Genomic DNA, 57,399 nt, shown 5'->3' on the forward strand with positions numbered 1-57,399 from the left:
ATCACCGCCCACGGTCGGCTGCCGACCGTCGAAGTCCAACCGGTCCACCGGCGGGAACCACTCCTACGCGCCGTGGCGGGATCGAGCTTGCGGGGGGTGCGGTCCGAGCCAGGGCGTGGGTCCGCGACCTCGGTCGTGGCGTCGTCGGACCCGTCGGCGTCGTCCGTATCGGCCGGCTCGTCGGCACCCGTGGGCTCGTCAGCCGGGCGTCGGCGCTCGGCCTTGCGGGCTGCTTTCGCCGCCTTCGCCTCGGCCTCGGCGCGGTACTTGTCGCGGTTGCTGCGATTGGCCTGCAGGAACTCGTTGCCGTCGAGCGGGGTGACCTGCTCGCCCGTCGGCGATATCGCCTGGTGAGACTCCGCGTCGACGGACTGTTCGGGCTGGTCGGACGTGGAACGCGACTTCGGCATGCGTTCAATGTAGCGAGACGTTCCCGACGGGTTCGTCTCGCTGCCGGATCACGGCCCGTCGGTCACAGCGCACCGAGGTCCAGGGACACCCACTGTTTCGGTTCGAGGAACAGCTTGGTCTGGGGACCGTGATCCTTCTCGGCCATCTCCACGTAGGGGTCGACGGCCTGGGGCGGGAGGTAGCGCGCCGCCATCTCCTGCAGGTCGCCGCGGGTGCCCGGAACCATGTCGACCGCATCCCCCGACACGGCCACGTACATCAGCCGCGGCGACACCTCGTCGACCATGAGCGTGAACCGCCCGGCGGTTCGGATGAGCTGCAACTTGCGCGATTCAGTTCCGGTGAGCAGCCAGGGGCGACCGCCCGGCTCGTACTGGTACCACACCGGGACCGTGAGCGGCGCCCGGCCGGGCTCGGCTTCGACCGACAGCGCCGCGACATGGGGTTCGGACAGGAACGCTTCTCGTTCGGATTTCGTGAGTGCCATGATCCGACGGTAGTTCGGACCACCGACATTCCCCTCCGGGTTCGACGACCCGGAGGAGAGCGGTGTGACTACTTCCAGGGTTCGAGAACCTCGGCGGCGCGTTCGGCGAGCACCATCTGGAAGATCGGGCCGAAACTGACCCGGGCGACACCGAGTTCGGCCAGTGCCGCTTTGGTGTTCTTGGTCGGATGGCCGATCGCGTTGACCGGCAACGGCAGTTCGCTGGTGAGCCGCTTCTGCGCGGCGTCGTCGTGGAAACCGACCGGGTACAGCACGTCTGCGCCGGCATCGGCAGCCAGCTTCATTCGCTCGATCGCCCGGTCGAGGCGGTCGGATTCGTCGCCGACCTGCTTGACGAACAGGTCGGTGCGCGCGTTGATCACCACGTGGACATCGGTGGCGTCGGACGCCGCCCGCAGCGCACCTACGAAATCGGCGTGCTCCTGTGGCTCGCGAAGGCGTCCGCCCTCGCTGTGCACGGTGTCCTCGATGTTCAGACCGACGGCACCCGCGGCGATCAGGCCGTCGATGAGCGTCTTCGGGTCCTCCCCGTAGCCGGACTCGATGTCGACGGAGATCGGGACGTCGACCGCCGTGGTGATCTGCCGGATGCGGGTAGTCAGTTCCTCGAACGTGATTCCTTCGTTGTCGGGCTTGCCGATCGAGTCCGACACCGGGTGACTGCCGACGGTGAGCGCGGTGAACCCGGCGGAGATCGCGAGGTTCGCCGACCAGGCGTCCCACACCGTGGGCAGGATGACCGGGTTTCCCGGTTGGTGGAGTTCGAGCAGAGTCGTGGCCTTGCCGGCGAGTTCCGTCATGGTCCCTACAACTACGCGAGTTCCCGGTCTCATTCCACCGCCATTGCGCTACTTGCGCCAGAACAAATGGTGCGTCACGCCACTGGTGCTCGGGACGGATTCGTGGTGATACCGGCCCTCGAGCTCCTCGGGTGACTCCCAGAGTTTGAGTCCGGCGCCGATCGTGACGGGTGCGACGGCGATGTGGAGGGTGTCGATGAGGTCGGCGTCGAGGAACTCCCGGACGGTGCTCACGCCGCCGCCGATACGTACGTCCTTGCCGTCCGCCGCGGCCTTCGCCTGCTCGGCGGCCTCGGCCGGGGTCGCGTCCAAGAAGTGAAACGTGGTGTCACTCAGCGTGAACGACGGCCGCACATGGTGCGTCAGTACGAAGACGGGAGTGTGGAACGGCGGCTCATCACCCCACCAGCCCGGCCACTCATGGTCGATCCACGGTCCGCGCTGATAACCGAACTTGTTGCGGCCCATGATCTCCGCACCGATGTTATGAGCGAAGTCGCGGGTGAAATAGTCGTCGAGGCCGCGGGTGCCACCCGGGTCGGTCCGGTTGGGCCAGCTCGCGGTGGCGCCCGCCCACGACATCAGTTCCCACGGTTCGACGCGATCACCGAAGGGACGCTCGAACGTCCGGTTCTCCCCCGCCCCGACCCCATCTTGTGAGATCGAGAAGTTCTGGACTCTGAGTAGCTGTGGCATGGTTCGGCTTCCTTGTCGGTCGGCACGAGCAATCTATGCGGACAGACTCGGTGTCGCAGCCGAACTCATCGATGCGACTCGGCGCGGAGCACGCCGGACGCCGATCGTACGACGCCGGGTCAGGCGAGCGCCTGCGCGATGACCTCCGCGACGGGGGTCGACGACCGGCCGATGAGCGACTGGAGGTCGCCGGAGTCGGTGTCCAGCTCACCGCGGCTGATCCCGGCATCTGCGCCGGCCAGCATCGCGGCGACCGGTTCCGGCAGACCCGCGCTGACGAGAGCGGCCTGGTAGTCGGCTTCGGAGAGGTCGCGGTACTGGACGGTCGCACCCGATGCCACACCGATCGCTCGGGCGAATTCGCCGTAGGTCAGCCGCTCGTCACCACCCAACTCGTAGACCTTGCCGGCCTGGTCCGAGTCGGCGGTGAGGACCGCTGCGGCCGCAGCCGCGTAGTCGGCACGAGCGGCGGCAGCGAGTTTTCCCTCACCCGCGGCACCCAGGAGCGTTCCGGTCGCCGCCGCCTGCGGGATGGCGGCCAGGTAGTTCTCCCAGTACCAGCCGTTGCGCAGGATCACGGCGGGCACCGACGACTCGTTCAGTCGAGCTTCGGTGGCGACGTGCTCGGGAGCCAGACTCAGACCGCTCGTGTCGGCGTGCAGCAGGCTGGTGTAGGCGATCAGTTCGACGGAGTTGGCCTCCGCCGCCTCGATCACGTTGGTGTGCTGGGCAACACGTTGCCCCACCGCCGAACCCGAGACCAGCAGCAACTTGTCGACGCCGACGAGGGCGTCGACAAGTGATGCCGGATCGTCATAGTCGGCGACACGGACCGAAACGCCGTGCGACACGAGCTTCGAAGCCTTCGACTCGTCGCGGACTATCGCCACCACGTCGGCGGCGGCGATGCCCCGGGCGAGTAGTTCGTCGATTACGAGTCCGCCGAGCTGTCCCGTCGCGCCGGTCACTGCTGTGGTCATCTGATTCCTCATCTCTGTCGGTTGGACGACTCCCAGTATGCACTTACTTTTCGTAAGTGCAATACGAACTGTTAGCAAGGTCTCGTCGATTCGGCTACCGTTGAGCACGTGACCGAGATCAGCGACGAGTCCCTCGAGGCGGACGTTTTCGCCCGGGACTGCTCGTCCCGGACCACACTGCAGACCGTTACCGGACGCTGGGGCAGCCTCGTGCTGATCGCGTTGGGGGAGAGCAACTATCGATTCAGCGCGCTGCGGCGACGCGTCGACGGCGTGAGCGAACGGATGCTCTCGCAGACCCTGCAGAGCCTCGAACGCGACGGCATGATCGTGCGCACCGTCCTCGAAGCCATCCCGCCGAAGGTCGAGTACCACCTCACTCCGCTCGGCAGGCAGGTCGCCGACCAGTTGAGCGGCCTGATCGAACTCGTGCAGGACAACATGCCGACCGTCCGCGACGCCCAGGCCGACTACGACGAGCGACGCGGGGGCGACTGAAACCACTCTCGTCGGGTACACGTGGAGACGTAGGAGTCCGACGACGAGAGGAGCGTCCCGATGACGTCACCGGAAGCCGACCTGCCGGTCGAGGCCAACGAGGCCGATGCACTCGAGCAGGCCCAGACGGCAGCGCCCGATCCCGCTGAAGGTGTCAACCCCAGCGTGCCGTTCGAGGCCGACGACGCCGACGCCGCCGAACAGGCCACCGAGGTCGAGATCGACCCCGAGGACTACCCCCGGGAGTAGCGCAGCGGGCGGCCTGGGCGCCGCATGCGGCTGACCGCCCGTTTTGTCGTCCGACATGACCATGCGCTAAAGTCTGTCCTCGGTCCTGATGACGCGCTCCACGAGCGCCGAGCAGGTCCGAGGCAGTCCCCCATAGCTCAATTGGCAGAGCATTCGACTGTTAATCGAACGGTTACTGGTTCGAGTCCAGTTGGGGGAGCAAGAGGCCCGTCACCCGCGTCGGCAGGTGACGGGTTTTCTCGTCTTCGGCAGTCGTGCCGGACCGCATTCATATGACCGTCGACCGTGCGGTAATGTCCAGCAGCGGGCTCTCGGGCCCACGGGGCGGTAGCTCAGTCGGTTAGAGCCGCGGACTCATAATCCGTAGGTCGCGGGTTCGAGCCCCGCCCGCCCCACGCACGAAAAGCGTTGTAGCACAGAGCGAGAGCAAACAATCCCCCGGCCGGGCCCGCAGCGCTCACTCACCCACTGTGGGTGGCACATCGGTCGATTCGGCCATCACCGCAGAGCCACTGAGTGTCTCGTTGGCGCGGCGCTCGACCAGCAGCGGCACGAAGTCGCGCACGTCGGTGCCGTCGAAGTGTCGGTACGCGGCTTCGACCGCCATCGGCCACTTCCTCGGGTTTTCTGTCGCCGTACATCCCGATCAGGCGGTGCTGAACCTCGGTCACCTGCCGGCGCTCGTCATTCGCGTCCACGCTCCCACGCTAGGCAGCGACCGGGTCGTCTCCCAGTGTGGGAGGCAAACCGTCGTCGACTGTTCAGCTGGAGTTCGTCGCCGGCCGCCGCCACCGGGCTCATCGTTCGACGCGACACCAGTACTCGGTCTCACCGGGAATGGGCGTGAGTCTGACCTCGCCGCCCTCGTGACGGTCGAACAGCCGGATGCCCGCCCCCAGGAACACCGGGACGAAGAACACGAGCACCTCGTCGAGCAGCCCGTGATCGATCATCTGTCGCGCGACGTCGGCGCCGATGACGGTGACGTAACCATCGCCGGCCGTCCGGGCGGCGAGGTCGACCGCCTCGTGCAGATTCGAGACGAACGTGAAGCCGTCGACGGGGTCCGCCGGCGGGTTGTGTGTGAGAACGACGGCGGGACCGTCGTATTCGCCGCCGAACGCACCCTCGCGGTCGGTGCCCTTGTTGCGGTCATCGCCGCGGAACGACCGGTTGCCGACCAACACCGCGCCGGTACCACGCATCAACCGGTCGGCCGCGTCGTCGGCTGCCCGGTTCTGTCCCTCGGCGGGGACGTCGAAGAACCGGGTCAGCCACGACATGTCCCCGCCGGGGCCCGCGATGTACCCGTCGAGCGATGCGGTCGCCGAATAGATGGTGGTCGCCATGATCAGTGCCCGTCGTAGCGGTGTCGACAGATAGACCGGCGCCACCACGCGAACTCATCGGCCCGGCGGGGGCTTCGACTCGGCTCAACCCGCAGAGCCGGCGCGACTCGCAGGACTCAGCCCGCGTCGACGATGGGGTCGACCGCCTGTTCCAGCAGGCTCCGACGGTAGGCCTCGAGGGCGACGAGATCGCCGAAGACCGCGTTGTACCCGTCCGGGTCGTCGCTGGGTGCCATCCGGCGTAGACGCGACTTGATGTCGGCGATCTGGGAACCGACCCACACCTCTTGTAGCCTGGCGAGCACGCTCGTGATGTAGCGCGCGATGTTGTCCTCGTCGACGGGCATCGACTCGACCGCCAGCTCGGTCACCAGCGGGTCGATGACGGGGTCGTCGACGGCATTGCGCACGACGTCGACCCAGGCCGCGCCACCCAGCCCGGCCGACGTGCCCCCGAGGCCGGTCATCGCCTGCCGGATGATGGCGTAGGCCGGCTCGTTGAAGCACTCGACGGGCAGCGAGTCGAAGACCGTGCCGGCGATCGCCGGATACTGCAGCGCCGCCTTCAGTGCTTCCCGCTGCGGCCACAGGCGCGGGTCGTTGGGCTGGGGGCGGGCGGACGTCGGCGCGGCCTCCGCCTCCGGCCGATTACGAGCACCGCGACCGCTCCCCCGACTGCCGGAGTTACTGACGCCCTGCGCCTTTCGGATTCTCGCGCCTTCTTCGCGGACTCTGCCGAGAACCTGGGAGACCTCCTCCCAACCGACCCAACCCGCCAGCTGGCGGGCGTACTCGTCACGCAGCGCGATGTCCTTGATCCGGGCGACCACCGGGACGGTGTCGCGCAACGCGTGGACGCGGCCCTCGGCGGTGTCGAGGTCGTGGCCGGCGAGGAGGGCCTTGATCGCGAACTCGAACATCGGCACCCGACGCGCGACCAGGTCGCGGACGGCGGCGTCGCCCTTCTCCTGCCGGAGTTCGCAGGGGTCCATGCCGTCGGGCGCGATCGCCACGAACGTCTGCCCCGAGATGGACTGTTCGCCCTCGAAGGCCTTGAGCGCGGCTGCTTTTCCGGCATCGTCCCCGTCGAAGGTGTAGATCACCTCGCCGCGGAAGTACGAGTCGTCCATCATCAGCCGCCGGATGAGGGCGAGGTGGTCCTCACCGAAGGCGGTCCCACACGAGGCGACCGCGGTGGTGACGCCGGCCAGATGCATCGCCATGACGTCGGTGTAGCCCTCGACGACCACCACCTGATGCCCCTTGGCGATGCTCTTCTTCGCGTGATCGAGACCGAACAGCACCTGAGACTTCTTGTACAGCATGGTTTCCGGCGTGTTCATGTACTTGCCGAGGTTGTCGTCGTCGAACAGTTTGCGGGCGCCGAAGCCGATGATGTCCCCGCCGAGGTTGCGGATCGGCCACAGGAGACGGCGATGGAAGCGGTCGATCGGCCCCTTGCGTCCTTGCTTGGACAGGCCGGCGGCCTCGAGTTCGCTGAACTCGAAGCCCTGCGACAGCAGCGCCTTGGTCATCGTGTCCCAGCCGGCAGGTGCGTAACCGCAACCGAATTGGACGGCCGCCACCGCGTCGAAGTCGCGTTCCTTGAGGTAGTCGCGCGCCGGCTGCGCCTCGGGTGACTGCAGCGCGGCCGCGTAGAACTTGGCCGCGGCGGCGTTGGCGGCCACCAATCGCGCGCGGGTGCCGCGGTCCCGCTTGATGGCGGTACCGCCGCCCTCGTAGTTGATCTGGTAGCCGATCCGATCGGCGAGCTGCTCGACCGCCTCGACGAAGCTGATGTGCTCCTGCTTCTGCAAGAAGCTGTAGACGTCGCCGCCCTCGCCGCAGCCGAAGCAGTGGAAGTGGCCGTGATTGGGACGGACGTGGAACGACGGCGACTTCTCGTCGTGGAAGGGGCACAGACCCTTGAGGCTGTCGGCACCGGCGCGCCGGAGGGCGACGTAGTCGCCGACGATGTCCTCGATCCTCGTCTGCTCACGGATCGCCGTGATGTCGCGATCGGGAATTCGGCCTGCCACGCGACCAGTGTAATGACGCCGGTGAGGCCGCCCGGCCGGGTGCTTCGTCGACCACGCCCGGCCTACCCCAGATGCGCCTGGGCCCCCGAATTGTGCTTGTCGGTGCGCTCGAGCCGGCCTTCGGTCATGGACGCGATCTGGTCGACGATGACGCGCATGCGGGCGGCATCGTCGGACGCGGCGTTCCACCACGGCACGAAGATCGGGTCCAGGCCCCCTGGCGCCGCCTCGGCGAACCAGTTCGCGACCCGGTGGATGCGTTCCCGCTGACGACGCTGCGTCGCCTTGTGCCGCTCGTTGGAGAAGATGAAGCGCAGGGCCAGGGTCTTGAGCATCGACACCTCGGCGGCGATGAGTTCCGGCACCTCGAGGTCGGCGTCGTAGCGCGAGACCGGCCGGTCGCCGACCACCTCGCGGGTGCCGGTGATCGCGGCCGACGCGAAGCGGCCGATGAACTCACTGGTCAACCTCTTGAGTGCGACGTAGGAGTCGAGCGTGCCGTCGAAGACACCCACCGACCGCACGATGTCCATGCGGTGCAGGCGGGCGGCGGCGTCGACGAGGGCCTCGGGGTCGAGACCCGGGAATTCCTTGGCGCCGATGTCGGCGAGCGCGCGTTGGTCCTGCGGCTCGCCGAGGGTCCGCAGGTCGATTCGGCCACCGATGACGCCGTCCTCGAGGTCGTGCACGGAGTACGCCACGTCGTCGGACCAGTCCATGATCTGGGCCTCGACGCACTGTCGGGTCCCGGGCGCGTCCCGACGAATCCACGCCAGCATGGCGGCATCGTCGTCGTAGGCGCCGAACTTGCCTCCGGGTGTGCGTCGGGTCCACGGATACTTCAGGGTCGCGTCCAGCGACGCGCGGGTGAGGTTGAGGCCGGCGCTGCGCCCGTCGGCATCGAGCAGCTTGGGTTCGAGCCGCGTCAGGATGCGCAGGTTCTGGGCGTTGCCCTCGAAACCACCGTGGTCCGCCGCCACCTCGTCGAGCGCGCGTTCGCCGTTGTGTCCGTAGGGCGGATGCCCGATGTCGTGGGCGAGTCCGGCGAGTTCGACGAGGTCGGGTTCGGCGCCGAGACCGATGGCGATCCCCCGGCCGATCTGCCCGACCTCGAGCGAATGTGTGAGCCGGGTACGGGGCGTGTCGCCCTCGCGCGGACCGACGACCTGCGTCTTGTCGGCCAGCCTGCGCAGGGCGGCCGAGTGCAGGACCCGCGCACGGTCCCGCGCGAAGTCGCTTCGATGGTCGGTCCGGGTGCCGGGCAGGCTCGCGACCTTGGCGCCCTCGGGCACGAACCGCTCGACGGCCTCGTCGCCGTAGGTTGCCACCGTCGGGAGCACATGCCCGACCGTCTCGGGACCCTGTCGGGTGCTAGTCAAGCACCCAGCCCCGGGCGACGGCGAAGTCGGTGACCCGCTGCCTGATCGCCACGATCTGACGAGCCGTGAGGGCGCCGTCGGCGTCGAGGAGCAGCTCGGTGAGCTCTTCGGTGAACGCGGCGGCATCCAGCGAGCCGCCCCCGCCGCGCGGACGACGACTGCCGCGGTCGTCGTGACGTCCGCGGTCGCCCCGGTCCCCACGATCACGGTCGCGGCCGTGGTGCTCGTCGCGGCGGTGCGCCCGTGCGCCGGCGGTGTCGTCGGCCGGCGCGGCCTCGGTCACCGCGACGTTGACGGCCTTGGAACCGCGGTCGGTCTCCTCGATGTCGAAGGACACCTTGGCACCCGGTTTCAACGAGTTCTCGTCGATGTCGATGTCGTTGATGTGGAGGAACACATCGGCGCCGCCCGATTCCGGCGCCAAGAACCCGAATCCCCGATTCGCGTCGTAATGAACGACTTTCCCGCTGACAGACACGACTCCACTCACTCTCTCGTCGCGCGCACGACGGACCCCATGCCCTACTCCACGCGACAACTCGTCATCGATTGTGACAGACATCCGCAGGTCAGGCGGAATCGTGAACACCCGGCCCGCGCGGCCGGGAGCAGGATCAGGCGCCGAGCAGCTTGCCGCCGAGATACTCGGCGACCTTGTCGAGCGCGACCCGCTCCTGGCTCATGGTGTCCCGTTCGCGCACCGTGACGGCCTGGTCGTCGAGGGTGTCGAAGTCGACCGTCACGCAGAACGGCGTGCCGATCTCGTCCTGCCGGCGGTACCGCTTGCCGATGCCCTGTGCGTCGTCGAACTCGACGTTCCAGTGCTTGCGGAGTTCGGCGGCGAGGTCGCGGGCCTTCGGCGAGAGCTTCTCGTTGCGCGAGAGCGGCAGCACGGCGACCTTGATCGGGGCCAGCCGGCGGTCGAGCCGCAGCACCGTACGGGTGTCGGTGCCGCCCTTGGCGTTCGGCACCTCCTCCTCGGTGTAGGCGTCGCACAGGAAGGCCATCAGCGAGCGGGTCAGGCCGGCCGCCGGCTCGATCACGAACGGGGTGTAGCGCTCACCCGACGCCTGGTCGAAGAACGACAGGTCCTCCCCCGAGTGCTTGCTGTGGGTGGACAGGTCGTAGTCGGTCCGGTTGGCGACACCCTCGAGCTCACCCCACGGGTTGCCGGTGAAGCCGAACTTGTACTCCACGTCCACAGTCCGCTTGGAGTAGTGCGACAGCTTCTCCTTCGGGTGGTCGTAGAGCCGCAGGTTCTCCGGGTCGATGCCCAGGTTGACGTACCAGTCGAAGCGCTGGTCGATCCAGTACTGGTGCCATTCCTCGTCCTCGCCCGGCTTGACGAAGAACTCCATTTCCATCTGCTCGAACTCGCGGGTGCGGAAGATGAAGTTGCCCGGTGTGATCTCGTTGCGGAAGCTCTTGCCGATCTGCGCGATGCCGAACGGCGGCTTCTTGCGCGCGGTGGTCATCACGTTCTTGAAGTTCACGAAGATGCCCTGTGCGGTCTCGGGACGCAGGTAGTGCAGACCCTCTTCGTCGTCGACGGGCCCGAGGAACGTCTTCATCAGACCGCTGAACGCCTTGGGTTCGGTCCAGTTGCCGGGCTGCCCGGTCTCCGGGTCGTTGATGTCGGCCAGACCGTTGGCCGGCGGGTGCCCGTGCTTCGCCTCGTAGGCCTCGATGAGATGGTCGGCGCGGTAGCGCTTGTGGGTGTGCAGCGACTCGACCAGCGGGTCGGTGAACACCTCGACGTGGCCGGAGGCCTCCCACACCTGACGCGGCAGGATGACCGACGAGTCGAGGCCGACGACGTCCTCGCGGCTGATGACCATCGTGCGCCACCACTGCCGCTTGATGTTCTCCTTGAGTTCGACGCCGAGCGGGCCGTAGTCCCACGCCGATTTGGTACCGCCGTAGATCTCACCGCACTGGTACACCAGGCCCCGGCGCTTGGCGAGGTTGACGACGGATTCCACATTGGACTGGGCGGCCACGGTTAACTGCTCTCCACGGGTTGAGGTGTTCGGCTGGGACGGTCGTGCTGACGCTCGGTGCTCGACGTGCATCCACCAGATGCGGGCGGCAACCCGTACAGACTACCGAGCACGTGTGCCGTTTCCCGAAACCACCGGCAACGGTGCACCCGTCGGACCCACATGCACGGACGGGAACTGCCAGAGTGGCAGGGTGATCGTTCGCATACGACGACGCGTCGGCGTCCCCCCATCGGCCCGCGGGCGTCGGCCGGTCCTCGCCTCGGCCGGCCTCGCACTGACACTGGCACTGGCCGTGGGGTGTTCGTCCGAGCAGCCCGCCGAGCCCGAGCGACCCTCGTCGGCGCCGGTGTCGACGCCCTCTCCCGAACCACCGATCGGCGAGGTCACCCCGGCCGCACTGGCCGAGGCCGTCACCCTCGACAACGTGATGGCCCACGTTCGCGCGCTGGCCCAGATCGCCGACAACCACGGCGGCAACCGTGCGGCCGGCACGCCCGGATACGACGCCTCGCTGGACTACGTCGCCGGGCTCCTCCGCACGGCGGGCTTCGACGTGACGACGCCGCCCGTCGAGTACGAGCGCTTCGACGCCGGGCCGGTCAGCCTCACCGCCGACGGCCTTAAGGTCGCCACCCGCGTCGTCGAGTATTCGGCCGGAACCGGCGACACCCCGGTCGCCGGGGCCCCGGTCGCCGTCAACGGTCTCGGCTGCGCGAGCACCGACTTTCCGGCCGCGACGCGTGGTGCGATCGCCGTCATCACCCGAGGTACCTGCACCTTCGCCGACAAGGCACGGAATGCGGAGTCGGCCGGCGCGGTCGGGGTCGTCATGGTCAACAACGAACCCGGCCCGCTCACCGGCGCCACCCTGGGGCCGGACGACCGTCCGGGGATCCCGGTCCTCGGCGTCGCGGGCGACGACGCCGAACGGGTGCGGTCGGCGCGATCGGTCGCGCTTGCGGTCGAGGCGAAGACCACCGGCATCACCACGCGCAACCTGATCGCCGAGACCCGGACGGGCACCGGCGACGACGTCGTCATGGCCGGCGCACACCTCGACAGCGTCGCCGAGGGACCCGGCATGAACGACAACGCCAGCGGCTCCGCGGCCGTGCTCGAGACGGCCCTGCGACTCGGGTCGTCGCCGCGGGTCCCGCACCGCGTGCGATTCGCGTTCTGGGGCGCGGAAGAGGACGGGCTCGTGGGCTCCACCGAGTACGTCCGGGGACTCGACCCGGCCGCACGTACGGCGGTGGCCCTCTACCTGAACTTCGACATGCTCGCCTCACCCAACGGCGGGTACTTCACCTACGACGGCGACGACTCCGAGCGTCAGGGAGCCGGCCCCGGCCCGGACGGCTCCGGGGGCATCGAGCGGACCTTCGAGAAGTTCTACGCCGATCGCAGCATCCCCCTCGCCCCCGACGACTTCGACGGCCGTTCCGATTACGGCCCGTTCATCGCAGTGGGCATCCCCTCCGGCGGGGTGTTCACCGGCGCGGAAACAAAGAAGGACGACGCGCAGGCGGACATGTGGGGCGGCCGGGCCGGAGAACCCTTCGACCCCGACTATCACACCGCGCGCGACACCCTCGACAACCTGAACACCGACCTGCTGGCCGTCAACTCGGCTGCGGTCGCGTCCGCGGTCGCGACCTACGCGTTGTCGACCGCAGGTGCGGACGGGGTCCCGCCGCCGGCCGAGCGCCGACGTGCAGACGAGGGCTGACCAGCGGCGACACCGGTGGCACGGATTGAAAACCATTTCCGATAGAATGGCCGGATCAGTGGCGCGAGCCAGGCGAGGAGGAGCGTGATGTCGACGCAACCGTTGGACGGGCCCGGACCGATCGAAGCGGCCGATGCCGCGGCGCGGGAAGCCGCCGCCGACCTCCTGCGCGCCCTCGCCTCCCCCACTCGCGTCGCCATCGTGCTGTCCCTGCGGGAGCGGGTGCAGTGCGTCCACGAACTCGTCGGGCACCTGGGCTTGAGTCAGCCACTGGTCAGCCAGCACCTGCGCGTGCTCAAGGACGCCGGTGTGGTGCGAGGCCAGCGCAACGGCCGCGAGATCACCTACGAACTCCTCGACGACCACGTCGCGCACATCGTCGGCGATGCGCTGATCCACGCGAACGAGACCACCGACGGCCGCGCCGTGCCGTCCGATGCGTCCCGGGCGGTGAACGAATGAGTGGCGTCGCCTCGGGCCCGCAGCCGGTCACCGGCATCCGGTCGACGCGCCAACGCGCCGCGATCGCCGACGCCCTGGCCGGCACCGAGGACTTCTGCTCCGCGCAGGAACTGCACGAGATCCTCAAGGCCCGGGGCGAATCCATCGGCCTGACGACGGTGTACCGCAATCTGCAGGCGCTGAGTCAGGCCGGCCAGATCGATGTCCTGTGGGACGGTTCCGGTGAGACCCGATACCGCCATTGTTCGTCGGGACACCACCACCATCTCGTGTGCCGGGAGTGCGGCACCACCGTCGAGGTCCAGGCCGAACCGGTCGAACGCTGGGCCGCAAAGATCGCCGCCCAGCACGGCTTCACCGACATCAACCACACCGTCGAGGTCTTCGGGCGCTGCGCGGACTGCCGGACCACCGAGAAGGACTGAGCGGGCGGAACGAGCCCGCCTCCGCTCCCCGATCCGAAAAACCGCAAACTACTGCTCCCTGAGGTGCGAGGAGCGAAAGCGACGAGCCACGAAGGGTCCTGGCGAGACACGTTGCGGCCCTTCGTGGCTCGCTTCGCTCGCACCTCAGGGAGCATTGGTCACGCTCAACGCCTCAGGGAGCATTGGTCGTGCTCAACGCTCTTCAGTCCTCAGGGAGCATAGGTCGCGCTCAACGCCTCAGGGAGCATTGGTCGTGCTCAACGCTTCTCAGTCCTCAGGGAGCGGGATCCGATGTCGCCAGACTCAGGCAGAAGCCGGGCCCACCAGCCGTTCGGCGGCGTCGACACCGGCGGCGAGGACGATGTGCAGGACCGTCAGCAGCGGCACGTCGTCGAGCTGGCTCGCCGGAAACGTGTAGTACTGCAACACATCTGTGGTGACCCCCGCACGGTCGGAGCGTCGGAGGCTGCCGAAGCTGAGCTGGGCGGCGCACGCCTCGACGTCGTCCCGGAGCGTCGGGGTGTTGGGCAGGTCCATCGCGACCATCTGCGTCAGAGCCAGCACGTCGAGCCCGTCGGCCAGCGTGAGCACGCGGATGGAGGCACGCGTCGGACCGACCTGCACGACGACGGAGTCGGCGTCGGGTCGGTCGACGGGACCGAGTTCGGCGACGATCTGCGCGGTCCGGTCGAGGAGCGCGGCGGCGTCGGTCACGACGGCTTCACCCCGCCGAATCGCCGGTCGCGCGAGGCGTATTCGAGACAGGCCGCCCACAGGTCACGCCGGTCGAAGTCCGGGAAGAGCTTCTCCTGGTAGACCATCTCGGCGTACGCCGACTGCCACAGCAGGAAGTTCGAGATCCGCTGCTCCCCCGACGGACGCAGGAACAGGTCGACGTCGGGCATGTCCGGCTCGTCCAGGTACCGCGCGAAGGTCGACTCCGAGATGCGCTCCGGGTCGATCTCGCCGCGCGCCGCGCGTCGCGCGATCTCCCGTGCGGCGTCGGCGATCTCGGCACGACCGCCGTAATTGACGCACATCGTGAGCGTCATGACGGTGTTGTCCCGGGTCATCTCCTCGGCGATCTCGAGTTCCCGGATCACGCTGCGCCACAACCGGGGTCGGCGTCCGGCCCAGCGCACCCGGACGCCCATCTCGTGCATCTCATCGCGTCGACGGCGGATGACGTCGCGGTTGAAGCCCATGAGGAACTTCACCTCGTCGGGGCTGCGCGACCAGTTCTCGGTGGAGAACGCGTAGGCGGAAAGCCAGCCGACCCCCAATTCGATACAGCCGCAGACGGTGTCCATCAACACGGCCTCGCCGCGCTTGTGCCCCTCGGTGCGCGGGAGCCCGCGATCGGTGGCCCAGCGCCCGTTCCCGTCCATCACCAGCGCCACGTGCTTGGGCACGAACTCGGCGGGGATCGCCGGGGGCCGGGCACCGCTCGGATGTGGATCGGGGGGACGGACATCCGTCCGGAGGCTCGCGGCCTTGCGTCCCTTCGCCGAACTACCCGGCCGCAACGCCATCGTCGACCCTCCTCACGCCCGTGTCCACACCCGTCTCCATCAGCCTATGAGGGGCGGTGCGTTCGATCAGCGGCAGGGTTCGGAGCTGGCGTTCCAGATGCCACTGCAGATGCGCGGCGGTGAGTCCGCTGGCCTGGCGACGCAGCGACGGCGTGGCGTCGACGACCTCATCCCACCGACCGCGGAACAGGGCTTCCATGAGGTCGAGCACGCCGGGCGAGGGGGTCGCCGATCCGGGTGGCCGGCACGGCAGACAGACGGCGCCGCCGGCGGCGACGTGGAAAGCGCGGTGGGGGCCGGGTGTCGCGCACCGCGCGCACTCCTCGAGCGCCGGCATCCAGCCCGCGCTGTACATCGCGCGCAGCAGGTAGGCGTCGAGGATCAGTTCTCGCGGCCGGCGGTCGTCGGCCAGCGCGGCCAGCGCCCCGACCGTCAGCCGGTGCAGCTGACGGGTGGGCGCTCGTTCCTCGCCTGCGAGCCGTTCGGCGGTCTCGAGGACCGCGCAGGCCGTGGTGTAGCGCCCGTAGTCGGCGACGATGGCGTCGGCGAAGGCGTGCAGGCTGTGGACCTGGGTGACCACGTCGAGGCTGCGGCCGGGATACAGATGTACGTCGATATGGGCGAAGGGTTCGAGCCGGGCGCCGAACTTCGACCGCGTCCGCCGCACGCCCTTGGCGACCGCGCGCACGAGACCGTGTTCGGCGGTGAGCAGCGTGATGATGCGGTCGGCTTCGCCCAGCTTGTGCTGGCGCAGCACGACGGCCTCATCCCGGTAGAACCTCACCGCGACATTCTCCCATCGGGTACCGACACGACGTGCCCCGACATGCCCGCCGGCCTACCCCGGATCGATGTCGAACGAGGTCAGCGGCCGCAGCAGCGCGCGCTTCTTCTCGACGTGACCACCCATCCGATCGAGGATCGACGTCAACGCCTCGATGGCCTCGACGATGTAGGGCCCCTTGTTCAGCATCACGCCCTCCGCACGCCGGCTCATCGCGGCGTCGGTGACCTCGGCCCGGGACGGCACGCCCTTCTTGGCCAGTCCGTCGAGCACCTGCGTCGCCCAGATGACCGGCACATGCGCGGCCTCACACAGCCAGAGGATCTCCTCCTGCACTTCGGCGAGCCGGCCGAACCCGACCTCGACGGCGAGGTCGCCGCGAGCGATCATGACCCCGACCGCGTCCCAGCGCATCGCCTCGAGCAGCATCTGCGGGAGCGACTCGAAGGCCGCCCGGGTCTCGATCTTCAGCACGATGCCCACATCGGACGCACCGCGACGGTTCAGTTCGCCGATGAGGTCGGCCACGTCCTCCGGCGACCGGACGAACGAGCAGTTCACCATGTCGGCATGTGCCGCGACGAACTCGAGGTCATCGCGGTCCGACGCGGTGAGCGCCGGGATGTGCAGTGTCGTGTCCGGGAGGTTGATGCCCTTCTCGGCGCGGAGTTTCGTCCCGTCCGGCGCGGCACGCTCGACGTCGACCACGATCTCGCCGTCGACCTTCTCCCGCACTCGCCCGGCGATCTTGCCGTCGTCGAACAACACCCGATGGCCCGCCTCGACGTCGTCGAAGGCGTCCCCGAGCTCACATCCGATCCGGTGCGGCCCGGTCCGGGTCGCCGGTGTCGGCGTGAGGTCGCGCTGCAACCGGATCTCGTCACCGGTGCGCGCGAGCAGATGCTGACGCTTCTCGGGCAGATCGTCGACGACGATCGGAGCGGCGTCGGCAGAGCCCGACAACCCGATCGGCGTACCCGTCTCGTAGTAGACGGTGCGATCGCATTCGACGTCGATCCCCGCCTCGGACACCGCGACCACCTCGAGTCGCCGTCGGCGACCACGAGCGTCCCGTAGGCGCAACCGGTCTCCCTGCACGACGTCGGCGAGTGCGCGTACCGGGATGACCGCGTCGATGCCGTCGGGCAGGCGTGCGCCGGGATCGAACGGTGCGGCACTGAGCCGCACCCGCGACCGCCGTTCGACGGTGCCATCGTCGGCGCGGACCGGTTTGACCTTGATCACCTTCGGTCCCGGTTCGAGCGGGCCGGTGCGCAACTTCGGACCGGCGAGATCCATCGCCACCCGCACCCGGCCGGGTAGAGCACGCACCGACTCGATCATCCGCGCCCACTCGGCCGGGCCGTCGTGTGCGCAGTTCACCCGCGCGACGTCCATTCCGGCGGCACCCATGGCGCGGACGAGGTCGGGGTCGTCGGCGGCCTGGGTCGGCATCGTGACCATCACACGGGTGGCCCGCTCGCCGTGCTCGTCACCGGGTCCGTCGACGATGGCGTCATCGCCGCCACCGGGATGCACGCGCCCGAGGAGCCGGTCGCGATTACGCGTCAGGGTCCGCACCCCGCCCGCGAGGTCACCCCAGATCGGATGCCGGGTGCGCCCCTCGACCAGGGCGTCCAGCGTCTCGATGACCGTCTCGATCCACGAATAGACGATCGACTCCATCCGGCCGAGACTCGACAGTCCGTGCGCGGACATCGACTCCTGCAGCGGACGCAGATCGCGGCGTCGCACCGCGACGTAGTGCACGAGGTTGCGGGCGCTGTCCCGGTGCTGGTCGGCGACCGCGGCGATGAGCGAGGCGGCCTGCTCCTCGGCGCGATCGAGGTCGTCCCGCAGTTCGTGCAGGGCCGAGGACAATTCGGGGATCGACATGACGACGGGGTTACCCATCCGGCCACCGTGTCAGACCCAGGTGAACGGTCGGGGCGAGGCGGCGCCGCGCGTGTCAGCCGGCGTTGACGATCTTGTCCAGCTTCGGCGGCAGCGTCATCCCACCCGGGTATCGGTGCCAGCCCTTGCGGTCGTAGAACTTGGTGCCGAGCAGACCGAGGAGCACGCCGACGAGCAAGCCGATGAAGCACTGGATGATCGATCGGCCCAACCCCGCCGACAGGTCGGCGTCGAAGTACAGGACCGCACGCACACCGAGGTAGATCACGTGCATCGGCTCGATCGCGGCGATCCACTCGAAGAGGCGGGGACTCGCCTCCAGCGGTAGCGTCCCGCCCGACGACGGCAGGCCGAACACCACGAAGAAGAGCAGATTGAACAGCAGACCGGGGTTGCCGAACACCGCCATCATGGCGCTGGCACTGACTCCGACGGCGAAGATGCCCAGCACCGAGAGCATCCAGAGGACGAAGCCGTTCGGGATCGACGTCCCGACCATCGCGCCGACGGCGATGAACAGGGTCGAGAGCACCACCGCGACCAGGAACATGATCGTCCACTTCGCCGCGAGCGTCGCCCACCGGCTGATCGCGAGCCGCTCGCGCAGCTGATAGAACGGCCCGTATTCGATGGGGGTCTGGCCGAGCATGCCGTCGACCACGATGCTGACCATCATCGCCCCGGTGAACCCGGCGAGGACGAGCAGCAGGGTCAGGTAGAACGCTGACAATCCGTTGCCCGCACCCTCGGGAAGCGGGGTCGGCTCGGACACCTCGACGGCCACCGGGCTCGCGAGCGCGAGCTGCGCCGCGCCGGTGAAGGTGATGTCGTTGCGCTCGAGCTGGGTACGGACCTGTTCGGTCAGCTGCGCGCCCACCTGCTCGTTGACCCGTTCACGGACCTGATCGGCGAGGGTGGTGGTGATCGACGACGCGAACGCCCCGGAGCCCCGGTTGATGAAGATGTCGATGGTCGGTTTCGCCGGTTCGGCGGTGAGGACCGTCGACCGGCCCAGCGCGACCGCCCGATTCGTGAAATTGGACCCGACGACGATGACGCCGTACACCTTGCCGCTGTTGAGTTCGGACAGCGCGGTCGAGCGATCGGTGCGGGTCACGACGATCCCATTCTGCGCCGCCGAGGAGATGATGCCCTCGGCGACCTGGTCACCGAAGTTCTGCGGTGTGGACTGTCCGTCGGCATTCTGCACCTCACCGCCCGCGTCCTCCTGCACCAGGGCGACGGGGAAGTCGTGGAGGTGGCGCTGCGGGTCGACGACCGCGGCCATGTACAGCCCGGCCATCAGCGAGAACATCACCGCGACGAGAGCCAACGGTGCCAGCCAGAAACGCGGCGATCCGAGGACGCCGGCGATGGTGCGACCGGTCGGCTGGTCGGTGTCGGGCGCCTCATGCGCTCCGCGGCCGGAATCGTCCCCCGGCTGTTGTGGCGATTCGTGCGTTCCCATCGGCGTACCTCCCCGCAGGCTGCCCCTGCCGGCGCCGGGCCGTCAGGAACACGCTGCTAGAAACCCAATCGACGCAACTGCTTGGGGTCGCGTTGCCAGTCCTTGGCGACCTTCACGTGCAGATCCAGGTACACCTTGGTGCCCAGCAGCCGCTCGATCTGTGCGCGGGCAACTGTACCGACCTCCTTCAGACGCGCGCCCTTGCGGCCGATGATGATGCCCTTCTGGCTGTCGCGTTCGACGAACAGCACGGCGTGGACGTCGACCATCGGCGGTAGGTCGGGGTCGCGGTCCTCACGATCGATGACCTCTTCGATGACGACGGCCAGCGAGTGCGGCAGCTCGTCGTGCACCCCCTCGAGCGCGGCCTCACGGATGAACTCCGCCATCAGCACCTGTTCGGGTTCGTCGGTGAGTTCGCCGTCCGGGTAGAACGCGGGGCCTTCCTCCATGAGGCTCACGAGCACGTCGGACAGCACGTCGAGCTGCTTGCCCGACTTCGCCGACACCGGGACGACCTCCGACTCCGGGCCGAGTACCTGCGACAGCGCGAGCAGCTGTTTGGCGACCTGCTCCGGCCCGACCCGGTCGATCTTGGTGACCACCCCGACGATCGTCGTGCGCGGAGCCATCTCGCGGACCTGCGAGATGATCCAGCGGTCACCGGGTCCGATCGCCTCGTCGGCCGGTATGCAGACACCGATGACGTCGACCTCGGAGTAGGTGTCGCGGACGAGGTCGTTGAGCCGCTGGCCGAGCAGGGTACGCGGGCGATGCAGACCCGGGGTGTCGACGAGGATCAGCTGGGCGTCGGGCCGGTTGACGATCCCGCGGATGGTGTGCCGGGTGGTCTGCGGACGATTCGAGGTGATCGCGATCTTCTCGCCGACCAGGGCGTTGGTGAGCGTGGACTTGCCGGTGTTGGGCCGGCCCACGAAACAGACGAAGCCCGAACGGAACTCAGGCATTCGCGCGCCCCAGCCGCTGCTGAGGACGACCCGCGGTGTCGGTGAGGACCGCGTACGCCTCGGGGCTGAGTTCGTGCAGGGTGTCCAGGCCCGGATCGTCGGGGTCACCGTTGACGACGACCGCCGCCTCGAAGGAGCGCGCCCCGCTCGAGAGCGCGGACGCCACCGCGACCTGCAGTCCGGTGAGGGTCAGGGTGCGGGTCCGCACGTCGGCCCCGGCGTAGGTGCGACCGTCGCCGTCCCGGACCGCCGCGCCCGAGGGCGACTCGGCGCGCGCCAGCGCACCTCGGGCGAGCACCACGAGCTTGCGATCCTCGTCGGAGAGGGTCTCGGTCACTGGTTCATCCTTGCTCTCGACTCGCCTGCGCGCTCCTGGCCGGCGGTGTCCGTGTCCTGGTCGTCGTGGTCGTTCCCCGTGGTGCGATCGGCGCGCCCCTGCGATCGACTCGACTGCCCGCCGTGCTCGTCGCGTCGGGAATCCTCGTCCGGGTCGGGGACCCGGGTGACCAGCACCGTGATGATGCGTTGGCGCCCTTGGCGATTGGGCCCACCCTCGGCCACCAGCTGCAGCCCGTGCGACTCGACCCGGGCGCCGGGCAGTGGCACCCGCCCCAGTTCCAGACCGACGAGTCCGCCGACCGTCTCGACCTCTTCCTCGGCGATCTCGACACCGAACAGCTCGCCGAGATCCTCCACCGGCAGTCGTGCCGACACCCGGTACGACCCGTCGCCCAGGTCTTCGACCGGTGCGAGTTCGTCGATGTCGTACTCGTCGGTGATCTCGCCGACGATCTCCTCCAGCACGTCCTCGATGGTCACCAGCCCGGCGATGCCGCCGTACTCGTCGACGAGCATCGCCATGTGGTTGCGCTCGCGCTGCATGTCGGCGAGGACCCGGTCCAGTGGCTTGGAGTCGGGGATGAACTCGGCCTCGCGCATCACGTCGACCACGCGGAGGGTCGTGGGATCGATCCGCTGGGCGACCGTGCGCGCCACCAGATCCTTGAGGTACACGATGCCCAGGACGTCGTCGGTGTTCTCCCCGATCACCGGGATCCGCGAATGTCCGGACCGCGTCGCGAGATTCGTGGCCTGCAGCGCGGTCTTGTCGGCCTCGATCCACACCATCTCCGGGCGCGGGACCATCACCTCGCGGGCACTGGTGTCGCCGAGGTCGAAGACCGACTGGATCATCCGGCGCTCGTCGGCCGCGACGACGCCCGAGGCCTCGGCGAGGTCGACGACCTCGCGCAACTCGACCTCGGTGGCGAACGGACCGTTGCGGAACCCGCGACCCGGGGTGAGGGCGTTGCCGATCAGGATCAACAGCCGGGTCAGCGGTTTGAGCAGCACGCCGAGCGCGAACAACAGGTACGACGACGACAGCGCGATCGTGTACGCGTGCTGCCGGCCGAGGGTGCGGGGGCCGACGCCGACGGCGACGTACGAGACGACCGTCATGGCGGCGATGGCCACCGCCAGTCCCCCGCCGACGCCGATCAGCTGCGTCGCGGCGACCGCGACGAGCGCGACGGCCGCGGTCTCGCACACGACTCGGAGCAGCACCACGAGGCCGACATAGGTCGCACGCGCCTCGAGGATGCCCGCCAGGCGGCGCGCCCCGGCGCGCCCTTCCCGGACCATGTCGTCGACCCGCGCGTTCGACACCGTCGACACCGCGGTGTCGACGGCCGCGAAGACGCCGCCCACCACGATCAACACGACTGCCGCCACGATGAACCAGTAGTCGGAGGTCACCCTCGGTCCTCCTCGGGCCGCGCCGGGGCACCGGGGGTCGGTGAACCGCCCTCGGCTCCGGTGAACCCGATGTTGGACAGCAGCCGGGAATCGCGGTCGGTCTGTCGTTGCTCCTGGGCGCGACGGTGACGGTCGGCGTAGAACGCGTCGAGGATGCGGTTCTGCAGTCCGAACATCTCGCGCTCCTCCTCCGGCTCGGCATGGTCGTAGCCGAGGAGGTGGAGCACTCCGTGGATGGTCAGCATGGCGAGCTCGTGCTCGAAGGACCGCTTGGCCTCGCGCGCCTGTTTCCGGGCGAAGTCCGGGCACAGCACGATGTCCCCGAGGATCGCCGGGCCCGGGTCGGTCGCATCCGGCCGGCCACCGGGCACCAGTTCGTCCATCGGGAAACTCATGACATCGGTCGGGCCCGGCAGGTCCATCCACTGGACGTGCATGTCGGCCATGGTGTCCTCGTCGACACACAGCACCGACAGCAACGCGGCCGGGTTCACGTCCATCGCGGTGACCGCGAAACGCGCGGCGTCGATGATCAACTCGGCCGGGACCTCGACCCCGGATTCGTTGGCCAGTTCGATGCTCATGAGCGACGACCCTGCGCCGCTGCCCGGCGTGCGGCGCGATTGCCGCCGATGGCCGTGTTGGGCAGACCCCGCTGCGCCTCCTCGGCCCGCCCGTAGGCGTCGACGATGTCGGCGACCAGGCGGTGCCGGACCACGTCCTGGCTGGTGAGGCGGGCGAAGTGGATGTCGTCGATGCCCTCGAGGATCTCCGACGCGGCGAGGAGACCGCTGCGGGCGCCGCCGGGCAGGTCCACCTGCGTTACGTCACCGGTCACGACGACCTTGGAACCGAAACCGAGGCGCGTGAGGAACATCTTCATCTGCTCGCTCGTGGTGTTCTGCGCCTCGTCGAGGATGATGAACGCGTCGTTCAGGGTGCGGCCGCGCATGTAGGCCAGCGGCGCGACCTCGATGACCCCGGCCGCCATCAGCTTCGGGATCGCGTCGGGGTCCATCATGTCGTGCAGCGCGTCGTACAGCGGGCGCAGGTACGGGTCGATCTTCTCGCTCAGCGTGCCCGGCAGGAAGCCGAGACGTTCGCCGGCCTCGACCGCCGGCCGCGTCAGGATGATGCGGTTGACCGACTTCGACTGCAGCGCCTGCACGGCCTTGGCCATCGCCAGATAGGTCTTGCCGGTGCCGGCCGGGCCCAGTCCGAACACGATGGTGTGCTCGTCGATCGCGTCGACATAGTGCTTCTGGTTGAGTGTCTTGGGCCGAATCGTCTTGCCGCGGCGCGACAGGATGTCCAGTGACAGCACATCGGCGGGCGATTCCTCGGTGCCGTCGGACAGCATCGAGACGCTGTGCCGGACGAGATCTGGTGTCAGCGGGGTTCCGCGCCCGACGAGGTCGACGAGTTCGGCGATGACGCGCTCGGACGCGGCTACCTCGGCGGGTTCACCGGTCAATGTCACCTGGTTGCCGCGGACGTGGATGTCGGCGGGCAGGAGCTGCTCGAGGGTACGCAGGTTGACGTCACTCGCGCCGAGCAGCCCGAACACGACTCCGGGAGAGACTTCGACAGTGGATGTGACCCCAGACCGGCGCGGCTGCGTACGGCTGGATTGCCCGCTCTGGTCGGGGTTGTCGTCACTCACGTATGAAATCACTCCTGGTGTTCTGGTCCGGATGGATGTTCGGTTCTGGATGCGGCGCCCCCGGACGACGCGGTCGCGGCGGCAGGGGTGTGGTCAGTGTATCGCGGTGCAACAGCCGATCAGCAGGCAATATTTCCGTCAGATCCCGAGCACGCGGATCGTCTGTCGCGTGCCGACGCTGCGCGGGTCGACGAAGGCGTCGTGCCCCTCACCGGGGACGACGATGAGTTCGGCGGACTGTCCGCGTGCGATCGCGGCGTCGACGTACCGGCGGCTGGACTCGACCGGGATCAGATCATCGGCGTCGCCGTGGATCGCGACGACGTGGGCGTCGACCACCGGCGCCAGCAATGGTGAGGCGTCGGAGTAGCGGCGCGGCGACTCGCTGAACGGCCGACCCATGAACGCCCGCACCGACTCCCGGTCCGCTGCGCCGACGGTGTCGAGCACGGCCGCCTGGGCGATCACGGTGGTGATGGTGGCCGTGGCGGTCCGGGCGCCGAGCTGACCGACGGCCCAGACCGCGAGCTGACCACCCGCGGAATGCCCGACGACCGCGGTCGAGGCGAAGTCGACAGCGCCGGGCGGGAGCAGGTCGCGGACGGGACCGTCCAGGGCACCGAGCGCGTCGAGGACATCCCGGCCGGTGTTCGGCCACCCGCCGCCCTCTTCACCCACCCGGCGGTACTCGATGTTCCACACCGCCGCCCCGCGTTCGGCGAGCATCCGGGCGATCGCGGTCTGGGTCGTCGACCCGAACTCGACAGACCAGGACCCGCCGTGGACAAGCACCACGAGCCGCGTCGGCGTCGCGGCGTCGAGCCCCTCGGAAGGCACGTACAGGTGCCCGAATTGGGAAGGCGCAGAGCCGTATTCGATCTTGGTCCGACGCACCGAACGGCGTCCGACGACACTCATCGGGCCCACCGGCGGGTGAGCACCCCGATCGCGCCGAGGGCCACTGCGGCGGCCGTCGACGTACGCAACACCTCGGGGCCGAGCACGACCGAGTTCGCACCGAGCGCGGTCAGGTCGGCGACCTCGCCGGCGTCGAGTCCGCCCTCGGGCCCGACCACGAGCAGGATCTCGGTGGCGTCGGCGAGGGGTAGCCGGGCCAGGGGTTGCGCGGCTTCCTCGTGCAGGACGGCGACGACCCCTCCCCGCGCCACGGCGTCCGCGCAGCGGGCCCGGACGTCGATGGTGGTCGCGAGGTCGGTGATCTCCGGAATCCATGGTCGACGGCTCTGTTTGGCAGCTGCCGAGGCCGCGGCCCGCCATTTGGCCACGCCCTTGTCCGCCTTGCCCGTCCACCGCGACACGCACCGCAGCGCCTGCCACGGCACGATGACGTCGGCGCCGGCCTCGGTGGCGAGGTCGACCGCGAGCTCGGACCGCTCCGACTTCGGGAGCGCCTGCACCACGGTCACCTGCGGGGTCGGGCGAGCCTCGAACGCGAGGTCGTGGACGGTCGCCACCAGTGTGTCCTTGGCGGTGATCTCCCGGATCTCGCAACCGCCGACCGAGCCGGCGCCGTCGCCGACGAGGATCCGTTCGCCGACGCCCAGCCGGGCGACGGTGACCGCGTGACGACCCTCGGCGCCGCTCAGGATCAGGTCAGCGCCGGGCGCGGGCACGGAGTCCGCCCAGAACAGCGGTGGACTCACCGCGTACCCGCCGTCCCGAACTCGCACATCCACTCGGAGATCGCCGCCGCGGACACCAGGTGCCTATTTCCCGGCGAACGCGTTGCGCAGCCGCGAGAAGAGGCCGCCGGGCGCCGCGGCCGCCGAGGTGTTGACGACCTCGATCTCGTCGGCGGCGATCTTGCGGTACTTCTTCAGTGCTTCGGTCTGCGCCGCATCGAGTCTGGTCGGTACGACGACGTCGAGGTGGACGTGCATGGTGCCGCGCACACCGGAACTGACGTGCGGCATGCCCTGCCCGCGGAGCTTCACGATCTGGCCCGGCTGCGTGCCGGGCGCGACCGTCACGGTGACCGGGTCGCCGAGAATCGTCTCCACCTCGAACTCGGCGCCGAGCGCGGCGTCGGCCATCGGGACCTTGACGGTGCAGTGCAGGTCGTCCTTGTCGCGCAAGAACACCTCGTGCGGCCGTTCGGCGACCTCGACGTACAGATCACCGGCCGGGCCGCCGCCGAGACCCACCTCACCCTGACCGGTGAGGCGGACACGCATGCCGTTCTCGATCCCGGCGGGGATGCGCACGGTCATCGTGCGTCGCGAGCGGTAGCGTCCGTCGCCGCCGCACTTGTGGCAGGGGTCGGGGATGACTTCGCCGACGCCGTGGCAGGTCGGGCACTCGCGCACGGTCATGACCTGCCCCAGGAAGGAGCGCTGCACCGACTGGATCTCCCCGGCGCCCTTACAGATGTCGCAGGTGACCGGCTTGCTGTCACCGTTGGTGCCCGAGCCGGTACACACGTCGCAGAGGATCGCGGTGTCGACGGTGATCTCCTTGGCGACACCCTTGGCGCACTCGGCGAGATCCAGGGTCACGTTCACCAGTGCCGGCTCACCCGGCTGGACACGGGACTTGGGTCCGCGGCCCGAGCCGAATCCCCCGCCACCGCCGCCGAAGGCACCGCCGTTGCCGAAGAACGCCTCGAAGACGTCCCCGAATCCACCGCCGCCGCCACCGAAACCGCCGAAGCCGCCTGCACCCGCGCCGGCCAGCGGATCACCGCCGGCATCGACGATGCGACGCTTCTCCGGATCGGTCAGCACCTCGTAGGCGGTGCTGACCTCTTTGAACTCGTCTTCTTTGCCCGGGTTGACGTCGGGGTGCAGCTCCCGCGCCTTCTTGCGGTAGGCGCGCTTGAGCTCCTGATCACTGGCGCCCTTCGCCACTCCCAGGATTGCGTAGTAGTCACGTGCCACGGTTGTAGTGATCCTTCGGTCTCAGTTGGTGCCTGGCGGCGGGTGCTCTCACGTTCGCGCGACGCGCGGGTGGACCGGCCGTCCCCACCGTCGTCCCGGCTCGGTGTCGCGAGCGGCCGCCGTCGACGCTGCGGTATGCCCGACAGCGGTCATGGAAAAACAGCGATCATCGTTCGGCGAGCACCTCGCCGATGTACTTGGCAACGGCCGCCACCGAGGCGATGGTTCCCGGATAGTCCATCCGTGTGGGGCCGAGCACACCGACGCCGCCGAACACGGTTCCCGAAGCACCGTACCCTGTCGACACGACCGAGGTCCCACGCAGGTTCTCGGTCCGGGTCTCCTCGCCGATCTGCACCGTGACCTGGCCCATGTCCTGGGTCGTCGCCAAGATCTTGAGCACCACCACCTGCTCCTCGAGCGCCTCGAGAACGGTGTCCATCCCGCCGACGACGGGGGTGAAGTCGGCCGCCGACCGCGCGAGGTTCGACGTGCCGCCCAGCACCAGCCGATCGTCACCGCGTTCGACGAGGGTCTCCACCAGCACGGTGGCGATGTTGAGGACCGCACCGCGCAGATCCTCGGGCGCGGAGTTGGCGAGCTCGGCGACCGCGGCCGACGCGGCTTCGAGCCGTTTGCCGTGCAGTGCGGCCGAGAACAGATCGCGCAACCGGGCGATCTCGTCCTCATCGTGGTCTTCGCTCAGCGCCACCATGCGCTGTTCGACCCGGCCGTTGTCGACGATGACGACCAGCAGCAGGCGCGACGGGGACAGCGTGACGACCTCGAGGTGGCGCACGGTAGCCGCCGACAGCACCGGGTACTGGATGACCGCGACCTGTCGCGTCAGCTGGGCGAGGAGCCGCACCGACCGCCGGAGCACGTCGTCGAGGTCGACACCCGAGTCGAGCACCGAGAGGATCGCGCGGCGCTCGGCGGCCGACAGCGGCTTGATCTCGCTGATCCGATCGACGAACATCCGGTAGCCCTTGTCGGTGGGCACCCGGCCGGAGCTGGTGTGCGGCTGGGTGATGTATCCCTCTGCCTCCAGGACCGCCATGTCGTTGCGGACGGTGGCACTCGACACCCCCAGCTGGTGTCGCTCCACGAGCGCCTTCGAACCGATCGGTTCCTGCGTGTCGACGTAGTCGGTCACGATCGCACGCAAGATCTCGAAGCGACGATCATCGGTGGTAGACACGCGGCACACCTCCTGACTCGGGTCCCTGCCATACAGTTGGGTGCGTTCCATAGTACGAAATGGGATCGCGATCACCGTGCCACGGCGTGGTGTCGCGCACTGACCGTCGACGCGTCGTCGCAGATCAGCAATCGTCGAGGCACGGGCGTCGGAGGAGTTCGCATGATCTTCAAGGGGGTGCGGGAGGGCAAGCCCTATCCCGACCACGGGCTGTCGACGCGTGGCTGGGCCAAGATCCCGCCGCGGCAACTCCGGCTCGACCAGCTGACGCCGATCACCAAGGTCCTCGCCTTGGACAAGCTCCTCAGCGAGGACTCCACCTTCTACGGCGACCTGTTCGCCCACGTCGTGCGGTGGGAGGGCGAGCTCTATCTGGAGGACGGCCTGCATCGCGCCGTCCGGTCGGCATTGCGCAACCGCCACATCATCCACGCCCGCACCCTCGATCTCGACGCGCTGGACCTGTCCGACGCGGCCAAACCCCTCGACGAGCAACTCGAGGACACCGCCGAGATCCCGGCACGCCGGCCCCCGGCCACACCCGACGGCCCCGGTGCGCATCGACGCGGCGCGCGATCGACGGGCTGGACGAGTCCGCCTCGCCCCGATCAGAGCTGGTAGGCCGACAACCGGCCCCGCGTCAGCCCCAGAGCACGCGGCGGATCACGCCGTCGGCCAGCAACCGACCCGCGGCGGTGAGCACGTAGGCGTCGTCGGCCGCGGTGAGCAGTCCGTCGGCCCGGAGCTGTTCGGCATGCGCGGTCTCGGCGTCGTCGAGGAGATCGCGCGGCAGTCCGCTGCGGCATCGGGTGGTCAGCATGACGGCCTCGAGGTGCCGATCCTCGGGGGTCAGCTGTTCTGCCGAAGCGATCGGCAAGACCCCGTCCCCCAGCGACTTCGCGTAGCGCGCGGGATGTTTGGCGTTCAGCCAGCGCACGCCGGCGACGTGGGAATGCGCCCCCGGACCGATGCCCCACCAGTCGTGGCTGTGCCAGTAGGCGATGTTGTGACGACACACCGATTTCTCGCCGCGCGCCCAGTTCGACACCTCGTACCAGTCGAGTCCGTCCGCACGCAGACGACGGTCGAGGATCTGATAGCGGTCGGCAAGGACGTCGTCGTCGGGTGCTGGCATCTCCCCGCGCCGGATGCGGCGGGCGAGCGCGGTGCCGTCCTCGACGATCAGCGCGTAGGCCGACACATGGTCGACCCCGGCGTCGAGCACCGCATCAACGGTGGCGTGCAGGTCGGCGTCGGTCTCGCCGGGCGTGCCGTAGATCAGGTCGAGGTTGACGTGGTCGAACCCGGCCGCTCGTGCCTCCCTGGCGGCCGCAACCGCCCGACCCGGGGTGTGCGTGCGATCGAGCAGCCGGAGCACGTGTGCGGCGGCCGACTGCATGCCGAGCGAGATGCGGGTGAAACCGGCGGAGCGGAGGTCGTCGAAGAACTCCGGCGAGGTCGACTCCGGATTCGACTCGGTGGTGATCTCGACGTCGTCGGACAGGTCGAAGTGGACCGGGACGGCGTCGAGGAGTCGTGTGAGGCCGTCGCCGCCGAGCAGCGACGGCGTGCCCCCGCCGACGAAGATCGTCGAGACCGGCCGGCCGGGGGCCAGCATCCGCGACGCCGCCTCGAGTTCGCGGGCGACCGCGTGCTGCCACGATTCCGGCGACGACGAACCGAGTTCGCCCGCCGTATAGGTGTTGAAGTCGCAGTACCCACACCGGGTCGCGCAGAACGGGACGTGCAGGTACAGCGCGAGTGGTACGTCCGTGTCGACCTCGCGGCACGCAGCGGCGACCAGGTCGGCTGCGATGGTGGTGGTGTCGACGTTCACCGTTCCATGATGCCGATCGCGGCGACGTGGAAGGAAATCGTCGCCCCCATCGGGAACAGCGCAGTACTCGACGGCGTTGTGCGGCGCAGGCAGGCGTGGAGGCCGGCCTGGTTTCCATCATCATGATGGAAAATAACCCCAAGTAGACGAGCCGATAGGGAGCGTGGCACTATGGACCGCGTGATTTTCCCCGGGGTGTGGCTCGCAGCTCGCCGCCACATTGATCTCAAGCGCGTCAACAGCGCTTTCTGTCGCATCTAGCGACGTCTCGGCCCCGATTTGTCCCCGATTCCCTGGGGATGCCGGCACGTTTCAGCCCGTAACTCGTGCAACGAACGCCGGCCCTGTGCGCCGGCACAGGAGAGTTCATGACGTCCACCACCGACGCCCCCGCCGCTTCCGGTCCGGGTGCACCGAACGACGCTGCCGCTGCAGAGCCGGCCGCCGCGAAGCCCGCGCGCCCGGCCCGCAAGGCCCGTCCGACCAAGCGCCGCGCCGAGGGTCAGTGGAAGCTCGGTTATCGCGAGCCGCTGAACCCGAACGAGCAGGTCAAGAAGGACGACAACCCGCTCAACGTGCGTGCGCGCATCGAGAACATCTATTCCAAGCAGGGTTTCGACTCGATCGACAAACAGGACCTGCGCGGCCGGATGCGCTGGTGGGGTCTCTACACCCAGCGCGCCGAGGGTTACGACGGCACCTGGACCGGCGACGAGAACATCGACATCCTCGAAGACAGCCACTTCATGATGCGGGTGCGCTGCGACGGCGGTGCGCTCAACGTCGCTCAGCTGCGCACCCTCGGTGAGATCTCCACCGAGTTCGCCCGCGACACCGCCGACCTCTCCGACCGGGAGAACGTCCAGTACCACTGGATCCGCATCGAAGACGTCCCGACCATCTGGGAGCGCCTCGCGGGCGTGGGGCTGCAGACCACCGAGGCCTGCGGCGACTGCCCCCGCGTCGTGCTGGGTTCGCCGCTCGCCGGCGAGTCCCTCGACGAGGTCCTCGACCCCACCCCGGCCATCGACGAGATCGTGCGCCGCTACATCGGCGACCCGAAGTACTCGAACCTGCCGCGCAAGTTCAAGACCGCGATCTCGGGCCAGCAGGACGTGGTCCACGAGATCAACGACGTCGCGTTCGTCGGCGTCGTGCATCCCGAGCACGGCCCCGGACTCGACCTCTGGGTCGGCGGCGGACTGTCCACCAACCCGATGCTCGCCCAGCGCGTCGGCGCCTGGGTGCCGCTCGACGAGGTGCCCGACGTCTGGGAGGCCGTGGTCTCGATCTTCCGCGACTACGGGTACCGGCGTCTGCGCGCCAAGGCGCGGCTGAAGTTCCTCATCAAGGACTGGGGCATCGAGAAGTTCCGCCAGGTGCTCGAGGACGAATACCTGGGGCGCAAGCTGATCGACGGCCCGGCGCCGGAGAAGCCCGAGCGCCCGATCGACCACATCGGTGTGCAGAAGCTGCGTAACGGCCTCAACGCGGTCGGCTTCTCCCCCATCGCCGGTCGCGTCTCTGGCACGATCCTGACCAAAGCGGCCGACGCGGTCGCCGCGGCCGGTTCCGACCGTGTGCGCTTCACCCCGTACCAGAAGCTGATCGTCCTCGACGTCCCCGACGACAAGGTCGAGTGGCTGATCGACGAGCTCAAGCCGCTCGGCCTGCACGGCCGGCCCACGCGGTGGCGCCGGAACCTGCTGGCGTGCAGCGGCATCGAGTTCTGCAAGCTGTCGTTCACCGAGACCCGCAAGCGTTCGCAGGTCCTCGCCCCGGAGCTGGACGAGCGGCTCGCGGACATCAACGCGCAGCTCGACGTGCCGATCACGGTGAACATCAACGGCTGCCCCAACTCGTGCGGACGGTCGCAGATCGCCGACATCGGCTTCAAGGGACAGCTCGTCGAGGACGCCGACGGCAACCAGACCGACGGCTTCCAGGTCCACCTCGGCGGCAGCCTGGGCCTGGACTCGGGTTTCGGTCGCAAGTTGCGCCAGCACAAGGTGCTGGGCACCGAACTGGGCGACTACATCGAACGCGTGGTCCGCAACTTCGTCGACCAGCGCGAAGAGGGTGAACGGTTCGCGCAGTGGGCCGTTCGTGCCGATGAGGAGGCGCTGCGATGACCATCGAGACCACCACCCGTACGGGCCGGCGCTTCAGCGAGGACCAGCTGCGGGACATTGCCGAGAAGGGTGCTGCAGACCTCGGTTCCGACGCCACCCCGGAGGAATTGATCCGCTGGACCGCGCAGACCTTCGGCACCAACTTCGTCGTCGCGTCCAACATGCAGGACGCGGCCCTGGTCGACCTCGCGGTGAAGAACATCGACCGTGAGCTCCTCGACGGCGACCCCGTCAAGGTGCTCTTCCTCGACACCGGATACCACTTCGCCGAGACCATCGGCACCCGCGACGCCGTCGAGCAGGTCTATAACCATTCTGCCCCTCGCTTCGCTCGACCGGGCGTGGAGATGGTGAACCTGACCCCCGAGCACAGCGTCGCCGAGCAGGACGAGCTGTTGGGGCGCAACCTCTTCGCGCGCGACCCGGGCGAATGCTGCCGACTGCGGAAGGTCGTGCCGCTCAAGGCCGGGCTCGCCGGGTACGACGCGTGGATCACGGGCATCCGTCGTGTGGAGGCACCGACTCGGGCCAACGCCCCGCTCATCTCCTTCGACGAGGGCTTCGGACTGGTCAAGATCAATCCGATCGCGGCCTGGTCCGACGAGACGATGCAGGACTACATCGACACCAACGGCGTGCTGGTGAATCCGCTCGTCGACGAGGGATACCCCTCGATCGGGTGCGCACCGTGCACCGCCAAACCCGAACCCGGATCCGATCCGCGCAGCGGCCGCTGGGCCGGTCGCGCCAAGACAGAATGTGGGCTGCACGCATGACCGTGACCGAAACACCGTCCGTTCCGGCGACGAGCGGAGCCGCCGCTGCCCAGACGAGCGGCGCCGCCGCGGAGGCCGACGAGTTCACCACACTCGACGCCCTGGAGTCCGAGGCGATCCACATCTTCCGCGAGGTCGCGGGCGAGTTCGAGCGGCCGGTGATCCTGTTCTCCGGCGGCAAGGACTCCACCGTGCTCCTGCACGTCGCGCTCAAGGCGTTCTGGCCTGCGCCACTGCCCTTCTCGCTGCTGCACGTCGACACCGGGCACAACCTGCCCGAGGTCCTCGAGTTCCGTGACCAGGTCGTGGAACGGCACAACCTGCGGCTGCACGTGGCCAAGGTGGAGGACTACCTCGCCGACGGCCGGCTCACCGAGCGCCCCGACGGGGTCCGCAACCCGCTGCAGACCATCCCCCTGCTCGACGCGATCACCGAGAACCGTTTCGACGCGGTGTTCGGCGGCGGTCGCCGCGACGAGGAGCGGTCCCGCGCCAAGGAGCGGATCTTCTCGCTGCGCAACGCCTTCGGCCAGTGGGACCCGAAGCGACAGCGCCCCGAGCTGTGGAACCTCTACAACGGCCGCCACGCCCCGGGTGAGCACGTGCGGGTGTTCCCGCTGTCGAACTGGACCGAGCTCGACATCTGGCGCTACATCGCTCGCGAGCAGGTGCTCCTCCCGTCGATCTACTACGCCCACGAGCGCGAGGTCTACCAGCGCGACGGCATGTGGATGACCTCGGGAGTCTGGGGCGGTCCCCGCGAAGGCGAAGAGGTGCAGCGACTCTCGGTGCGCTACCGCACCGTCGGCGACGGCTCCTCGACCGGCGCGGTCCTCTCCGACGCCACGGACAACGAGGCCGTGCTCGCCGAGGTCGCCGCGTCGCGGCTGACCGAGCGTGGCGCCACCCGTGGCGACGACCGGGTCTCCGAGGCCGCCATGGAAGACCGTAAGCGCGAAGGATATTTCTGATGAAGCACGCTCCTGATCTCCTGCGCATCGCGACCGCGGGCAGCGTCGACGACGGCAAGTCCACGCTCGTGGGCCGCCTGCTGTACGACACGAAATCCGTTCTGGCCGACCAGATCGACGCGGTCACGAAGGCGTCGGTGGACCGCGGTCTCGACACCCCGGACCTGTCGCTGCTCGTCGACGGGCTGCGGGCCGAGCGCGAACAGGGCATCACCATCGATGTCGCCTACCGCTACTTCGCCACTCCCGCGCGCTCGTTCGTGCTCGCCGACACCCCCGGGCACGTCCAGTACACCCGCAACACGGTGTCGGGTGCGTCGACTGCGCAACTGGTGATCCTGCTCGTCGACGCCCGCACCGGCGTCGTCGCCCAGACCCGCCGCCACGCCGCGGTGATGGCCCTGCTCGGCGTGCCCCAGCTGGTGCTCGCGGTCAACAAGATCGACCTCGTCACCGATCAGGCGTCGGTGTTCGCCGAGATCTCCGCTGAATTCGCCGAACTCACCCGGTCGCTGGGCTGGTCCGACGAGCAGGTCACCGCGATCCCGGTGTCGGCGCTGCACGGCGACAACGTGGCCCACCGCTCGGAGACCACCGCCTTCTACGACGGGCCGACACTCATCGAGCATCTCGAGACCGTGCCCAATCTGGTGGAGCGCAACGACGTCGGCCTGCGGTTCCCGGTCCAGTACGTCATCCGCCCGCGCACGCCGGAACACCCCGACTACCGCGGTTACGCGGGTCAGATCGCCGCCGGCCGGGTCTCCGTCGGCGACGAGGTGGTCGTCCTGCCGTCGGGGCAGCGGACCACCGTCAGCCAGATCGACACCGCCGACGGCGAATTGCCCACCGCGCACACCGGACGCAGTGTCACGATCCTGCTGGCAGACGACGTCGACATCTCGCGTGGCGACCTCATCGCCGCCGCCGCCGACGCCCCGGAACCGTTGCAACAGTTCGTCGCAACGGTCTGCTGGCTCGCCGAGAAACCGCTCCGCCCAGGCGCTCGCCTACTCCTCAAGCACGGCACCAAGACCACCCAGGCGATCGTCGGTGCGCTCGACGCGCTGTTCGACGAGCAGAACCTCGCCCTGATGGAGGCTCCGGAGTCGGTGGAGCTCAACCAGATCGTGCGGATCTCGGTGCAGACCGCCGAGCCGATCCCGGCCGACGATTACCAGGTCAACCGGGAGTCGGGCAGCTTCCTGCTCATCGACCCGCAGGGCGGGAACACGCTGGCCGCGGGCCTCGTGGGCGACGCCTTGGCGCCGCTCCATCTCAAAGAGTTGGTGTGACACCGACTCTCGTCCTCGCCGCACACGGCAGTCGCGATCCGCGCTTCGGCGCGACCGCGCGCCGTGTGCGGAACGCCGTCGCGTCGAGCCTGCCCGGTGTCGAGGTGGTGCTCTCCTATCTCGACCTCGACGAGCCACTCGTGGGCGACGTTCTCGGACGGCTGAGCGGGTCGGATTCGCCGCACCACGGTCCGGTCGTCGTACCGATGCTGCTGTCGGCGGGGTATCACCACAAGATCGACCTACCGTCGATCATCGCGTCGCGACGACCGACCGCCCGGCAGACCGACGTCATGGGAACCCGGTCGTTGGCCGGGGCACTGTCGGACCGTCTGATCGAGGCCGGCCTCGGCCCGCACGACGGTGTGATCCTGTCCGCGGTCGGGTCCTCCGACCCGGCCGCCGATCGTTCGGTGCGCCTACGGGCGATCGAACTCTCGACACGGCTCCACCGGCCGGTCGAGGTGGTCTTCGCGACCAAGCTGGGGCCGCACAATCGCGCCGTCGTCTCGGCCGTGCGCCGACTCCGCGCCGGCGGTGCCCGACGTATCGCGGTGAGTCCGTACTTCCTGTCGGCCGGACTGCTCACCGAGCGGGTCGAGTCGGTTCTCGACGCCCTGGTCGACGACACCCTCGTCGCCGGTCCCCTCGGCACCCATCCGGACGTCATCGAGGCGATCGGGTCGCTCTACCGCACGGCGGCGGATCAACGAGCTGTCCCCGCCGGACATTGAACCGTCAGTTCGCCGCGCTGTGGGTCCCTAGGGAAACCCACAACCCCTGCTCCCTAATGCGGAAAGAAGCGACCCCCATTGCTCCCTGAGGTGCGAGGAGCGATAGCGACGAAGCCACGAAGGGTCTGGCGACCGGGGTTGCGAAGACCCTTCGTGACGCTCGCAAGCTCGCTCCTCAGGGAGCAGTAAAGTGGGCGCACCCTAAGGCGCAGCGAGTTCGTCATACTGCGCAGGGGCCGCAACACCACCCGCTCCCTGAGGAGGCCCGGAGCCTGCGGAGGGCCGTCACGAAGGGTTGCCGAACCCACAGATCAACCGGTGACGACCAGCTTGGGACGCTCAGCCCGTGACAAGCCAGGCGATGATGACCAGGACCAGCAGCGCCAGCAGCGCGAAGGTGACCGGCGAGCGCAGTATCTTCTTCACAATCCGGTCCCGTCGTCGTCGGCGAAGCGGCGTCGGTCGACCAGCGTGGCAGCGGCGTCGACCAGCAGACTGAGCACGTAGGCGATGAGGATCGCCACCGGGATCACGACGGCGACGGTCACCAGCAACTGGGGCACGAAGGACAGGCCCGTGAGCCACTCCTCCACGCTGTCCCACCAGTCGAAGAACGCCGACACCTCATCACCCCGTCATCCGTGCATCCGTTCCCGCGGGCAGCCGTATATCCGTCCGCGGCATCTGCGTCACTCCGAGTCCGTGATCACCGCCACTGTCTCGCTCACGGGAGCCGAGTGGCGTCGGCGAGAACCCGTCGCAATGATGGAACTCATGTCTGTCGCAGATGACTCCACCGTAACGTCCCTGCCGACCGTGCCGCCGCGGGCATCCGGGACCGCGGCCGACGTCTCCCCGGCGGCTCCTCCGGCTCCGTCGCACACGAGCGCCTTCCCGCCGATCGGCGACTACGCGTTCCTGTCCGACACCGAGACCAACTGTCTCATCGCGCGCAACGGCTCAGTCGAGTGGATGTGCATACCCCGGCCCGATTCACCGAGCGTCTTCGGCGCCATCCTCGACCGTAGTGCCGGCCACTTCCGACTGGCGCCCTACGGCGTGAACGTCCCAGTGGATCGGCGCTACCTGCCCGGCAGCCTGATGGTCGAGACCACCTGGCAGACCGACACCGGTTGGATCATCGTCCGTGACGCACTGGTCATGGGTCCGTGGCACGACAACGAACGTCGTTCGAAGACGCACCGCCGGACGCCCACCGACTGGGACGCCGAACACATCCTGCTGCGCACCGTGCGCTGCGTGTCCGGCACCGTCGAACTGCACATGAGTTGCGAACCCGCCTTCGACTACCACCGCGGGACGACGAAGTGGGAGTACTCGGGCCCGGCCTACGGCGAGGCGATCGCGACCGCCAAGGACACCGATGCCGACACGCCCATCCTGAAACTCACCACGGACCTCCGGCTGGGTCTGGAGGGTCGCGAAGCGCGGGCACGTACCCGGCTCGTCGAAGGCGACAACCGCTTCGTCGCACTCAGCTGGTCCCGGCAGCCGGCGCCGCAGAACTTCGAGGAAGCCGCCCAGAAGATGTGGGCGACAAGCGAGTCGTGGCGGCAATGGATCAACATCGGCAGCTTCCCCGATCATCCGTGGCGCTCACATCTGCAGCGTTCGGCCCTCACGCTGAAGGGACTCACCTACTCCCCGACCGGTGCGCTGCTCGCCGCCGCGACCACGTCGCTGCCGGAAACCCCTCAGGGCGAACGCAACTGGGACTACCGCTATGCGTGGGTGCGTGACTCGACCTTCGCCCTGTGGGGTCTGTACACGCTCGGTCTCGACCGCGAGGCCGACGACTTCTTCTCCTTCATCGCCGATGTCTCGGGCATCACCAACGGGGAACGTCATCCGCTGCAGGTGATGTACGGCGTCGGCGGCGAACGCACCCTGGAAGAGGAAGAGCTGACCCATCTCTCGGGCTACGACGGCGCACGGCCGGTCCGTATCGGCAACGGCGCCTACAACCAGGCGCAGCACGACATCTGGGGCACGATGCTCGACTCGGTGTACCTCAACATCAAGTCGCACGAAGCCGTGCCGGAGACGCTGTGGCCCGTGTTGAAGGCCCAGGTCGAAGAAGCGATCAAGCACTGGAAGGACCCCGACCGCGGCATCTGGGAGGTGCGCGGCGAGCCGCAGCATTTCACGTCGTCGAAGGTGATGTGCTGGGTCGCGCTCGACCGCGGGTCACGCCTCGCGACGATGCACGGCGAGCAGGCGCACGCGCGCGAATGGGCGGCGATCGCGGAGGAGATCAGGGCCGACGTCCTGGCGCACGGGGTCAACGAGCGCGGGGTGTTCACCCAGCGTTACGGCGACGACGCGCTCGATGCCTCGTTACTACTCGTCCCGCTACTGCGATTCCTGCCGCCGGACGACCCCCGGGTGCGCGCAACGGTTCTCGCGATCGCCGACGAACTCACCGAGAACGAACTGGTGCTCCGCTACCGGGTCGAGGAGACCGACGACGGCCTCAGCGGCGAAGAGGGTACGTTCACCATCTGCTCGTTCTGGCTGGTGTCGGCCCTCGTCGAGATCGGCGAACTGCCACGGGCGAAGACGTTGTGTGAACGACTGCTGTCCTACTCGAGCCCGCTCAAGCTGTACGCCGAGGAGATCGACGCCAAGACCGGACAGCATCTCGGCAACTTCCCGCAGGCGTTCACCCACCTCGCCCTCATCAACGCGGTGATGCATGTGATCCGCGCCGAGGAAGCCGCCCACCAGGCCACCTTCCAGCCGGCGAATCACTGAGCGCGACGAGCCGAAACGCGCTCAGTCCAACCGCCAGTCCTCGTAGGCGCGTGGGTCGTTGATCGGTTCGACATGCAGGGTCACGGTGAGATCGTCGACCGCGGCGCGGAGTTCGTCCTCGATCGTCTCGGCCAGATCGTGCGCGCGCTGCACCGACCAGTCACCGGGGACGAGCATGTGCAACTGGACGAACCGTTCATGGCCGGCCTCCCGCGTGCGGACGTCGTGGAAGTCGATCCGGTCGGCGCGGTGACGCGCGAGGACGGCGTCGATCGCGGCGCGCAGGTCGTCGGGCAGCGCCGAGTCCATCAGTCCCGCACCGGATCGCCAGACCAACCGTCCGCCCACGACGAGGATGTTGGCAGCCACCGCGATGGCGATCAGCGGGTCGAGCGGCAGCCAGCCGGTCACGGCGACCAGGAACACACCGACCACCACGCCGGCCGTCGTCCACACGTCGGTCATGAGATGCCGGCCGTCGGCTTCGAGGGTCAGCGACCGATGACGTCGACCGGCGCGGATGAGCACCCAGCCGACGACCGCGTTGACCACCGTCGCGCCCACCGAGATCGCCAGTCCCATGCCGACTTCGTCTAGTTCCTCCGGGTGGAGCAGGCGGTCGACGGCCGTCGCGACGATGACGACCGCCGCGACGACGATCATCACCCCCTCGAACACCGCCGAGAGGTACTCCGCCTTGGTGTGCCCGAAGTTGTGGCTCCGATCCGGTGGCTTCGCCGCCACCCGCAGCGCGACGAACGCACCGATCGCCGCAACGAGGTTGACGGTGGACTCCAGCGCGTCGGAGAGCAGACCGACCGAGCCGGTGACTCGCCACGCGATCAGTTTGAGACCGATCACAACGATCGCGGTCACGATGCTCAGCACCGCGAACGCCGACAGGTCCCGGCGCGGGGTGCGCGTCGTCGTCATGACCGGGACCCGATCAGGCCGCGAGCCCCCGGCGCCGCAGCAGCGGTTCGATACGCGGCCGGCGACCGATCAGGCCCTCATGTGCGACAAGCGGATCCACGCTGTCTCCGCGGGAGAGAGTGGCGTCGGCGAACCGGCGGCCGTTCTCGCGACGCAACCCGCCCTCGGCGAGGAACCACTGCTCGGTCTCGGCGTCGAGTACCTCCGACCAGATGTAGCTGTAGTACCCGGCGGAGTAGCCGCCACCGAAGATGTGGTTGAAGTACGAGCTCCGGTAGCGCGGCGGGATCAGCTCGGTGTGCAATCCCGCGTCGGTGAGCGCCTGCGCCTCGAAGGCCTCGACGTCAGCCACCGCCTCGGCCTCTGCCACCGACAACCGGTGCCAGGCCAGGTCCAGCGAGGATGCGGCGAGGTATTCGATGGTGCCGTGCGCGGATTCGGCTCCCGCCGAGTCCCGCGCCGCATCGGCGAGCTCGGCCGGGATCGGCTCTCCGGTCTCGTGATGCCGGGCGTAATTCGCCAGCACGTCCGGGTGCAGCGCCCACATCTCGTTCACCTGCGACGGGAACTCGACGAAGTCCCGCGGTACCGACGTCCCGGATTGCGACGGATACTCCACCGAGGACAACAACCCGTGCAGGGCGTGCCCGAACTCGTGGAAGAGCGTGGTGAGCTGATCCATCGTGAGCAGACACGGTTGTCCGGCATCGGGTTTGGCCAGGTTCAGCACGTTCACGATGATCGGCTGGGTGTGCAGGACCGACGACTGGTCGACGATGTTGTTCATCCACGCCCCGCCGCGTTTCGACGGCCGGGCGAAGAAGTCGCCGAGGAAGAGCCCGATACCGACGCCCGCGTCGTCGCGTACCTCCCAGGCGCGCACATCCGGGTGGTACAGCGGGAGATCGGTGATCTCCCGAAAGGTCAGGCCGTACAGCTTGTTCGCGGCGAAGAAGACACCCCGGGTCAGCACCGCGTCCAGTTCGCAGTAGTTCGCGAAGTCGTCGAGCGGCACCGCCGAGTGCGACCGCTTCTCCCGATCGAGCCAGAAGGTGAGATCGGCGGGGCCGATCGGCGCGTCACCCGCGAACTCGGTGAGCCGGGTGAGTTCTCGGCCACCGGCACGCATGGCCGAGGAGTTGAGCTCGCGCAGCATGTCGTCGACGGCCCCCGGGTCCGGCGCCGTCTGCTCGGCGATCACGTATTCGGCGTGGTCCCGGTAGCCGAGCATCTCTGCTCGGCGTGCCCGCAGGCGGACGATCTCGAGGACCAGTTCCCGGGTGTCGTGTTCGTTGCCTCGGGCGCACCGCCCCACCGACGCATCGAACACCCGCCGGCGCACATCGGCATTCGTCAATTCGGTGAGCACCGACTGGCTCGTCGGAAGTTCGAGTGTGACGAGGTATCCGCTGTCGTGCCCGGCCTCGCCGGCGGCACGGCGGGCGGCGGCGATCTGTCCGGCCGACAGACCGTCGAGTTCGGCGGCATCGTCGACGAGCACCGCCGAATCGTTGGTGTCGTCGAGGATCTTCTGGGAGAACGTCGTCGTGAGATAGGCCAGGCGAGAAGCGATCTCCCGCATCTCACGCTGTGCGTCGGGGTCCAGTCCGGCTCCGGCGCGGACCGATTCCCGGTACCGCTTGTCGAGCAACCGGCGCTGGGCTTCGGTGAGATCGAGTTCGTCGGCGCGCGAATGGAGGTCGGAGATCCGTTCGAAGAGAACCGGATTCATCGCGATCGTGTTCGCATGATCGGTCAGGAGCGTCGACAGCTCCTGGGAGATCGCGTTGCGTCTGGGGTTCGTGTCGGGCCCGACGAGGTTGAAGAAGATCCCCGACGCCCGGGCCAGGTCGCGCCCCGACAACTCCAGGGCCTCGATCGTGTTGGCGAAGGTCGGTGCCGCGGGGTCGGCCGCGATCGCCTCCACCTCGGCCACATGCGACGCCATCGCTTCGGTGAACGCCGGCAGGAAGTCGTCGTCGGAGATCGACGCGAAGTCGGGGAGGTCGTAGGGCAGGCCGCTTTGCGCCAGTACCGGATTGGTGCCCTGCGCTGCGGTCATCGTCTCCCCACTCCCGGTCTGCCCGTCGCCCATCACTTCCCCTTCGGCTTGTCACCCACCGCGTCGGTGGAGAGCGCGGCCACGAAGGCCTCTTGCGGGACCTCGACGCGGCCGATGGTCTTCATCCGCTTCTTGCCCTCTTTCTGCTTCTCGAGCAGTTTGCGCTTACGGCTGATGTCGCCGCCGTAGCACTTCGCGAGCACATCCTTGCGGATGGCTCGGATGTTCTCGCGCGCAATGATCTTCGAGCCGACGGCGGCCTGCACCGGAACCTCGAACTGCTGGCGCGGGATGAGCTCCTTGAGCTTGATCGCCATCCGGTTGCCGTAGGCATAGGCGGCGTCCTTGTGGACGATCGCACTGAACGCGTCGACGGCCTCGCCCTGGAGCAGGATGTCGACCTTCACCAGATCGGCTTCCTGCTCGCCCGCCTCCTCGTAGTCGAGGCTGGCATAGCCACGCGTCCGCGACTTCAAGGCGTCGAAGAAGTCGAAGATGATCTCGGCCATGGGCAGCGTGTACCGCAGTTCCACGCGCGTCTCCGACAGGTAGTCCATCCCGCCGAGCTCACCTCGACGCGACTGACACAGCTCCATGATCGCGCCGATGAACTCGCTCGGCGCGATCACGGTGGTCTTGACGATGGGTTCGTAGATGTGCCGGGTCTTGCCTTCCGGCCAGTCCGACGGGTTGGTCACCACATGCTCCGAACCGTCTTCCATGACCACCCGGTAGACGACGTTCGGGGCCGTCGAGATCAGGTCGAGGTTGAACTCGCGCTCGAGACGCTCGCGGGTGATCTCCATGTGCAGCAGACCGAGGAAGCCGCAGCGGAAGCCGAAGCCGAGCGCGACCGAGGTCTCCGGCTCGAAGGTCAGGGCGGCGTCGTTGAGTTGCAGCTTCTCGAGCGCCTCACGCAGCACCGGGTAGTCGGAGCCGTCGAGCGGGTACAGCCCCGAGTAGACCATCGGGCGCGGCTCGCGGTACCCCGTCAGCGCCTGCTCGGCACCCCGGCGGGCAGTGGTGACGGTGTCACCGACCTTCGACTGGCGAACGTCCTTCACACCCGTGATCAGGTAACCGACCTCGCCGACACCCAGCCCCGTGGTCGGCTTCGGTTCCGGGGACACGATGCCCACCTCGAGCAGCTCGTGCGTCGTGCCGGTCGACATCATCAGGATCTTCTCCCGCGGCACGATCTTGCCGTCGACGACCCGGACGTAGGTGACCACGCCGCGATAGGTGTCGTACACCGAGTCGAAGATCATCGCCCGCGCCGGGGCGTCGGAGTCGCCCACCGGAGCCGGCACCTTCCGGATGACCTCGTCGAGCAGCTCGGTGACCCCGACGCCGGTCTTGCCCGACACACGCAGAACTTCTTCCGGCTCGCAACCCACGATGTGCGCGAGTTCGGCAGCGTAGCGCTCGGGGTCGGCCGCGGGCAGGTCGATCTTGTTGAGCACCGGGATGATGGTGAGGTCGTTCTCCATCGCCAGATACAGGTTGGCGAGGGTCTGGGCCTCGATGCCCTGCGCGGCGTCGACGAGCAGGACAGCTCCCTCGCACGCTTCCAGAGCGCGGGACACCTCGTAGGTGAAGTCGACGTGCCCGGGGGTGTCGATGAGGTGCAGGACGTAGTCCTGGTCGCCCTCCGCCGACTTCACCGTCCAGGGCAGACGGACGTTCTGCGCCTTGATGGTGATGCCGCGCTCGCGCTCGATGTCCATTCGATCGAGGTACTGCGCCCGCATCTGCCGCTCTTCGACGACGCCGGTGAGCTGCAGCATCCGGTCTGCCAGCGTCGACTTGCCGTGGTCGATGTGGGCGATGATGCAGAAGTTCCGGATACGTGCCGGATCGGTGAAGGTGGTGTCGGCGAAGGTGGGAATGGAACTACTCCTCGAACGAGAACTTCGGTAGAGAACGGGTACGGATACGGGTTGTGCTCCAGTTTCTCATGAGCACCCCGCGTGGCGCGTCCGGCCACGTCTCCCCCTTCGAGACGGCCCTCCGCAGGCTCCGGGCCTCCTCAGGGATCGGAGAAGTCCGCGAGCACCTCTGAAGGCGCTACGGTGGCAGCCGTGTCCGCGTCCACCGCCACCACCATCGAGTCCGACGACGTCGCCGCCGAGGTACACCGCCCGGGGATCCCGGCACGTGCCACGCTCGTCCTCGCCCACGGCGCAGGTGGCAACCGCGACGCCGTGATCCTGCGTGCCCTGGCCGAGGAACTGTGCGACCGCGGGTTCGTCGTCGCCCGGATCGACCTGCCGTATCGACGGCGCCGGCCCAAGGGCCCGCCCAGCCCGTCCACCGCCGCCGCCGACCGGGACGGCATCCGTGCCGCGTGCGCAACGCTGCGCGCCGAGTCCGACGGGCCGCTGATCGTCGGTGGCCACTCCTATGGCGGGCGACAGTCCTCGATGGCCATCGCCGAGGACGGAACAGCTCTGGCCGACGGCCTGCTGCTGACGTCGTATCCGCTGCATCCGCCGGGCAAGCCCGACCGACTGCGCACCGAACACCTGCCGTCGATCACCGTCCCCACCCTCGTGGTCCACGGGAGCACCGACCCGTTCGGCACCACCGACGAGATGACCCGCGCGATCGGCCTCATCGACGCGCCGACACACATCGTCGAACTCGAGAAGGTCGGACACGACCTCAACCCGAAGAGAAAACCCACCGCAGCGCTCACCGCGGACGCGGTCGAGGACTTCCTGCTACCCCACATCTCCGGAGAGGACTCCTGACGGTGACCAGTCGCGACGCCCGGCCCGCACTTCGGCCGACAACCGATCTCGCCCGCACCATCAGCTATTCCCCCGACCTCGACGGCGACGCCGACCCCGGCGAGATCGTGTGGACCTGGGTCGCCTACGAGGACGACCCGAACCAGGGGAAGGACCGGCCGGTCCTGGTCGTGGGCCGGGACGCCCGCGCCGACCGGTCCGACACCGTGCTCGGGCTCATGCTGTCGAGCAAGGACCACCGGGACGACGGCAACTGGCTTCCCGTCGGGTCGGGCGCATGGGATTCCCAGGGCCGGCCGAGCTTCGTGCGCCTCGACCGTGTACTCGTCGTCGACGACGACGGCATCCGCCGGGAAGGCGCGATCCTCGACCGCACGACGTTCGACGCCGTCGCCCAGGAACTCCGCGGGCACTACGGCTGGCGGTGACCCGAAGGACGAAACCCTAGGCGAGCCGGGTGATCTCGACGATGACGTCGAGGTCGGTCGCGCCGCCGCCGGTGTAGATACCCTTCAGCGGCGACACATCGGCGTAGTCACGACCCACGCCCACCGACACATGCTGCTCGGTGATCGGGGTGTCGTTGGTCGGGTCGTAGCCCCACCAGCCGCCCGTCCACGCCTCGATCCAGGCGTGACTCTGACCCTGCACCGTCTTGTCGATCTCGGCGTCGGGTTCGGGATGGAGATACCCCGACACGTACCGGGCGGGAATGCCCAGCCCGCGGAGCATCAGCAGGGTGAGGTGCGCGTAGTCCTGACACACGCCCTTGCGGTCGGTCCACGCGTCGACCGCGGTGGTGTGCACGCCCGTCGTGCCGGGGACGTACTCCATCTCGGTGTGGATGAAGCGACACACCGCCTCGACCGCCTCCTCGGGGGTGAGCCCCTTGGTCACCTTTTTCGCGGTCGACAGCAGTGACCGGTTGCGGGCGACATACGGTGTGTAAGACAGCATCTCGTCATACCGGTCGATGACGTGATCGCTGTTCACGTCGTCCCACGAGACCTGATCCTCCTCGTCGGGGCGTTGTCCGGCCTCGGTTTCGACGACCGACAGCCCCGAGACCTCGAGTTCGTTGTGCGGCGCGTGCAGATCGAAGGCGGTGACCGCGGTACCCCAGTAGTCGGTGTACCGGTAGGACCTCGTCGCCGGGACGGTCTCGACCCGGTTGACGATCACGTTCTGGCGGGCGTCGCTGCGCGGGGTGAGCCGGGCTTCGTTGTACGACGAGGTGACCGGACTGTGGTAGGCGAAGCCCGTGGAATGGACAACACGCAGACGCCAGCTCACAGCTCACTCTCCTCGATGACATGCCCGTCGCTGACGCGGGCGTCGGCCCACGAGACATAGGGCGACACATGGAAATACTGCTTCGTGACCGCCTCGTTGACCGCGCGGCAGGTGTCCTGCAGGTCAACGAGCCGGTCCTGCAGATCGTCGAGCAACTTCCCGGGCTCGAGGAACTCGAGCGAACTGCGTGCGCGGCCCAGCAGCAACTGCGCCTCGGCCTGGGCCCCGACCCGGCTCGGCCCACTCTCGAGCTGGCCCAGATTGCGCTCGGCGACGCTGAGGGCGTGGAAGATGGACCGTGGGAACAGCCGGTCGAGAAGCATGAACTCGACGATGTTCTCGGCGTCCAACACACCGCGGTAGGTCCGCAGGAAGGTGTCGTGCCCGCCGGCGGACACGAGGACGTTCACCCAGGCCGGCGACGTCGTCCGATCCCCGGCGCGGGACAGCAACATCCGGATGGTCATGTCGACCCGCTCCACCGACCGACCCAGCAGCAGATATCGGTAGCCGTCGTCGTGGCTGAGGGTGGCGTCGGCGAGGCCCGCGAACATCGCCGCCCGGTTCTTCACGTACGACAGGAACTCGTGGGGACCGAGGCGACGCGAGCGCCGTTCGGCGCCGTCGAGTCCGTTGTAGGTGGTGTTGAGGCATTCCCACAACTCGCTGGACGTGACTTCGCGTGCGCCCCGGGCGTTTTCCCGCGCCGCCCGGATCAGGTCGACGATCGATCCCACCGCGTCGGCGTCGTAGGCGACGCGTTCGGTCAGCGACCAGACGTCGAGCTCGTCGTCGTCCTCCGGAGCGGTGAGCCCGAGCACCTGGATGATCAGGCGTGCCTGCCGGTCGACGTCGACCGTGGTGTCCTCGAGGATCTGGTGGATCGCGACATCGAGGATGCGCGCCATGTCGTCGGCGCGCTCGACGTATCTACCGATCCAGTAGAGCGATTCGGCGTTCCGCGCCAGCATCATCGGACATCACCACCCTGCTGCTGGGTCATGCCGCCGGAGGCCGTGGTCGGATTCGGTTGCGGCGTCGTGCCACCCATCTGCGTCCCACCCAACTGCTGCATCATGGAGCCCATCTGCTGCGTCCCAGACAACTGCTGCATCATCGAACCCTGCTGTTGCTGTTGAGTCTGCGTGTGCACCGGGTCGGGGGCGCTCTCCGCCGGCCGGGCGGCGGCGACACCGCTCGTCGTCACGACCTTCGCACCCGACAACTCCCGGTCCCCCTCGGATGTGCGCGAGGCCAGCACCCAGGTGTCCTTGGAACCGCCGCCCTGGCTCGAGTTGACGACGAGCGATCCCTCCGGCAGCGCCACCCGGGTCAGGCCGCCGGGCAGGACCCACACGGACTCACCGTCGTTGACCGCGAACGGACGCAGGTCAACATGGCGCGGCCGGATGGCGTCACCGATCTTCGTCGGCACCGTCGACAGCTGCACGACCGGCTGTGCGATCCACCCGCGCGGATCGTTGCGGACCTTGCGTGCCAGTGCGTCCAATTCGGCGCCGGTCGCGTCGGGGCCGAAGACGATGCCGTAACCGCCCGATCCCTCAACGGGTTTCACGACGAGTTCGTCGATGCGGTCGAGCACCTCCTCGCATTCGTCGGGCAGCCAGCAGCGTAGGGTGTCCACGTTCTGGAGACTCGGCTTCTCGCCGAGGTAGTACTGGATGATCTCCGGCACGTAGGTGTAGATCAGCTTGTCGTCGCCGACGCCGTTGCCGACCGCACTGGAGATCACCACGTTGCCCGCGCGCGCGGCGTTCAGCAGCCCCGCCACGCCGAGCATCGAATCCGGCCGGAACTGCATGGGATCCAGGAAGTCGTCGTCGATGCGGCGGTAGATGACGTCGACCCGCTGCTCCCCCTCGGTCGTGCGCATGTACACGACGTTGTCGCGGCAGAACAGGTCACGGCCCTCGACCAGCTCGACGCCCATCAGGCGTGCGAGGAGCGAGTGCTCGAAGTAGGCCGAGTTGGCCACGCCCGGGGTCAGCACGACGATGTTCGGGTCGGCCTCGTTGAACGCCGCCGACGCGCGTAGCGCGCGCAGGAGGTGGCTCGGGTAGTCGGCGACCGCACGCACCTTGTGTTTGGAGAACAGGTCCGGGAAGACGCGGGCCATCGCGCGCCGGTTCTCGAGCACATAGGAGACGCCCGACGGCGACCGCAGATTGTCCTCGAGGACCCGGAAGTCGCCGTTCTCGTCGCGGATCAGGTCGATACCCGCGACGTGGATGCGAACACCGTTGGGCGGCCGAATGTTTGCCGCCTGTCGATGAAAGTGCTCACAGGAGTGGACGAGTCGCTTGGGCAGTACCCCGTCGCGCAGGATCTCCTGCTCGCCGTAGATGTCGTCGAGGAAGAGTTCCAGCGCCTGTACGCGCTGGGTGATACCCGCCTCGAGCTTGTTCCACTCCGCCGCCGAGATCACCCGTGGCACAACATCCAACGGGAAGGGGCGTTCCTTGCCGGACAGCGAGAACGTCACACCCTGGTCGAGATAGGCACGCCCGAGGGCCTCCACACGGGCCTCCACGAGGTCGGACTGATCCTCGTCGGCCATGGCCTTGTAGATACCGCGGTACGGTGTCCGCACCTCGCCGGCGGCATCGAACATCTCGTCATAGGCCTTGCCGTACGGGCCTTTTGCGTACCCGCCGAAGTTGCCGGTGAAATTCTCCCCGGTGGTTGCGTCGCCCGCGCCCTTCGCCGACCGGCTGCCGGAACCGGAACCCTTGGTCGAACCGGACTTGGCGGAGGCCGTCCGTCCCGACGAGGTGGACGACGCCGCTTTCGCGGCTGCGGACTTACGCGCCGCCTTCTTGGCTGGCGCACTTGTCGATGCGGGGGTCATAAACTGCCATGGTGCTACAGAATGCCGAAATTGGCAGGACGTCGACCGGCCGTGTCATCGACGAAGCCGCACCGCCGTTCCGGGGCCACCGATCAGGATGATCGGCGCGCGGCGATCACCCGCCGCTTGACCCTGCGCACCACATTCGCCGCCCGCGTCCGCGCACGGGGTCCGACCTTGGGCAAGGGCGCCGCGAGCACCATCGCCGCGATCGTGTCGAGCGCGACGTCGAGCACCTCGCCGTCCGACGGCGGCGGCACGTCGCCGGCGTCGTGTTCGGGCGACACCACCAGATCGTCGAGGTCACCGACGACGTCGTAGCCGGCGTCGCGGACCGCCGCGACCATCCGCCGGGACTCCCCCGCCGCCCACTCCCGGCTCTTGTCCGAGAGTCCCTGCGGCGGGCCGGACGGTGCCTCGAACAGGATCTCCCCGATCACCTGCCCCTTGATGATCCGCTCGTATCGGCGCCACTCAATGGCGTCCGGCTGCAGGCGGCGGTTGAGGCCGCGCAGGAACTCGGCCTGCGGCGCGGACAGCGAGCTGTTCAGGCTGGGGACCGGGATCCGCAGCGGGACCGGATCGATGTTCATCACGCGCAGGAACCGATCCCAGAGCGTGTCGCCCGACGCCGCCCCGCGGGGCGGCACCGTGACGATGTGGACACGCTCGGGTCCGACGACACGCGACCAGCGTTCCAGGATGCCGACGTAGTCCTGGAACTCCCAGAACGGCTCCTCGTCGACCTCGTCGGCCGGGGCATCGTCAGCGGGGGTGCTGACGACTACGGGACCGCCGGTCCGGCGCCCCTCGGAAGCGAAGGCCACCGAATCCACGAACTCGTCGAACGACGCCCGGCGCTGGTTCTTCACGTTCTCCTGCCACACGGACGGGAGCTGGCGGCCGAGGTCGCGGACGGTCGCGATCACGTGGACCTCGTCGGCGAAGGACAGGTCGGCCATCAACCGTTCGATCTGGTCGACGGTCGCGGTGCTGTACAGCTCGTGCGACAGCAACGAGATCTGCGGCCAGGCCCGGATCTGTCCGAGGAGCGTCGGCCAGGTGCCGGCGAAGGCGGGATCGACCCAGTCGAGGTATCGCTCCGGCTGCAGGTGCACCGCGGCATGGAAGTGATCGGAGATCACGTTGCCCGGGTACAGCAGCCCGGAGGACTGCAAGGCCAGGTCGCGGTTTCGCCAGAGGCGATCCTGGAGGTGTGTGGTCCCGGTCTTGGGAAGGCCGATGTGTACGTAAACGACGGACATGATGGGTCCACCGTAGACATAAGTTCACGATGATTCTTATTGGCCGACGCGGCGGCCCGCCGTTCCCGACGCATGGATTTTGGCGGGCTGACCCCGGCTGGTAATGTTGTGCGCTGTTGCGGTGACGCCGTGGAGATGCTTCACGCGCCGACACCGCCCGGTGCGAGTTCAGCCCCCAGGGCCGACCGCCCGACCCGAACAGACAGACATATCCACCAGCAACGACAGAGGTAACACGCGTGGCAAACATCAAGTCTCAGATCAAGCGCAATCGCACCAACGAAGCGAACCGCCAGCGCAACCAGTCGGTGAAGTCGGCCCTTCGTACCGCGATCCGCAGCTTCCGTGAGGCTGTCGAGTCCGGCGACAAGGCGAAGGCCGCCGAGCTCGGCCAGACCGCCAGCCGCAAGCTCGACAAGGCTGCCAGCAAGGGCGTCATCCACGCCAACCAGGCCGCCAACAAGAAGTCGGCTATCGCTCTCGCGGTCAACAAGCTCTGATCTGACGCCGACCCCGGTCGGTCCGACGGTTGATCCGTCGCCACATCTCCATACCTCGATCACCCCGGCAGCATCCACGCGGTTGCCGGGGTGATCGACGTTTCTGTCTGGCGCCCTACCGCTGGTTGAGCCGGCCCCGAGCGGAGCCGCCCCCACCGCTGGTTGAGCCGGCCCCGAGCGGAGCGAGGCGCCGAGTCGAAGCCACTCCCGTCCGACGGCCGACTCAAGACCGGCCGCGTGGCGTCAGCTCCGCCGACGCCCGTCCGGCCGGAGGTCGGCGACCGTGGCGACGGCGTGGGTGAGGCTGTAATCGGGGTCGGCGGCCTGCCCCTTCACATCCGCGTTGAGCGCCGCGACCACGCCGACCGCCCGCGCGATCGACTCCGCGTCCCACGCCTTGGCCTTCGCCTGCACGTTCTTGACCCGGTTGGGCGGCATGCCGAGTTCGCGGGCCGCATCGAAGTGGTTGATCGACCCCATGGGTCGGATGCGAGCGATGGCGTGGACGGCCTCGGCGAGGGCGTCGGCAAGCAGCACCCGCGGCACGCCGTGGTGCAGCGCCCAGGCCAGGGATTCCAGCGCGCCGGCACGGTCGCCCGTCACCGCCCGGTCGGCCACCTCGAATCCGGTCACCTCGGGACGGCCCTGGTAGTACAGGCGCACGGTGTCGCGGTCGACCTTGCCGCCGGTGTCGGCCACGAGTTGCGCGCACGCGGCGGCCAGCTCGCGCAGTTCCGATCCGACGCCCTCGACCACCTGCTCGACGACATCGGCGCCGACCTTTACGCCCAGCGAACGGAACTCGTTGCGCACGAAAGTCATTCGCTCCGACGGCCACTTCGGGGCGGTCGTCTCGTGCTCGACGGCCCCGGCCTTCTTCAACGCGGGGACCATCGACTTCGCCCGGCCCCCGCCGTGATGGATCACCATCAGCGTGATGCCCTCGGGCAGCGACGACGCGGTCGCGGCGATGAGCGCGGCCGGCTCCTTGCCCGCGTCGGCGGCGGCCTCGACGACGACGATCCGCTCTTCGGCGAACAGCGACGGACTGAGCAACTCTGCGAGTTCGTGTTCGCTCACGTCGCCGGCACGTACCCGGGTCACCGGCACCGGGGTACCTGCCGCTTTCGACGCGGCGTCGACCACGGCCGAGATCACCCGGCCGGTGAGGAAGTCGTCGTCTCCGAGCAGCAGGTGCAGGCGATCGGTCACGGCGACAATGGTGCCAGACGGCGCCGACACGATCACCGGACCGCCGCCCGGCCAACCGAATACGACAAAGTGGACGGGTCCTGTGGGCATGTGAATCCGGTGGATCGCGGGCCGTTACGGTGAGCTTCTGCCATCGGCCCACCGACATTCGGAGGAGTTGCCCGCGTGACTGTCGAGCATCCCGGCACCGACACGGGTGCCGACACCGACGAGGGATACCAACGCGGGCTCACCGCCCGCACCGTGCAGATGATCGCCATCGGCGGCGCGATCGGCACCGGCCTCTTCTACGGCGCGGGTGGCGCGATCGAGAAGGCGGGACCGGCACTCATCCTGGCGTACGCGCTCGCCGGCCTCGCGATCTTCATCGTCATGCGCGCTCTCGGCGAACTCCTCATCTACCGGCCGATCTCCGGCGGCATCAGCGAGTACGCCGACGAGTTCCTCGGACGGTTCGCCGGTTTCAGCCAGGGGTGGACCTATTGGGCCGTGTGGACGACGACGTGCATGGCCGAGATCACCGTGGCGGGCAAGTACATCAACTACTGGTGGCCCTCGGTGCCGGTGTGGGTCACCGCCCTCATCGCGCTCATCGTGCTGTTCGGCGCGAACCTGATCTCCGTCGGGGTGTTCGGACGCGCGGAGTTCTGGTTCTCCGCCATCAAGGTCACCGCCATCCTCGGCATGATAATCGTCGGCATCGGTGTGCTGCTCCCGATCGCCGGGCTGGGGCCCGAGACCGGTCCGTCGGTGACGAACCTGTGGAACGACGGCGGCTTCTTCGCGACCGGCTTCAGCAACGCGATGCTGAGCCTGCAGATCGTCATGTTCGCCTATGTCGGCGTCGAGCTCGTCGGCGTGACCGCGGGAGAGGCACAGAACCCGCGCGTCACGCTGCGCAAGGCGATCAACACCGTTCCGTTCCGCATCGGGATCTTCTATGTCGGCTCGCTGCTGGTGATCCTCTCAGTCCGCAGCTGGACGGACTTCAAGGCCGGCGAGAGCCCCTTCGTCTCGGTCTTCTCCTACATCGGCATCCCCGGCGCCGCGGGCATCGTCAACTTCATCTTGCTCACCGCTGCCCTCTCGTCGTGCAACTCGGGCATCTACTCGACCGGGCGCATGCTGCGCTCCCTCGCCCACACCGGCGACGCCCCGCGGCAGCTGACCCGACTCTCGAACCGCAAGGTCCCGGCCGTCGGCATCACGCTGAGTGCCGCCGTCATGGCGATCGGCGTGGTGGTGAACGTCATCGATCCCGCACACGCCTTCGCCTACATCACCGCGGTGTCGACGGTCGGGATCATCGTCATCTGGTCGACGATCCTGCTGTGCCAGATGGCCTACCGCCGGAAGGTCGCGCGCGGTGAACTGCCGCGCTCGGACTACCGGGTCCCCGGCGCCCCGGTCACCACCTGGCTCGCACTCGCCTTCCTCGCTCTCGTCTTCGTCCTGCTGTTCTTCGACCGCGACGGTCGGATCGCGCTCGTCGTCGGGGCGGTCTGGTTCGCCGCGGTCGGCGTCGGCTACATGGTGTGGAACCGCACCGCAGGCGCACTGGCCGATCGCGAGGTCTGACCGCGGGCAGCCTCATCCGAACGGCGAGGGCACCTCCACACTCGCCCAGCCCACGCCACCAAGGGTGCGCGCACAGGTGACCATCCACCACAGCTCCGGAGCGAGTGCGCGCACCAGTAGTTCACCCACGAGCGCGCCGACGCCGTCGGGCGGCCCGATCGCGCCGATGAGTGCGGCGAGGGTGCCGACCACGCTGATCACCGCGACCACCGGGGCGACCAGGAGATTCGCGACGATCCCCACCACCGAGAACGTACCGGTCACCACGACCACGATCGGCGCCGTCACCACCTGCGCGGTGACCGCCATCGCAAACACCTCGGCGACACCCGGCGGACAACGCCACTCGCGCAACCGGTCACGGAGTCGTGGAGCCCACAGCACGATGGCGGCGGTGGCGGCCACCGACAAGGCGAACCCCGGTTGCAGCGCCAGCTCGGGCCACCACAGTTGTCCGCCGACGACCGCCGCACCGAGCGCCGGGAACGCCTGCGCCCGACGAGAGGCGAAGAGCGCCAACACACCCACCGCTCCCATCAACGCGGCACGCACCACGCTCGGCGACGGCCGGACGAGCACCACGAATGCCAGGATCACCACCAGCCCGACGACCGCGGCCGCCCGCGGTGGCACACCCATACTGCGAACCACGAGAAGCGCTGCCCCGCAGACGATTGCGAAATTGCTGCCGCTCACCGCGGTCAGATGGCTCAGGCCGGCGTCGCGGAAATCGTCCCGCAGGCCGTCGTCGAGGGAGCTCTCGTCGCCGAGCACGAGGCCGGGCAGGAGTCCGGCCGCGTCCTCGTCGAGCGCCCGCGCGGCCAACACCTGCAACCGTTCCCGGATCGCACCGGCCACCTGCTGGTGGGCGGGCGGCGAGCCGACGACCCAGGGCTGCTGCGCAGTCAGGGTCGCCACCAGAAGCGAGTGTTCGGGCGGAGGCCGCACCCGCGCGACCGTGACCACCCGTTGCCCGGGCAACAGTCCGGACCACTCCCCGAGATCGCCCATCACGTCGGCAGAAGCGGTCGGAACACGATGCGAACCAACCTGTTCCACGTCGACGCGTATACGGACTCGTCCGGCCGACGACGGCCCGACGACCACCGGATCACCACGCACGGTCAGCACGACCGTCGACTTCCCGGTCGACGCGGCCAGCGGGTGATCAGAGCGGAACTCCTGCCGGATCGCCAAGGAAGTCGCGCACACCGCGGCGAGTCCGGCCACGACGATGATCAAACCGACCGCGTCCCATCCGAACCGGCCGCCGGCACAGACCAGCGTGCCGACCGAGGCCACCGCGCCCGAACAGATCGCCAGCCCGAGCGTGTACCCGGGCGGCATCACCAGCCCGAACGCCGTCACCGACCACACCGCCACCGCCGGTACCAGCAGGCGGTAGTCCACCCGTCAGACCGTCACGAGATCGCGCAGTCTGGCCAGGCGTGCCGGACCGATCCCGTCGACCTCGGCCAGCTGGTCCACGGAGCTGAAGCGCCCGTTGCGATCCCGCCACGACAGGATGGCCTTCGCGGTCACCGGCCCCACCCCGGGCAACTCGTCGAGGTCGGCCTCGGTGGCGGTGTTGAGGTTTACGAGTCCGCCGGTGGCCGGCGGACCACCCGAACCGCCGGCGGGAGCACTTGCATCTGCCGGGGGCGCACCCGCGGGTGCGGGTGGCGCGCCCGAGGCCCCGACGACGGCACTGCGCAGCGACATCTCGCCCTGCCCGCCCGCGTAGCCGACGAGGATCTGATCGCCGTCCCGGAGGACCTGCGCGAGGTTCAGCGACAGCAGATCCGCGTTCTTGCGCGCGCCCCCCGCCCGGTCGATCGCGTCGGCGACCCGCGCCCCGGGCGTGAGTTGCACCAGACCCGGCGCGTGCACCAAACCGACGACACTGACCACCATCTGCGCCGGGGTCGATTCGGTCGGCACGGCCGGCGGCGTCGACGGGTCCGACATCGACGAGGTGCCGGCCACCGCACCGAAATCCACGACCGGCGCCGACTCCGACCCGCGGAACAGTCCGAAGGCCGCGACGGCACAGACGACGACACCGACCGCGATCAGCGCGAGAGCTGCCGGTGGCGCGGCCGCGAAGCGCCGCCGAGGGATGGGATCGTCGTCGGAGTCATCGTCATCCTCGGCACCGTCGCCGCCGACACTGTCGCCGCCGCCGGCGTCCGACCGTCGACGCTGGGTTCGCGCCGGCGTGTCGAGCCACGTCGGCATCCCGCCGATCCCCCACCCGGGATGCTCGGGTTCCTCGACGGGGCCGAGCGGGTCGTCGGTGTCCGGCGCGAGCGGCGGCGACTCGGGGTCGATGCCTGCCGTACCGTCCCGTCGGCCCGGCAGATCGGCCACCGGCGCCAGCCGGTCCAGCGGGTTCCGCCGTCCTGATGCGCTCATGACGCCACACGCTAGGTGGCACAGCCGCCGCTGCTCCGCACGCGAGCCGCGGAGCCCGCGATCTGTGGACGGTCAGCTCGGCTTGTGGATGGATACTTCGGTCGGACTGAGGGGCTTACAGCACCTGCGAGCCCTCCGCGCTGGGGGCCGACGTGCCGCTCTGTGAACGGGTTGTCGCAGTGTGTTCCCATCGCGCTGTGTGTGCCGGTACGACGTCTGCGCGATTTATGCCGGTATTCCACGATCCGCTTAGCTTGACAGACCAACTCGCAGGCCGGCGGACACCTCGTATCACCCAGCCTGTTCGGAAGTTACGACTACGCGCCGCAGTTAGTGATTGTTGCTCACGTGTCATTCGACACTGAAAAAGCGCGCCGCGTTATCGTGGAAGACCCCGCGGAGGAGTTGTTCTAGGATTCGCGGGTCGCTGCACTGCTGTCGGACAACATTGACGATCGTCATAATCTGCTGCACATGAAGTAGGAGCTCGCGATCCTCGAGATCCCCTTCGGCGTAGTCAGTTGCGTCTAGCCAGTGATACGGCGTCGTTGAGGCCCACCGCTTCCCCTTGACGGGATGCTGGTACTCAAGAACGCGCAACAGACTTAGCGGTTCGTCACTACCGAACATGACCCGCTCTGAGCCAAACGTCTCAAATGCAGTATTTAAAGTCCATGAATCCACCACCAAGGCTGTGTCGACCACCACATTCTCACTATGCGATAATGCGCTGAGGACTTCCACGTCACTGCAGTAACCGGGCCGCGGAAGTCCGCAATGCGCCAACACGACCTTCAAGTTGGGATATTTTTCGATGATTCCGAGGAGCCCTTCGCGAGAATCCTCGAGTGACGCTGGTAAATGAAGAATAATCGGTATTCCGAGACGTGAGCATTCCATCAAGACCGGAGGCGGAAATACGTCCTCGATCGTGACGAGAAACGGTACTACTGATCGAGCATACATTTTACAGGCTGTGGGTCTTTCGCTGCGTAGTAGACGGACGGTGTAGGTAGCGTCGTCCGAGATACCGAACGCCACGAAATGATCATCGAAAGTTGACGCCGCGAGCCTGAGATAGTTGTTGGCGGCACGGTGGTCAATACCCCGGAAGGCATTGGCGAAACGGAGTGCACTCACACGTTTACCTGGCCACAATTGGCCGCGCATCGCCTTCGCATCGCTCAAGTCGTATGCAGCAAATGTCGACATCGGCAAAGCATCGAGCGGTGGCGGTATAACGCCCACGTGCTCACGCAAATTGCCGTGAGTGTGCGCATCGATAATTTCGTCGGGCAGTAGAGGTAGGAAGACGTCGAGAAGAGCGCGTTCTTTCTCCGTCAGTACGGGCAGACGCCCGCCGACCGCCACCATGCCTAACCGTCACTCATATGCTGGTCGTGCCCAAGGCAGCGCTCGGTAGGAATCGCAACGAGGTGCACGTCGAGATACAGGCTAGCCATACTCTGCTCGCTTGAGAGGCTGTTGTTCTGCAATCGCCTCAGAAAATAGCAGTATCCAGTCAGGGATGCGGACAGCGATTCGTAGATCGTGCAAAGGTCATCCGCCTCGTGGTACACGGCTACGCAGACGATAAGGCGAGATGTCCTAAGTAATACCGAACCTCCCGCGATTATGTCGAGGTCGTGTCCCTCGGCGTCGATGCAGAGCATCCCTTGCTCGGGACTTGTGAACTCTTGATCGAGTGTGCGCGCCATCATGCGCACCATGTGACAGTCTGACCAATCGAGCGTGCGGTCGGGTTCATCGATCCTTACGTGGCTTGCGCCGGTCCCCGGAATGAGGATCATGTCAAGTTCCCTAGGCGAGTCCGACAGCGGGAGCGTTCGAACGGCACCTTCCTTCTGCTGACCGCGACCGATACGACCCTCGAGGATCCGTGCCAGCGTCGGATCGACTTCGAATGCTACGTAGCGATAAGGTTCGGTGCCGGCAAAGCGGAGAGACATTAACGCGCCACCATCGCCAGCTCCGACATCAATTAACGTGTCTTGTTCCGTTAGTGCGAAGTAGCCTGGCCACACCGTAACCTCAGCTTCCTCACCCTCAAGAGCGCCCAATCTTTGCGGCGACCCCGACAGCTGGTCGCAGAGGTAGGCAAGTGCGAGTTCACTGGACGCCCGGTCGGCGAGGGCATTGACAGTGTTCATCAGCCGGTCGGCAGAAGCGACCGTTCGACTCGTCACACGGTGCCGAATAGACCCGACCTGATGCAGCGAAAGCGCCTCAGCACTCGCCGCGAGACTCAGTCCGCCCGGAACAATG

At 68.1% G+C, this 57,399-nt stretch carries 55 protein-coding genes and 2 tRNA genes (2 of these 57 only partly in view); 18 read left to right on the forward strand and 39 right to left on the reverse strand.

Going from position 1 to position 57,399, the window contains the following annotated elements; genetic code table 11:
• The 5 genes from GR168_RS15085 to GR168_RS15105 all read right to left on the reverse strand — a co-directional run.
• Positions 1-410, reverse strand: partial view of a hypothetical protein gene (locus GR168_RS15085; protein ID WP_159371101.1) — the beginning only. 484 nt of this gene lie to the left of the window's left edge; only the first 410 of its 894 coding nucleotides appear in the window; it begins with the start codon at positions 408-410; the stop codon falls past the left edge of the window.
• 62 nt (positions 411-472) lie between these two features.
• The gene (locus tag GR168_RS15090) at positions 473-898 is read right to left on the reverse strand and encodes a pyridoxamine 5'-phosphate oxidase family protein (protein WP_065631454.1); all 426 of its coding nucleotides are present in this window, start codon (positions 896-898) and stop codon (positions 473-475) included.
• Positions 899-966: 68 nt separating this feature from the next.
• On the reverse strand, positions 967-1,719 hold the full coding sequence (locus GR168_RS15095; protein ID WP_058252063.1) for an isocitrate lyase/phosphoenolpyruvate mutase family protein: 753 nt from the start codon (positions 1,717-1,719) through the stop codon (positions 967-969).
• Positions 1,720-1,767: 48 nt separating this feature from the next.
• Positions 1,768-2,415 (reverse strand): dihydrofolate reductase family protein, encoded by a 648-nt coding sequence (locus GR168_RS15100; protein ID WP_159371102.1) that lies wholly within the window; start codon positions 2,413-2,415, stop codon positions 1,768-1,770.
• Positions 2,416-2,534: 119 nt separating this feature from the next.
• The gene (locus tag GR168_RS15105) at positions 2,535-3,395 is read right to left on the reverse strand and encodes an SDR family oxidoreductase (RefSeq protein WP_058252065.1); all 861 of its coding nucleotides are present in this window, start codon (positions 3,393-3,395) and stop codon (positions 2,535-2,537) included.
• 108 nt (positions 3,396-3,503) lie between these two features.
• Between GR168_RS15105 and GR168_RS15110 the strand changes: the two genes are divergently transcribed.
• From GR168_RS15110 to GR168_RS15125, 4 genes are all read left to right on the forward strand, one after another.
• The gene (locus GR168_RS15110) at positions 3,504-3,893 is read left to right on the forward strand and encodes a helix-turn-helix domain-containing protein (RefSeq protein ID WP_065631457.1); all 390 of its coding nucleotides are present in this window, start codon (positions 3,504-3,506) and stop codon (positions 3,891-3,893) included.
• A gap of 60 nt (positions 3,894-3,953) precedes the next feature.
• On the forward strand, positions 3,954-4,142 hold the full coding sequence (locus GR168_RS15115) for a hypothetical protein (RefSeq protein WP_058252067.1): 189 nt from the start codon (positions 3,954-3,956) through the stop codon (positions 4,140-4,142).
• A gap of 126 nt (positions 4,143-4,268) precedes the next feature.
• Positions 4,269-4,341: transfer RNA gene (locus tag GR168_RS15120), tRNA-Asn, on the forward strand.
• Positions 4,342-4,463: 122 nt separating this feature from the next.
• Positions 4,464-4,537 (forward strand) — tRNA-Ile (locus tag GR168_RS15125).
• 62 nt (positions 4,538-4,599) lie between these two features.
• Here GR168_RS15125 and GR168_RS23945 read toward each other — a convergent pair.
• The 6 genes from GR168_RS23945 to GR168_RS15155 form a co-directional block, all read right to left on the reverse strand.
• Entirely contained in the window at positions 4,600-4,749 is a 150-nt protein-coding gene (locus GR168_RS23945) for a hypothetical protein (RefSeq protein WP_238994908.1), read from the reverse strand.
• A gap of 190 nt (positions 4,750-4,939) precedes the next feature.
• Positions 4,940-5,491: a dihydrofolate reductase family protein gene (locus GR168_RS15135; protein ID WP_159371944.1), complete on the reverse strand. Its 552-nt coding sequence runs from the start codon at positions 5,489-5,491 to the stop codon at positions 4,940-4,942.
• Between the two features lie 116 nt (positions 5,492-5,607).
• On the reverse strand, positions 5,608-7,530 hold the full coding sequence (gene dnaG / locus GR168_RS15140; protein ID WP_159371103.1) for a DNA primase: 1,923 nt from the start codon (positions 7,528-7,530) through the stop codon (positions 5,608-5,610).
• Positions 7,531-7,592: 62 nt separating this feature from the next.
• A complete protein-coding gene (locus GR168_RS15145) occupies positions 7,593-8,909 on the reverse strand; it encodes a deoxyguanosinetriphosphate triphosphohydrolase (protein ID WP_159371104.1) in 1,317 nt (438 codons plus the stop codon).
• Complete coding sequence (locus GR168_RS15150) at positions 8,902-9,387, reverse strand: cold shock domain-containing protein (RefSeq protein WP_058252071.1); 486 nt, start codon at positions 9,385-9,387, stop codon at positions 8,902-8,904. Before GR168_RS15150 ends, GR168_RS15145 begins: the two co-directional genes overlap by 8 nt.
• Positions 9,388-9,523: 136 nt before the next feature.
• Entirely contained in the window at positions 9,524-10,909 is a 1,386-nt protein-coding gene (locus GR168_RS15155; RefSeq protein WP_004023004.1) for a glycine--tRNA ligase, read from the reverse strand.
• A gap of 193 nt (positions 10,910-11,102) precedes the next feature.
• Here GR168_RS15155 and GR168_RS15160 point away from each other — a divergent pair, with 193 nt between their 5' ends.
• From GR168_RS15160 to GR168_RS15170, 3 genes are all read left to right on the forward strand, one after another.
• Positions 11,103-12,641: a M28 family peptidase gene (locus GR168_RS15160; RefSeq protein WP_159371105.1), complete on the forward strand. Its 1,539-nt coding sequence runs from the start codon at positions 11,103-11,105 to the stop codon at positions 12,639-12,641.
• An 87-nt stretch (positions 12,642-12,728) separates the two neighbouring features.
• Complete coding sequence (locus GR168_RS15165) at positions 12,729-13,103, forward strand: metalloregulator ArsR/SmtB family transcription factor (protein WP_065631461.1); 375 nt, start codon at positions 12,729-12,731, stop codon at positions 13,101-13,103.
• Positions 13,100-13,528, forward strand: a complete 429-nt coding sequence (locus tag GR168_RS15170) for a Fur family transcriptional regulator (RefSeq protein ID WP_159371106.1) — start codon at positions 13,100-13,102, stop codon at positions 13,526-13,528. The genes GR168_RS15165 and GR168_RS15170 overlap by 4 nt, the downstream gene beginning before the upstream one ends.
• 303 nt (positions 13,529-13,831) lie before the next feature.
• Here the strand turns inward: GR168_RS15170 and GR168_RS15175 are convergent, their stop codons facing one another.
• From GR168_RS15175 to hrcA, 14 genes are all read right to left on the reverse strand, one after another.
• A complete protein-coding gene (locus tag GR168_RS15175; RefSeq protein ID WP_058252075.1) occupies positions 13,832-14,242 on the reverse strand; it encodes a hypothetical protein in 411 nt (136 codons plus the stop codon).
• The gene (locus GR168_RS15180; RefSeq protein WP_058252076.1) at positions 14,239-15,060 is read right to left on the reverse strand and encodes an isoprenyl transferase; all 822 of its coding nucleotides are present in this window, start codon (positions 15,058-15,060) and stop codon (positions 14,239-14,241) included. The genes GR168_RS15175 and GR168_RS15180 overlap by 4 nt, the downstream gene beginning before the upstream one ends.
• Positions 15,041-15,844: a DNA repair protein RecO gene (recO, locus tag GR168_RS15185; protein WP_055475472.1), complete on the reverse strand. Its 804-nt coding sequence runs from the start codon at positions 15,842-15,844 to the stop codon at positions 15,041-15,043. The genes GR168_RS15180 and recO overlap by 20 nt, the downstream gene beginning before the upstream one ends.
• A 54-nt stretch (positions 15,845-15,898) precedes the next feature.
• Positions 15,899-17,758 (reverse strand): pyruvate kinase, encoded by a 1,860-nt coding sequence (locus tag GR168_RS15190; RefSeq protein WP_203235861.1) that lies wholly within the window; start codon positions 17,756-17,758, stop codon positions 15,899-15,901.
• A gap of 55 nt (positions 17,759-17,813) precedes the next feature.
• Positions 17,814-19,226: a DUF3533 domain-containing protein gene (locus GR168_RS15195; protein WP_065631466.1), complete on the reverse strand. Its 1,413-nt coding sequence runs from the start codon at positions 19,224-19,226 to the stop codon at positions 17,814-17,816.
• A 56-nt stretch (positions 19,227-19,282) separates the two neighbouring features.
• Positions 19,283-20,194, reverse strand: a complete 912-nt coding sequence (gene era / locus GR168_RS15200) for a GTPase Era (protein WP_159371107.1) — start codon at positions 20,192-20,194, stop codon at positions 19,283-19,285.
• Complete coding sequence (locus GR168_RS15205; protein ID WP_159371108.1) at positions 20,187-20,531, reverse strand: cytidine deaminase; 345 nt, start codon at positions 20,529-20,531, stop codon at positions 20,187-20,189. The genes era and GR168_RS15205 overlap by 8 nt, the downstream gene beginning before the upstream one ends.
• Complete coding sequence (locus tag GR168_RS15210; protein ID WP_159371109.1) at positions 20,528-21,952, reverse strand: hemolysin family protein; 1,425 nt, start codon at positions 21,950-21,952, stop codon at positions 20,528-20,530. Before GR168_RS15210 ends, GR168_RS15205 begins: the two co-directional genes overlap by 4 nt.
• A complete protein-coding gene (gene ybeY, locus GR168_RS15215; RefSeq protein ID WP_159371110.1) occupies positions 21,949-22,536 on the reverse strand; it encodes an rRNA maturation RNase YbeY in 588 nt (195 codons plus the stop codon). The genes GR168_RS15210 and ybeY overlap by 4 nt, the downstream gene beginning before the upstream one ends.
• Complete coding sequence (locus GR168_RS15220) at positions 22,533-23,615, reverse strand: PhoH family protein (RefSeq protein ID WP_055475523.1); 1,083 nt, start codon at positions 23,613-23,615, stop codon at positions 22,533-22,535. Before GR168_RS15220 ends, ybeY begins: the two co-directional genes overlap by 4 nt.
• A gap of 138 nt (positions 23,616-23,753) precedes the next feature.
• Entirely contained in the window at positions 23,754-24,533 is a 780-nt protein-coding gene (locus GR168_RS15225) for an alpha/beta hydrolase (protein ID WP_159371111.1), read from the reverse strand.
• Entirely contained in the window at positions 24,530-25,279 is a 750-nt protein-coding gene (locus GR168_RS15230) for a 16S rRNA (uracil(1498)-N(3))-methyltransferase (protein WP_159371946.1), read from the reverse strand. The genes GR168_RS15225 and GR168_RS15230 overlap by 4 nt, the downstream gene beginning before the upstream one ends.
• Positions 25,280-25,342: 63 nt before the next feature.
• On the reverse strand, positions 25,343-26,512 hold the full coding sequence (gene dnaJ / locus GR168_RS15235; protein ID WP_055475479.1) for a molecular chaperone DnaJ: 1,170 nt from the start codon (positions 26,510-26,512) through the stop codon (positions 25,343-25,345).
• 166 nt (positions 26,513-26,678) lie between these two features.
• Positions 26,679-27,713, reverse strand: a complete 1,035-nt coding sequence (hrcA, locus tag GR168_RS15240) for a heat-inducible transcriptional repressor HrcA (RefSeq protein ID WP_055475525.1) — start codon at positions 27,711-27,713, stop codon at positions 26,679-26,681.
• Between the two features lie 162 nt (positions 27,714-27,875).
• Between hrcA and GR168_RS15245 the strand changes: the two genes are divergently transcribed.
• Complete coding sequence (locus GR168_RS15245) at positions 27,876-28,334, forward strand: type II toxin-antitoxin system VapB family antitoxin (protein ID WP_159371112.1); 459 nt, start codon at positions 27,876-27,878, stop codon at positions 28,332-28,334.
• Between the two features lie 19 nt (positions 28,335-28,353).
• Here the strand turns inward: GR168_RS15245 and hemW are convergent, their stop codons facing one another.
• Positions 28,354-29,550 (reverse strand): radical SAM family heme chaperone HemW, encoded by a 1,197-nt coding sequence (hemW, locus tag GR168_RS15250; RefSeq protein ID WP_159371113.1) that lies wholly within the window; start codon positions 29,548-29,550, stop codon positions 28,354-28,356.
• Positions 29,551-29,918: 368 nt separating this feature from the next.
• On the opposite strand from hemW, the gene GR168_RS15255 reads away from it, so the two are divergent.
• Genes GR168_RS15255 through GR168_RS15275 form a run of 5 tightly spaced genes read left to right on the forward strand, consistent with a single transcriptional unit; the run spans position 29,919 to position 35,458 of the window.
• Complete coding sequence (locus GR168_RS15255; protein WP_159371114.1) at positions 29,919-31,682, forward strand: nitrite/sulfite reductase; 1,764 nt, start codon at positions 29,919-29,921, stop codon at positions 31,680-31,682.
• Positions 31,679-32,458 carry a phosphoadenylyl-sulfate reductase gene (locus GR168_RS15260; RefSeq protein WP_055475483.1) on the forward strand — a complete coding sequence of 260 codons (780 nt, stop codon included), beginning with the start codon at positions 31,679-31,681 and terminating at the stop codon, positions 32,456-32,458. Before GR168_RS15255 ends, GR168_RS15260 begins: the two co-directional genes overlap by 4 nt.
• Entirely contained in the window at positions 32,440-33,429 is a 990-nt protein-coding gene (gene cysD, locus GR168_RS15265) for a sulfate adenylyltransferase subunit CysD (protein WP_203235862.1), read from the forward strand. Before GR168_RS15260 ends, cysD begins: the two co-directional genes overlap by 19 nt.
• On the forward strand, positions 33,429-34,724 hold the full coding sequence (locus GR168_RS15270) for a GTP-binding protein (RefSeq protein WP_159371116.1): 1,296 nt from the start codon (positions 33,429-33,431) through the stop codon (positions 34,722-34,724). Before cysD ends, GR168_RS15270 begins: the two co-directional genes overlap by 1 nt.
• Positions 34,721-35,458, forward strand: a complete 738-nt coding sequence (locus tag GR168_RS15275) for a CbiX/SirB N-terminal domain-containing protein (RefSeq protein WP_159371117.1) — start codon at positions 34,721-34,723, stop codon at positions 35,456-35,458. The genes GR168_RS15270 and GR168_RS15275 overlap by 4 nt, the downstream gene beginning before the upstream one ends.
• 422 nt (positions 35,459-35,880) lie before the next feature.
• Here the strand turns inward: GR168_RS15275 and GR168_RS15280 are convergent, their stop codons facing one another.
• Positions 35,881-36,081, reverse strand: a complete 201-nt coding sequence (locus GR168_RS15280) for a hypothetical protein (protein ID WP_055475487.1) — start codon at positions 36,079-36,081, stop codon at positions 35,881-35,883.
• A 151-nt stretch (positions 36,082-36,232) separates the two neighbouring features.
• Here GR168_RS15280 and GR168_RS15285 point away from each other — a divergent pair, with 151 nt between their 5' ends.
• Positions 36,233-38,233, forward strand: coding sequence for a glycoside hydrolase family 15 protein (locus tag GR168_RS15285; protein WP_159371118.1), 2,001 nt, complete (start codon positions 36,233-36,235; stop codon positions 38,231-38,233).
• A gap of 21 nt (positions 38,234-38,254) precedes the next feature.
• Here GR168_RS15285 and GR168_RS15290 read toward each other — a convergent pair whose 3' ends face one another.
• From GR168_RS15290 to lepA, 3 genes are read right to left on the reverse strand one after another with little or no spacing between them, the layout of a single operon-like run.
• Positions 38,255-39,166: a cation diffusion facilitator family transporter gene (locus GR168_RS15290; RefSeq protein WP_055475488.1), complete on the reverse strand. Its 912-nt coding sequence runs from the start codon at positions 39,164-39,166 to the stop codon at positions 38,255-38,257.
• Positions 39,167-39,179: 13 nt separating this feature from the next.
• The gene (locus GR168_RS15295) at positions 39,180-41,228 is read right to left on the reverse strand and encodes a M3 family metallopeptidase (protein ID WP_159371119.1); all 2,049 of its coding nucleotides are present in this window, start codon (positions 41,226-41,228) and stop codon (positions 39,180-39,182) included.
• Positions 41,229-41,260: 32 nt separating this feature from the next.
• Complete coding sequence (lepA, locus tag GR168_RS15300; protein ID WP_238995098.1) at positions 41,261-43,075, reverse strand: translation elongation factor 4; 1,815 nt, start codon at positions 43,073-43,075, stop codon at positions 41,261-41,263.
• 225 nt (positions 43,076-43,300) lie between these two features.
• Here lepA and GR168_RS15305 point away from each other — a divergent pair, with 225 nt between their 5' ends.
• Together GR168_RS15305 and GR168_RS15310 are read left to right on the forward strand one after the other, a co-directional pair.
• A complete protein-coding gene (locus GR168_RS15305) occupies positions 43,301-43,981 on the forward strand; it encodes an alpha/beta fold hydrolase (RefSeq protein ID WP_159371120.1) in 681 nt (226 codons plus the stop codon).
• Between the two features lie 2 nt (positions 43,982-43,983).
• A complete protein-coding gene (locus GR168_RS15310) occupies positions 43,984-44,409 on the forward strand; it encodes a type II toxin-antitoxin system PemK/MazF family toxin (protein WP_065631478.1) in 426 nt (141 codons plus the stop codon).
• 16 nt (positions 44,410-44,425) lie between these two features.
• Here the strand turns inward: GR168_RS15310 and GR168_RS15315 are convergent, their stop codons facing one another.
• The 4 genes from GR168_RS15315 to GR168_RS15330 all read right to left on the reverse strand — a co-directional run bounded on the left by GR168_RS15315 (position 44,426) and on the right by GR168_RS15330 (position 49,408).
• Positions 44,426-45,274, reverse strand: coding sequence for a transglutaminase family protein (locus GR168_RS15315; protein ID WP_058252095.1), 849 nt, complete (start codon positions 45,272-45,274; stop codon positions 44,426-44,428).
• On the reverse strand, positions 45,271-46,248 hold the full coding sequence (locus tag GR168_RS15320; protein WP_058252096.1) for an alpha-E domain-containing protein: 978 nt from the start codon (positions 46,246-46,248) through the stop codon (positions 45,271-45,273). Before GR168_RS15320 ends, GR168_RS15315 begins: the two co-directional genes overlap by 4 nt.
• Positions 46,245-48,143, reverse strand: coding sequence for a circularly permuted type 2 ATP-grasp protein (locus GR168_RS15325; RefSeq protein WP_159371121.1), 1,899 nt, complete (start codon positions 48,141-48,143; stop codon positions 46,245-46,247). Before GR168_RS15325 ends, GR168_RS15320 begins: the two co-directional genes overlap by 4 nt.
• Before the next feature lie 92 nt (positions 48,144-48,235).
• The gene (locus GR168_RS15330) at positions 48,236-49,408 is read right to left on the reverse strand and encodes a sulfotransferase family protein (protein ID WP_137810294.1); all 1,173 of its coding nucleotides are present in this window, start codon (positions 49,406-49,408) and stop codon (positions 48,236-48,238) included.
• Between the two features lie 239 nt (positions 49,409-49,647).
• Between GR168_RS15330 and rpsT the strand changes: the two genes are divergently transcribed.
• A complete protein-coding gene (gene rpsT, locus GR168_RS15335) occupies positions 49,648-49,908 on the forward strand; it encodes a 30S ribosomal protein S20 (RefSeq protein WP_004023072.1) in 261 nt (86 codons plus the stop codon).
• Between the two features lie 243 nt (positions 49,909-50,151).
• Here the strand turns inward: rpsT and holA are convergent, their stop codons facing one another.
• Positions 50,152-51,120 (reverse strand): DNA polymerase III subunit delta, encoded by a 969-nt coding sequence (gene holA, locus GR168_RS15340; protein WP_068970238.1) that lies wholly within the window; start codon positions 51,118-51,120, stop codon positions 50,152-50,154.
• Between the two features lie 165 nt (positions 51,121-51,285).
• On the opposite strand from holA, the gene GR168_RS15345 reads away from it, so the two are divergent.
• The gene (locus GR168_RS15345) at positions 51,286-52,698 is read left to right on the forward strand and encodes an amino acid permease (protein WP_058252099.1); all 1,413 of its coding nucleotides are present in this window, start codon (positions 51,286-51,288) and stop codon (positions 52,696-52,698) included.
• A 12-nt stretch (positions 52,699-52,710) separates the two neighbouring features.
• Here GR168_RS15345 and GR168_RS15350 read toward each other — a convergent pair whose 3' ends face one another.
• The 4 genes from GR168_RS15350 to GR168_RS15365 form a co-directional block, all read right to left on the reverse strand.
• Positions 52,711-54,108 (reverse strand): ComEC/Rec2 family competence protein, encoded by a 1,398-nt coding sequence (locus GR168_RS15350; protein ID WP_159371122.1) that lies wholly within the window; start codon positions 54,106-54,108, stop codon positions 52,711-52,713.
• Between the two features lie 3 nt (positions 54,109-54,111).
• A complete protein-coding gene (locus GR168_RS15355) occupies positions 54,112-55,113 on the reverse strand; it encodes a ComEA family DNA-binding protein (RefSeq protein ID WP_159371123.1) in 1,002 nt (333 codons plus the stop codon).
• Positions 55,114-55,464: 351 nt separating this feature from the next.
• Positions 55,465-56,487: an amidohydrolase family protein gene (locus GR168_RS15360; RefSeq protein ID WP_159371124.1), complete on the reverse strand. Its 1,023-nt coding sequence runs from the start codon at positions 56,485-56,487 to the stop codon at positions 55,465-55,467.
• A 2-nt stretch (positions 56,488-56,489) separates the two neighbouring features.
• On the reverse strand, positions 56,490-57,399 hold the 3' portion of the coding sequence (locus GR168_RS15365) for an FkbM family methyltransferase (protein WP_159371125.1). Its footprint extends 197 nt past the window's final position; only the last 910 of its 1,107 coding nucleotides appear in the window; its start codon lies beyond the right edge, outside the window; its stop codon occupies positions 56,490-56,492.

The organism is Gordonia sp. JH63 (genome assembly GCF_009856645.1).
Taxonomy (GTDB): domain Bacteria; phylum Actinomycetota; class Actinomycetes; order Mycobacteriales; family Mycobacteriaceae; genus Gordonia; species Gordonia hongkongensis.

What these genes read in the sequence shown, in the direction of transcription:
- GR168_RS15090 (WP_065631454.1), bottom strand. Translation starts at nt 898, where the DNA reads ATGGCACTCACGAAATCCGAACGAGAAGCGTTCCTGTCCGAACCCCAT.
- GR168_RS15095 (WP_058252063.1), bottom strand. Translation starts at nt 1,719, where the DNA reads ATGACGGAACTCGCCGGCAAGGCCACGACTCTGCTCGAACTCCACCAA.
- GR168_RS15100 (WP_159371102.1), bottom strand. Translation starts at nt 2,415, where the DNA reads ATGCCACAGCTACTCAGAGTCCAGAACTTCTCGATCTCACAAGATGGG.
- GR168_RS15105 (WP_058252065.1), bottom strand. Translation starts at nt 3,395, where the DNA reads ATGACCACAGCAGTGACCGGCGCGACGGGACAGCTCGGCGGACTCGTA.
- GR168_RS15115 (WP_058252067.1), top strand. Translation starts at nt 3,954, where the DNA reads ATGACGTCACCGGAAGCCGACCTGCCGGTCGAGGCCAACGAGGCCGAT.
- GR168_RS23945 (WP_238994908.1), bottom strand. Translation starts at nt 4,749, where the DNA reads ATGGCGGTCGAAGCCGCGTACCGACACTTCGACGGCACCGACGTGCGC.
- GR168_RS15135 (WP_159371944.1), bottom strand. Translation starts at nt 5,491, where the DNA reads ATGGCGACCACCATCTATTCGGCGACCGCATCGCTCGACGGGTACATC.
- GR168_RS15165 (WP_065631461.1), top strand. Translation starts at nt 12,729, where the DNA reads ATGTCGACGCAACCGTTGGACGGGCCCGGACCGATCGAAGCGGCCGAT.
- GR168_RS15170 (WP_159371106.1), top strand. Translation starts at nt 13,100, where the DNA reads ATGAGTGGCGTCGCCTCGGGCCCGCAGCCGGTCACCGGCATCCGGTCG.
- GR168_RS15180 (WP_058252076.1), bottom strand. Translation starts at nt 15,060, where the DNA reads ATGGCGTTGCGGCCGGGTAGTTCGGCGAAGGGACGCAAGGCCGCGAGC.
- GR168_RS15190 (WP_203235861.1), bottom strand. Translation starts at nt 17,758, where the DNA reads ATGGGTAACCCCGTCGTCATGTCGATCCCCGAATTGTCCTCGGCCCTG.
- GR168_RS15195 (WP_065631466.1), bottom strand. Translation starts at nt 19,226, where the DNA reads ATGGGAACGCACGAATCGCCACAACAGCCGGGGGACGATTCCGGCCGC.
- era (WP_159371107.1), bottom strand. Translation starts at nt 20,194, where the DNA reads ATGCCTGAGTTCCGTTCGGGCTTCGTCTGTTTCGTGGGCCGGCCCAAC.
- ybeY (WP_159371110.1), bottom strand. Translation starts at nt 22,536, where the DNA reads ATGAGCATCGAACTGGCCAACGAATCCGGGGTCGAGGTCCCGGCCGAG.
- GR168_RS15225 (WP_159371111.1), bottom strand. Translation starts at nt 24,533, where the DNA reads ATGAGTGTCGTCGGACGCCGTTCGGTGCGTCGGACCAAGATCGAATAC.
- GR168_RS15245 (WP_159371112.1), top strand. Translation starts at nt 27,876, where the DNA reads ATGATCTTCAAGGGGGTGCGGGAGGGCAAGCCCTATCCCGACCACGGG.
- GR168_RS15255 (WP_159371114.1), top strand. Translation starts at nt 29,919, where the DNA reads ATGACGTCCACCACCGACGCCCCCGCCGCTTCCGGTCCGGGTGCACCG.
- GR168_RS15260 (WP_055475483.1), top strand. Translation starts at nt 31,679, where the DNA reads ATGACCATCGAGACCACCACCCGTACGGGCCGGCGCTTCAGCGAGGAC.
- cysD (WP_203235862.1), top strand. Translation starts at nt 32,440, where the DNA reads ATGTGGGCTGCACGCATGACCGTGACCGAAACACCGTCCGTTCCGGCG.
- GR168_RS15270 (WP_159371116.1), top strand. Translation starts at nt 33,429, where the DNA reads ATGAAGCACGCTCCTGATCTCCTGCGCATCGCGACCGCGGGCAGCGTC.
- GR168_RS15285 (WP_159371118.1), top strand. Translation starts at nt 36,233, where the DNA reads ATGTCTGTCGCAGATGACTCCACCGTAACGTCCCTGCCGACCGTGCCG.
- GR168_RS15290 (WP_055475488.1), bottom strand. Translation starts at nt 39,166, where the DNA reads ATGACGACGACGCGCACCCCGCGCCGGGACCTGTCGGCGTTCGCGGTG.
- GR168_RS15295 (WP_159371119.1), bottom strand. Translation starts at nt 41,228, where the DNA reads ATGACCGCAGCGCAGGGCACCAATCCGGTACTGGCGCAAAGCGGCCTG.
- GR168_RS15320 (WP_058252096.1), bottom strand. Translation starts at nt 46,248, where the DNA reads ATGATGCTGGCGCGGAACGCCGAATCGCTCTACTGGATCGGTAGATAC.
- GR168_RS15325 (WP_159371121.1), bottom strand. Translation starts at nt 48,143, where the DNA reads ATGACCCCCGCATCGACAAGTGCGCCAGCCAAGAAGGCGGCGCGTAAG.
- GR168_RS15330 (WP_137810294.1), bottom strand. Translation starts at nt 49,408, where the DNA reads ATGTCCGTCGTTTACGTACACATCGGCCTTCCCAAGACCGGGACCACA.
- GR168_RS15355 (WP_159371123.1), bottom strand. Translation starts at nt 55,113, where the DNA reads ATGAGCGCATCAGGACGGCGGAACCCGCTGGACCGGCTGGCGCCGGTG.
- GR168_RS15360 (WP_159371124.1), bottom strand. Translation starts at nt 56,487, where the DNA reads ATGGTGGCGGTCGGCGGGCGTCTGCCCGTACTGACGGAGAAAGAACGC.